Consider the following 57671-nt stretch of genomic DNA (forward strand, 5'->3'; position numbering starts at 1 on the left):
GTTTTACCTGTTTTGTTTTTGTGATCAAGGATCGGGTTAACCTCAACGAATTCGGCTGAGGTAATGATGCCTGCGTCATACAGCATTTCCATAGCCAAATGGCTCTCCCGGTAGCTGATGCCGCCGACGACAGGGGTTCCGACACCCGGTGCGTCGTTCGGATCAAGTCCGTCCAGATCAAGGCTCAGATGGACGCCATCACATGCTGATAAATAATCAAGGGTTTCTTCAATGACCTTTGTCATGCCAAGACGGTCGATTTCGTGCATTGTGTACACCTTCATGCCGCTTTCCTTAATGTACTTGCGCTCCCCTTCATCAAGTGACCGGGCGCCAATGATGACGACGTTTTCCGGTTTGATTTTAGGCGCGTAGCCTTCAAGATTAACCAGTGACTCGTGGCCAATGCCGAGGCTGACCGCGAGCGGCATGCCGTGAATATTGCCCGATGGTGAAGTTTCAAGTGTATTCAAATCGCCGTGCGCGTCATACCAGATGACGCCGAGATTATCGTAATGCTTCGCTGTGCCTGCCAGCGTGCCGATCGCAATACTGTGGTCACCGCCCAGGACAAGCGGGAATTTTTTCTCTTCAATGACTTTGTTGACCTTTTGCGCGAGTTTTTCATTTCCCGCCAAAACGGAATTCAGGTTTTTCAGTTCCTCGTCATTTTTGATTTTTTCGCGGTTGATCGGAATGTCTCCAAGATCTTCAACCGTATATCCCATGTCTGACAGCCTCTCGATCAGATGAGCGTACCGGATGGCACTCGGGCCCATATCCACTCCGCGTCGTGCTTGTCCTAAATCCATTGGCATTCCAATAACCGAAATCGTTTTATCCATCTGTGATTCCACCTCAACATTTAAGATAATGTCCTATGCGGGTTATAACAAAGATGACTTACGGACAACGTTTTAAAGCTCTAGCTGACGATTCGCCTGCTGGCGTTTTTTAATGACGACATGATAAATGATGTAGCAAATGATCATAAACGGTACGCCGCAATACAGCGCGATACGCTGCTCCGGATCAAATGCAAGACTGATGAGCACGACCGTATTTAATGTTAGGCCGATCAGCGGAAGCACCGGGTACAGCGGTGTTTTAAATTTCAAATCTTCTATCTTCCCGCCCTCACGGATATATTTGCGTCTGAACATGATTTGGGAAAGCGAAATCGCGATCCAGCCGACCTGCGCACTCATGCCCGCCAATGATAACAGCACCATATATACGGTTTCAGCCGCCGCTACTTTTGACAGAAGCGACAGGCAAGCCACAGCCATCGTTACAATTAACGCGTTTAGCGGCACACCGCGCTGATTTGTTTTGCCGAGCGCTTTGAAGGCCTGTCCTTCATTCGCCATCGCGTACAGGATACGCGTTGATGCGTATAAACCTGAATTCGCAACAGATAACAGCGCGATTAAAATAACAAAGTTCATGATATCAGCTGCATATGGGATTCCGATTTGTTCAAATACGGCTACAAACGGACTTTCCACGACACCCGCCTGTTTCCACGGAATCATGCCGGCAATGACAATGATTGAAAGCACAAAGAAGACAAGCGTTCTCCATACTGTCTGTTTGATCGACCGCGGAATCGTTTTTTCAGGGTTTTCACTTTCTCCGGCCGCAACCCCGATCAGCTCAGTTCCCTGGAACGCAAAGTTCACGGTAATCATCGTTATCAATATGGCCTTTATGCCGTTCGGAAATAACCCGTCTTCATAAAAATGTGTCAAAAACGGCGCATGCTCTCCGCCCTTCAGATCAATCAGGCCAAACATGGCAGCTCCGCCGAGAATAATAAATAAAAGGATAATCAAAATTTTAATGCCCGAGAACCAGAATTCAGATTCCGCAAAGGCTTTTGTGGTGATCGCATTTAAAATAAACATCAGTGCCGCAAAGACCAGACACCAAATCCATACGTCTATATGCGGGAACCAGCGTTGCATCAGCTGCCCCGCTGATAAAAATTCAATGGCGCATGTAACCGCCCAGCCGAGCCAGTACAGCCAGCCGAACGCAAACCCGAAGGCCGGGCTGATAAATTTCGTGGCATAGGTCTGGAAGGACCCCGACACAGGAAAGGCGACTGCCAGCTCTCCTAAGCAGAGCATGGTCAAAAACATGATAAAGCCGCCCACTAAATAGGACAGAACCGCGCCGAGCGGTCCCGCTTGGTTAATGGTAAACCCGGTTCCAAGGAAGAAACCGGTTCCGATCACTCCGCCCAATGAAATCATGAACAAATGGCGTGATTTCATTGTCCGCTGGAGCTGATTTCCGTTATCTTGGTTTGTATTCACTTTCTGCACCCCTTCAGCAACTTGTATTGGATCTAAGCTGGAACATCTGCATGGTGCTATCCCAGTTTGCTGTCCAAAGAGTCTCTATCTATTTAATATAAAATTCACTTCTTCTCATAAAGATACATTATACTAAAATACTGTAGCTGAGCAAATAGGGAGTGCTGATTTTTCTGTTGTAAATTTATACAAACGAAGTGAATATCCCGCCATGGTGCGGATTTATGCGTTTTGCAGCACGTGCTTAATTTTCTCTATTGCCCAATCCAAATCCTCTTTGGAAATGATTAATGGCGGTGCAAAACGAATGACTGTATCATGCGTTTCCTTGCATAAAAGCCCTTCTTCCTTCAAACGCTCACAATACGGACGTGCCGCTTCCGTCAATTCCACACCGATAAAAAGCCCTCTGCCGCGGACTTCTTTAATAACCGGGTTGTCAATGCTCTCAAGCTCGCTTTTAAAGTATTCGCCAAGCTCAAGAGAACGATCCGCCAGCTTTTCATCCTCCAGCACTTCTAATGAAGCGATAGACACTGCACATGCAAGCGGGTTTCCGCCAAATGTTGAGCCATGTGAACCAGGGTTAAACACGCCTAGGATCTCGCGGTCCGCCGCAATGCATGAGATCGGGAACACACCGCCGCCAAGCGCTTTGCCCAAAATATACATATCAGGGACAATGCCGTCCCAGTCACAGGCAAACGTCTTGCCTGTACGTCCGAGACCCGTTTGAATTTCATCCGCAATAAACAAGACATTCTCTTCCTTACAAATCGCCGCCGCTTCCTGTAAAAATCCTTCAGGCGGAATCACAATGCCCGCTTCGCCTTGAATCGGTTCAAACAAGAATGCCGCTGTATTCGGCGTAATGGCCTGTCGAAGCGCTTCCACATCGCCGTAAGGAATGAGTTTGATTCCCGGAAGCATCGGGCCGAATCCTCGTTTATATTCCTCTTCAGAAGAAAGAGATACCGCCAGCATCGTGCGGCCGTGGAAGTTCCCGACACATGCGATAATTTCCGCTTGATTGTCAGCTACGCCCTTCACTTCATACGCCCAGCGTCTCGCCGCTTTCACCGCGGATTCAACCGCTTCGGCTCCTGTATTCATCGGCAGAATCATCTCTTTGCCTGTCAGTTTAGCTGTTTTTTCGTAAAATGGCCCAAGCTGATCGTTATGAAACGCGCGTGACGTGAGGGTGATTTTATCAGCCTGATCCTTTAATGCCTGAATGATTTTCGGGTGTCTGTGCCCCTGGTTTACCGCAGAGTAAGCACTCAGCATATCCATATATTCATTGCCTTCCGGGTCCTTTACCCAAGCACCCAGCGCTTCAGAAATAACAATCGGGAGCGGATGATAATTGTTGGCTCCGTAATGAGACGTCTGATCAATAATTTCTTTGGATTTAGATAAAGCTGGCATATTTGAATTCCCCCTTGTTTTCTGTTTCAACATGTTATCCTGCTTTCCCTTTATATAAATGCAAGTTCTGTGCCAAATCAAGAATTCGTGTGTTTTCTACAATTTTCGAGGACAAGGTGCAAAAACATTCTGATATTTCGAGCAAAAATTCCAGCAAGTGCAAAATTCTTTTGCATATCCTCTCCATTTTTTTATAAAATAGAAGCAATATTAAGAAAACTGAGGGAGGTTCATACAGTGGTCAAAGACAGCGAATTCCTCACATTGGTTTTTCAGAGCATTTTAGATGAAATCGATGTTGGCCTGCACGTGGTAGACGAGCATGGAAACACAATCGTTTATAACAATAAAATGATGCAGATTGAAGATATGGAGAAGCATGACGTCTTGAATAAAAACCTGATGGATGTGTTTATGTTTTCAAAGCAGCAGGACAGCACACTGGTACAGGCTCTTCAGGAAGGCAAGACGATTAAAAACGTCAAACAGAGCTATTTCAATAATAAAGGCCAGGAAATTACGACGATCAATCATACATATCCCATCGTCCAAGACGGCAAAATCAGGGGCGCCGTTGAAATTGCCAAGGATGTGACAAAGCTTGAACGGCTGATCAGGGAGAATATGAACAAAAAAGGCAGCACAACCTATACGTTTGACAGTATTCTCGGCACCAGTCCGGCCATTCGAGACGTCATCGAAAACGCCAAGCGGGCAACCCGTACGTCATCATCTGTCCTTCTCGCAGGCGAAACCGGCACGGGAAAAGAACTGTTCGCGCAAAGTATCCATAATGGAAGCGATCGTTCTGGCGGCCCGTTTATTTCGCAAAACTGTGCGGCACTGCCAGACAGCCTTGTGGAAAGCATTTTGTTTGGGACGAAAAAAGGCGCGTTTACCGGCGCTGTCGACCAGCCCGGCCTGTTTGAACAAGCCCACGGCGGGACGCTGCTGTTAGATGAAATCAACTCGCTGAATCTCAGCCTTCAGGCGAAGCTGCTGCGCGCCCTTCAAGAACGCAAAATCAGGCGCATCGGTTCGACAAAGGATACACCGATTGACGTACGTATTATTGCCACGATGAATGAAGACCCAATTGATGCAATTGCAGGCGAACGAATGCGGAAGGACTTGTATTACAGGCTGAGTGTCGTCACACTGATCATCCCGCCGCTTCGGGAACGAAAAGAAGACATTTTGCTTCTCGCATCGGAGTTCATCCAGAAAAACAACCATCTATTCCAAATGAATGTTGAACACATCAGCGATGACGTGAAGCAATTTTTCCTTTCTTATGACTGGCCGGGAAATATTCGCGAGCTTGAGCATATGATCGAAGGCGCAATGAATTTCATGACGGACGAGCAAACGATTACGGCTTCCCATCTGCCCTATCAATACCGAATGAAAATCAAGCCGGCTGACATCCCAGAGCCTGAAACACCAAGACACCAGCCGGCCGCGGACTTAAAAGAAAAAATGGAAAGCTTCGAAAAATATGTGATAGAGAACGTGTTAAGAAAACACGGCCATAACATCTCGAAAGCTGCTCAGGAGCTTGGCATCAGCAGACAAAGCCTCCAATATCGGCTGAAGAAATTTTCTCACTCGTCTAACGAATAATCCGGAGCAGGAAGCCTGATCAGAAAAACAGTGCCTCTGCCGATTTCACTTTTCACGTCAATCGTCCCATTTTGATTGTCAATAATCGATTTCGTTATAGCAAGGCCTAATCCCGAACCTCCATATTTCCGGGAGCGGGATGGGTCTGCCCTGTAAAACCGGTCAAATAAATGCGGCAAATGTTCCGGCGCGATGCCTGTGCCATTGTCTGCTATCATCAGCATCACGCCGGAACTGCCTTTTTGCAGAGAAATGGTGATGGCACCGGTTCTCTCATTTGTATACTGCACCGCGTTATAAACCAAATTCAGAATGACCTGTTTCATCTTATCCCGGTCAAACACCGCTTTAGCGTCATCCTCAAGCAGCAGCTGCAGCCTTCTTTCTTTCGCAAGCAGACTGAGCTGCGGCTCCATCTCCCTTATGAGCGCATCGAGATTTCCTCTCTTCATTTCAAAGCTCGGCACCCGATCAATTTTTGCTAAAAACAACAGATCCTCTATCAGCCGAGTGGCTCTCTTCGACTCTTCATACATACTATTCAGCGCCCTATCTCTCTGCTCCGGCTGAAGCGCGGCGCCACGCAGCAGCACTTCGATAAAGCCGTGTATGGACGTTAAAGGCGTTCTCAATTCATGTGAAGCGTCTGATACAAATTGCCGGATGCGCTCCTTCGCTTCTTTTTCTGCTTTAAATGACGTTTCAATCCGCTCCAGCATGCGATTAAACGAAATAGCGAGCGTGTCGATTTCCATTTGTTTTCGATATACAGGAAGCCTTTTATTCAAATTTCCTGCATTGATTTCTCCCATCATATGTACCATTTGTGATAACGGTTTAAGCGTATGTCTGACCACAGGCAAGAACGTGAAAAGCCCGAGCAGGAGCGCAACCAGCGAGAGCGTGGAATAAATGCTGATTTGCCGGAGCAGTACGTCCTTCAGTGGTTCTGTTAAAGTACTCATTTGGATCACGCCTGCTTCTTTTCCATCAATAGTAATAGCCTGAAACACAATCAGCACTTCCTCGCCGGATTCATTTTTCGTGATTTTGTAATGCAAGGCCATCGTATCTTTTAATGCCTCATCATATACACTTTTTTTCACTTTTGGCGGTGCTCCCGCATATGGATCGGTCGACAATACCGTACTGTCTTTTGTTTTCTTATCGATAAAAACAATGGTCACGCCCGGATAGATAAAGGCGGGACGGACAGCACCATCTGACTTTTCCGAGCTGTCGGGATGGCTTTTGTATGTTTTAATATTATTCCAGATGGTTGGCTCCGTTGAGTTGATATAACTTTGAATGCTGACAGCTCGGTTTTCATATAAGAGGCGTTTTCCAAACACATATTGCATAGCGCCGACAAACACCAATAGAAGAACGAGAATGCATAATGAACGGAATAAAAGCTGAAAGCGCAGTGTTTTGAATCGTTTTTTCATTCAATATCCACCCGATAGCCCGCACCCCGAACCGTTCGGATCACTTCATGCTTTTTGTCATTCAATTTTTCCCGCAAGGATCGAATGTACACTTCAACAATATTCTCTTCTCCGTAAAAATCATACCCCCATACTTTATCCAGAATCCTTGCTTTACTGAGCACAAGGCCGTGATTCAGCACCAAAAACTTTAAAAGCTCGTATTCTGTTGCTGAAAGCTTGAGCACCTCTTCCTGATAGCGGATTTCTCTGCGCCGATCATCAATTCGAAACGGACCGAGCGCGAATTCTTCAAACAGGTTGGGAAAGTGATCCCGAATTCTCGCATAGATTCGCGCCAGCAGCTCTTCAAAGCTGAAGGGTTTGATCATATAATCATCAGCGCCCTCTGTCAGCGCTTTTACCCGAACCCCCACCTCATCCTTGGCCGTAAGCATAATAACCGCGGTATGGCCGGTTTTTTTTATCATTTTTGATACTTCCAGTCCATCCATTCCGGGCATCATCACATCCAAGATGGCCACATGCGGCTGAAATGTCTTTACGGTGTTCATCGCTGTCATTCCGTCAGCTGCTGTCTTCACTTCAAAGCCTTCATTTTCAAGACCCATTGTCAAAAAATCTAATATCGCCGGTTCATCGTCCACGAGCAAAATCTTGATGCCTTTCATCCTATTCATGCTGTGCTCTCTCCTTAGTTGGCATAAACCTCTGATTAGTTTTTTCCCTTCCCCTCCTATTATTCGTTTTTAACTGAAAACAAACTGAATCTTCCCTAAAAATCAGCTGAATTCAGCAAGTTTTCAGCCAGCCCTCATTTGATTTTCAGCTTCGGCCTATACAATTGCCTTAGTTGGTACAGCCAACAATGAAATAAAGGAGGAATCTCACATGAATATCACTAAAGTTTTATCAGGAGCTGCACTGGGAACGATTATTTCAATCAGTTCTTTCACTTCTGCTCACGCCGCTGTCATTCAAAAGGATGATACATCAACGAAGGTTGAGACGAAGCAACAGGCTTCTATCACAATAGCAAAGGCAAAACAGGTTGCTTTGAACAAATGCAAAGGTACTGTTCAAACGGCCCAAATGAAGAAAGTGAATGGCACATACGTATATGTTGTGAAAGTTCTCGGTGAGGACGGCAAACAGCATACGATGAACGTCAACTGCAACAGCGGCAAAGTTGTGAAACATGATGTTCAAAAGAAACAAAGCTATATCAGCAAAACAAAAGCCCAATCGATCGCTTTGAAAAACTGCAAAGGTGCGGTTCAATCTTCTGAGCTGAAGCAAGAAAACGGTGTTTACGCTTACGTCGTGAAAGTAATGGGTGAAGACGGAAGCCTTCACACGCTCCATATCAATGGAGAAAACGGCAAAGTCGCAAAACACGAGCAAAAGAAACAAGCACATCTTTCTAAAACAAAAGCGCATCAAATCGCACTCAACAAATGCAAAGGCGCAGTTCAATCTTCTGAACTGAAGAAAGAAAACGGCGCATACATCTACGTTGTCAAAGTGCTTGGCGAAGATGGAAAAACTCATAAAATTCATGTCAACTGTGACAGCGGTAAAATCGTAAAACAAGAAGTGCAAAAGAAAAACGCAGCCGTTACAAAAACAAAAGCACATCAAATTGCACTAAATAAATGTAAAGGCACAGTGAAATCTACTGATTTGAAGAAAGAAAACGGCACATTCGTTTACGTGTTTAAAATCACTGCCCAAAACCACACTGAACATACAGTGAAAGTGAACGCTGAAAACGGAAGCATTTGCAAATAAAATAACTGCTTGCCAGCAGTAAAATAACTGAAATTCAACGTATAACACCAGTCTTGTTTTAACACAAAGTTCTAAGTTCATGTCTACCTTTTTCTAAATACTCTTTTAAACTGAACGTGTGTGACCCGCGTTCAGTTCTTTTTCTAAGGAGGACCTACAAATGAATATGAAAATATGTTCTGCAGCTGCTTTAGGCGCGGTCATTTCAATCAGTTCTTTATCATCCGCACACGCGGCTGTTCTGCATAAAGAAGACACTGCTAAAGTTCAAACCCAACAGCAGGCTTCTATTACGCTCTCTAAAGCAAAAACTGTCGCTATAAAGAACTGCAAAGGCGCAGTTCAATCAGCACAAATGAAGAAAGCAGATGGCGTTTATGTCTATGTCATTAAAGTGCTTGGTGAGGATGGCAAAATTCACACCTTTAACATTAACTGCAGCAGCGGAAAAATCGTCAAGCATCACGTTGAAAATAAACAAGCCGCGATCACAAAAGCAAAAGCACAAAGCATTGCGTTGAACAAATGCAAAGGCACCGTCACATCTTCTGCATTGAAGAAAGAAAATGGCACCTATGTGTACATCATCACCATCACAGCCAGCAACCACACGGTACAAACCATTAAAGTCCATGCAGAGAACGGAAGTATTTACAGCTAACTGCTATTTGCTGTTTCACGTGTAACATCCATCTTGTATTTTTCTTCATATTCGATATATCCTTTTCAACTGAACGGGCGTGACCCCCGTTCAGTTTTTTTGCATATCAAAACAGCCTGGTAAACGATGCCAGACTGTTTTGATTAACTTCCTAATTGGTCTGCGGACGACAGCTTGATGTCAACAGATTTTTCTTTTCCGCCGCGGTAAAACTTCACCTTCACCCGGTCACCGACTTTTTTCTGATAAAGCCGTTTTCGCAGGTCAACAATATCATTTACTTTGTATCCGTCAAATTCCGTGATGACATCGAGTTCCTTCAGTCCCGCTTTTCCGGCAGGTGAAAAGGCGTCTACACCCATCACAACCGCTCCATTGGTGACGTTCTTAGGAAGCTTTAATGTTTCATCCCAATGATAGCTTGCGATGTCGCTTAGGGATTTCATCTCAATGCCAAGGAACGGGCGTTTGACCTTTCCGTATCTCTCTAAATCCTCTATCACAGGGATCACGAGCTTAGACGGAATGGACAGGCCAATCCCTTCAACCGCTGACTCGGCAATTTTCATTGAATTGATGCCAATGACCTTCCCATCCATATTTAACAAAGCGCCGCCGCTGTTCCCAGGGTTAATGGCCGCATCTGTTTGCAGGACTTCTGCGTTCCAGTCAGGCTGTCCATCACCGTTTGAATCTACTGGGATCGCCCTCTCCGTACCCGAGATGACGCCTTGTGTGACAGAGCCAGCAAACTCGAGGCCTAACGGGTTCCCGATCGCAATAACCGGCTCCCCAGACTTCACTTTATCTGAATTTCCGAAATCAGCGACTGCTTTAATTTTATCGCTTTTCACCCGTAAAACGGCCAGATCCATCAGCTGGTCGCTGCCGACAAGATCAGCTGATACACGCGATCCGTCTTTCAAGCTGATTTCAATTTGGGAAGCGCCTTCGATGACATGATGGTTGGTCACGACATAAGCGGAATGGTCATTTTTCTTATAGATGACGCCAGAGCCGCTCCCAGCCTCGCCGCTCTCTCCCCGTATATCTGATTTTTGGATGTTCACAACACCGACAACGGCGGGCGACACATTGCTGACAATCTTGGTGACCGTATTGTTGACACTGACATTCACCGTCCTGATTGATTCCCGGCCGTTATTGTTCTGCTGCTGATCTAAAGCGCCCGTATCTAGCCCTTCATTTGAAAGGTACGGCATGATAAACGCCATTAATACGGCACCGACAATCACACCAATCAGGCTTGAAAGAAAATATCCTTTTTTGCTTCTCTTTGGCTGTTCAGGAGTAGTATGTTCTTCCTCACGTTCGTAATCCACCATATTCCATCCTTTCCAAGAACGTTAATATGGTTATATTGTGGGTTAGAAGCTCCTAGAATAGTCATGATTTACATAGAAAAATTATACAGCGCAAAGCGGAGTGGCCTTCTTCGGATCAGTGTCGTATAAGTCAAATGTCTCACCCGTCACAAATCCTTTAGAAGCCAATGTCTGCTGCACGGACATTCTTGCCAGCTCCTTCATGTTGTTGTCCTGGCTCAAATGCGCCAGGTAAATACGAGACGTCTCATCGCCAATGACATCCGTCATCGCCAAGGCAGCATCTTCATTTGAAACGTGCCCGACGTCACTTAAAATCCGCCGCTTAATGCTCCATGGGTATCTTCCCATTTGCAGCATACCGACATCGTGATTGCTTTCAAACACAAACACATTCGCTGAACGGATAATGCCTTTCATTCGGTCGCTGACATATCCCGTATCTGTCATTAACGCGAGCTTTCGGCCGTTATAATGGAACACATAAAACATCGGTTCGGCCGCATCGTGGGAGACGCCAAACGATTCAACATCAAGTCCGCCGAACGACTTTACCGTCTCCATCGGAAATACAAACTTTTGATCGGTGTCAATTTTGCCGATTTGATTCTCCATCGCTTTCCAAGTCTTCTCGTTCGCATAGATCGGAAGCTTGTACTTTCTGGCGACGACACCAAGGCCCTTAATATGGTCACTATGCTCATGCGTCACAAAAATGCCGTCTACATCATCCAGCTTACGCCCGATCTGCGCCATCAGCCCATCCATGGCTTTCCCGCTCAAACCGGCGTCCACTAAAAATGCGTGATCCTCTGTTTCGAGGTAAAACGCATTTCCCGTACTCCCGCTCGCAAGTACGCTAAATTGCAAGCTCATGTTTGTCTCACTCCATTATTTTCATTGATCTGTATCTAAAATCGTACTCTCCAAAGCATTCACAGTAAAATACTCTTGTACTGTCTTTTTCTCACCGTTCACTTTTTTCTCATACTCGACCGTAATTCTCCATACCGGCGCCAGCACCTGCGTACTTGTCAGCGGATATTGTGCTACATAGCCGAATTTACAGCTCTTCACAGTGCTGTATTCTTTTAATTGATTTTGATAGTACAATAGCTCAACCGCATCCATTTCAGTAATTAAGCTTTCTTTCTGGATTTGCTTGAAGGTCTCAAGCGTAGTCTGGTCGTATGACACAACCTCGTTTTTACCGTTTAAGTGCAGCACCACTTGCCCGATCATATTAGAGGGATTGTCGGTCTTTTGGTAAATATAATGACCTTCGTACGTTTGGAAGAAAATAATTTCTTTCTTCGATTTATCAACCTTCCAAAGCTTATATTTTTCGCCATCTTGAATTTTCGAAGAAACAAGTGCCTGAGCATCGTCCTCGATATCCTTCTTTGATAGGGCGATTGGATTTGCAAACTTCATTTTCAGGCTCGTTACTTTATGATCATCACTAGGCATGTCCATTAAAGGCTTTTGATCCTTCAGCGCCTCAATTTCCTCCTTGGAGAAAGACTTTTGATTTGCCGTGATCCGATAACCTTCTGTCGCTTCCTTATTCAAACCTTCATACGTGATATGATCGGCCTTCATGTCATGCTCGACATCATTTTTAATGACTTCATATTCTTTGCCGGTAGCCTGCCATTTTTGAAAAAACTGATAGCCTAAGAAAATATCTAAAATGAGGAAGGCAACGATGAAGATTGATTTTGTCTTATTCCACTCCACTGTTAGCCCCCTCCTTCCTCAATAAGTCCTTTGTAATCGGCACAATTTTTCCATTTACTTTCATCGCCCAAACCGGTTCCAGTTCAACGAGAGGATCATCGTTGGTTGATGTTGATACCAATTGATAAGCAAGGAAGATCTGATCAATTTTGTCCGTATCATAAGCGGTTTGTTTCGAAAGCAGCATCTTCACTTCGCTGCCGCTCATGAGCTCTGTTTCACTTGTTTTAATCGGATTCGTTCCGAGACTGTAATTCGGCCGCTTATAGCTGAGAATATCATCATTCGCCCATTGCACCGTAATCGCCGATGTCGCTCCGAAAGGTTTGGCGGTGCTGTTAATGACCGGGATCTGATCCATAAAGATATAGAAACTCAGCTGCTGGCTGTCATTGATACTGAAAAATTGATAGTGATCCGTCCAGCTTCCGGTATCCTCAAGGTATTTTTGGCTCTTTTTAATTAATTCTCCCGTTTGATAGGATGTGCTCTGCACCAAATTGCGCTGCTGGAATTGCACCTGGCGCTGGCTAAGATTCACATCTAAACGGCTGATCCCATCTGTCAGCACATTTCTGTTGTTGTAATTCGAATCTTCTCTTACAATGCTCGGATCACTAAACAAAGCCTGCTTAAAGGTATTTGTTTTAATCAATTCTGTGACAAATTCTTTTTTGTTCATCGTAAGCGGTTTGTTCGGCAGCAAGAACTCTTTCTTTGAGCCAATGGAGAACAAACTGAACGCCGGCATATTTGATTGCCTGTTTTTCAAGTCGTTCATAATGTTCCGGTAGTTTGCTGATTCAACCGTCACTTCAAGAATGAGCTGCTTGCTGTAAGACACCAAATAGATTTTCTTGTTCGCTTTTGTTTCATTGAACGGGATCAGAATATGGTCAAACGAACTGTATTCAAACGACTGATTAGACCATTTAAACAGCGTTTGGAAAATATCAATCGGAATCGTATCGCTGAATTGCAAGTCAAGCTTGGCTTCAGAACCGCCTATTCCATAAAACCAGCTCTTGAATCCAGACTTGTCATACTGATCCGAAATATCTTTAATTCCTTTTACATCCCAATGCGGCAAGTCAGACCAGATTTCTTCATAGAGGGCATTGTCATCCACTTTGTAATGAGCGCCGTCATCATGGATAAACATGTCCCTAGGCCTTACCGTTTCAGACAGCTTTTGGGTGGTTTTTTCGATTTTGTGTTTCTCACGCACAGTAGACTCTGTTGAGGATGAGCCTTCAGAAAAGTTTGGCTGGAACGTCCATATCCCCCATGTAAAAACAAGACTGATGACGACGAGTACCGTAAGTAATATCGTTTTTATATTTTCACGCTTCATCCCAATCATCCTCTTGTTCCTCTTTATATGGAAGAGTAAATGTAATCGTCGTGCCTTTTCCTTCTATGCTGTCCGCCCAAATATCTCCGCCGTGCGCCTGTACCATTTCCTTGGCAATCGCCAATCCCAGACCGGTGCCGCCAAGCTTTCTCGTTCTCGCTTTATCCACCCTGTAGAAGCGGTCAAAGACTTTTTCGACATCTTTTTTCGGAATACCAATCCCTTCATCCTTCACGCTGATATAGAGAAGTTCTTCCCCTTCATTGACATCAATCGAGAACGTGACATGTCCGCCTTCCGGTGAATATTTTAAAGCGTTAGAAATAATATTATCGAGCACCTGCGTTATTTTATCCTGGTCGATCTCGACATACAGATCTCTGTCCGGCAGATTGCGGATAAACTCCACATGCTGCTCTTTTGTCATTTCAAAACGGTCAATAATAAGCGACATAAACCGGACAATCTGAATCCATTCCCGGTTAAATTGATAATCCTTACTGTCAAATTTCGACAGCTGAAGCAGATCATTGACAAGCCGGATCATACGCTCTGTTTCATTTTGCGTCACCATTAAGAAGCGCGGAGCAATGTCTTTATTTTCCCACGCGCCTTCAGCTAACGCTTCTAAATAGCTGCGCATTGTCGTAAGCGGCGTCCGCAGCTCATGTGATACATTCGCAACGAATTCTCTGCGTTCCTGATCCATTTTCTCTTGTTCGGTTACATCGTAAATGACAGCGATTAAACCATCAATTTTGCCGTGTTCCCTTTGAATCACAGAGAAATTCACGCGAAGCACCGTTAATTCATCATCGCGCTCAATTTCAAGCAGCATAGAATCCTGCTGCTCCACTAAATCTTCAAAAGTATAATTCTCTTGAAGCCCCAGCAAACTCGTAATCGGCATTTCTAAGGCTGTTTCACGTGAAACGTTCAACAGTTCCAGCGCCGGGCTGTTTAAGAGAATAATCGCTCCGTTTCGGTTTGTGGCGATAACGCCGTCTGTCATATAAGCAATGACAGAGGCTAGCTTTCTGCGTTCTCCTTCAGTCATCGCCTGGGCATCTTCAAGCTCTCTCGTTAAGTGGTTAAACGTTGTGGCCAGCTGCCCAATTTCATCATGCCCATACTTTTTAACCTTCCTCGAGAAATTCCCTTTCGCAAGCTCCATCGCCTGCTTTCGCATATCTGAAAGCGGGTGGGTAATGGTTCTTGCCAGAAAAATACCGAGAAGAGCCGTCAAAACAAGTGCCAAACCTGTGCCGGACGCCAGTATCGTGTTGATCGTCTTCATTTGATTAAAGACATCTTCCATACTCGCGACAACATAGATCGCGCCCACAACCTCTTGGTTTTCAGTCATGACGGGCTTCGCGGAAATAAGAACTCTGATTTTGCTTTTCGGGTCATAATATTTTCTTAAATACGACTGTTTGGTAGAAAAAATTCTTTTGAAAATCAGATCGGTCGTTTGTTTCCCTGCCACTTCCTCACCATACGGCTTTGAAGAACCGACCACTTCATAGCTTTTATCTACAAAGCTAATTTCTCGAACCTCATCACTTTTCGTGAAGTCATTCAAAATACGGCTGACGTCATCCTTTATGACGGTGCTGTCGTTATCGCTCTTATATTCTTGTTCGATATAATAAGAAAGGTTGTCGATTCGCTGATTCAGCGATTGTTCATAAGAGCTGATCAGCGACTTCTCTACCTGATTGACAAAATACACACCAATGATTTGCATGGCAATGATAATCAAAAGCACATAAATCAAGGTAATCTTAAATTGGATCGACCGAAAAAAACCAACCTTATTCATATGGGCATTAGTCCTGTTCTGGGTTTCTCAAGTAATAACCTACACCACGGCGTGTGACGATCCAATTTGGATGGCTCGGGTTGTCCTCGATTTTTTCACGAAGCCGGCGGACTGTTACGTCAACCGTTCTGACATCGCCGAAGTAATCATAGCCCCAAACGGTTTGAAGCAAATGTTCACGGGTCATCACTTGTCCGATATGTTTTGCTAAATAATGAAGCAATTCGAACTCACGATGAGTCAATTCGATTGTTTCGTCTCGTTTTGATACAACGTACGCGTCAGGGAAGATGACGAGAGAGCCGATATGAATCTCGTTAGAGGAAGGCTCTTCCTCCGCAGGCGCTGTTGTCAGCTGGCGGCGCAGGTTCGCTTTTACACGCGCCAAGAGCTCGCGTGTGCTGAATGGTTTTGTGACATAATCATCAGCACCGATTTCAAGCCCGATAACCTTGTCAATTTCTGAATCCTTAGCCGTCAGCATAATGATTGGCATATCGTATTTCTTTCTGACTTCACGGCATACTTCAACGCCGTCTTTATTCGGGAGCATAATATCTAAAAGAATTAAATCAGGCTGAAGCTCCTCTACCATTTCAACGGCTTCGTTTCCGTCGTGGGCACAGTGCACTTCATAGCCTTCTTTTCTTAAGTTAAATTCCAATATATCTGCAATCGGTTTTTCATCATCTACTACAAGGATCTTTTTATCCATCATTTTGATTTTCCTCCTGCCGAATGACTTCATTTCATCTATATAACATTCGTTTCATCACTTATGGCCCATGTAAAGAATGGGTCCTTGTCTATTATAACGGTTTAAGGTCAAAAGATAAAAAAAATAAAGGTTTAGAAAAAAAACACATGTTTCACCTTTATCGCCAGTTGTTTATCTATTGTCATGCTGGTCAACTTTTTTTAAAAAAGATAACTTTATTGAAACCTCCCCTCACCGGAGTGCGTCTTTATCAATGACGTCTTCTTCTTTGAACCGGCCGCAGGGCCGGTTCTCCCTTTTTCTTCTATTATAACACTCCTCATGTTTGCCTTTTTCCTAAAAGAAAAAACGCACCTACGATTGCAGATGCGTTTGGTAAGTGGCTCGGGACGGAATCGAACCGCCGACACACGGATTTTCAGTCCGTTGCTCTACCAACTGAGCTACCGAGCCAAATGTTTTATTTTTCTCTACTAAGTAAAGTAAAATGGCGGTCCGGACGGGACTCGAACCCGCGACCTCCTGCGTGACAGGCAGGCATTCTAACCAACTGAACTACCGGACCTTACAGTAATTGCCCGGAGAGCTGTCGTGTCAGCTCTCACAGACAAATAAGGAATTTAGCAATAACGCTAAAGTAAATCAATGACCCGTACGGGATTCGAACCCGTGTTACCGCCGTGAAAGGGCGGTGTCTTAACCGCTTGACCAACGGGCCTTCACGAAATGGTGAGCCATGAAGGACTCGAACCTTCGACCCTCTGATTAAAAGTCAGATGCTCTACCAACTGAGCTAATGGCTCTTAAAGATGTCGGAATTTCTATAGAGCAAACGACTTAAATCTAGTTCTCATCTTGTACTCTATTGAAGCAGTTTCCGTAACAACGAGATTTATAATATCACGAACAAATAGAAGTGGCAATAACTTTTTTGGTTTTTTTCATATTTTTTTCTCAGACCAACTTATATGCGGCTTTCAAACAAAAAACAAGCCCCTGATATAGGGGCTTGCAGACATATTCTATTTAGTTCGCACGGTACACACTGCGAAGGACATTTGTTTGTGAGCGGTCTGGACCGACAGAGAAAATAGAAAGCGGAATGCCTGTCAGCTGAGACACACGCTCAAGATAATGGCGCGCATTTTCCGGAAGCTCGCTCAAGCTCTTCGCACCTGTAATATCCTCAGTCCAGCCTGGCATTTCTTCATATACCGGCTCACATTCAGCAAGTGCCTTAAGACTTGCTGGGAATTCTTCAATGATTTCGCCTTTGTAGCGGTATGCCACACAGATTTTCAACGTTTCAATTCCTGTTAGGACGTCAATTGAGTTCAGAGAAAGATCTGTAATTCCGCTCACACGGCGGGCGTGGCGGACAACAACGCTGTCAAACCAGCCGACACGGCGCGGGCGGCCTGTTGTTGTTCCATATTCGCGTCCGACTTCACGGATTTGATCGCCGATTTCATCTTTCAGCTCAGTCGGGAAAGGACCGTCGCCGACACGAGTCGTATATGCTTTTGATACACCGACAACGTGCTTGATTTTGGTCGGGCCGACACCAGAACCGATCGTGACACCGCCGGCAACCGGGTTAGATGACGTAACAAACGGGTATGTTCCTTGGTCGATATCGAGCATAACCCCTTGTGCGCCTTCAAATAATACACGGCGCCCTTCATCAAGAGCATCGTTTAAGACAACAGATGTATCGCAAACATATTTTTTAATCTGCTGGCCGTACTCATAATATTCGTCTAAGATATCCTCAAGTTTAAACCCTTCTGTCTCGTACATTTTCTCGAGAAGACGGTTTTTTTCTTCAAGATTGCGCTCAAGCTTTTCCGCAAACGCGTCACGGTCTAACAGATCCGCGATGCGAATTCCGATGCGGGCTGCTTTATCCATGTAAGCAGGGCCGATTCCTTTTTTCGTTGTGCCGATCTTGTTAGCCCCTTTACGCTCTTCTTCCACTTCATCCAATTTCAAATGATACGGCAGAATGACGTGAGCTCTGTTGCTGATTCTCAGGTTATCTGTACTGACGTTGCGCTCATGAAGATACGCAAGCTCTGTGACTAATGCTTTCGGATCTACAACCATTCCGTTTCCGATTACACACGTTTTATCCTTATAGAAAATTCCAGACGGGATTAAGTGAAGCTTATATGTGATTCCGTCAAACTTGATTGTATGCCCTGCGTTATTTCCGCCTTGATAACGGGCGATCACTTCTGCATTTTCTGATAGGAAATCTGTAATTTTACCTTTTCCTTCATCGCCCCATTGCGTACCTACTACAACTACTGAAGACATGTCCGTGCACCTCCGTTAACCTTTCAAAACGATTCTATTCAAACAAATCAAGTTTATCAGTGAAGAAACAGAAAGTCAATTGTAAATCCGAACATTAAATTATTGTAAATCTATATTCGTTCGCTTCCATTCGTTTTATAAGCGTTTTCTCACGGTTTTGTCATAAAAAGCTTGCGAAACTTTCATCCTTTAGCATAAGAAAGAATCACTTGCCTGATATCCCTTTTGAATTCATAAAAACGACCCGCCAGCCGTCCGGGTCCTCTATCGTCACTCCCCCATTGCTCCAGTACGGGTTCTCTGATTCGACCTCTTGATAGCCCATGTGCTTTAGCTTTGAAGTGATCGCTGCCAGTTCATCTGCATTCGGCACATAAAAAACAAGAAGGCTGTCGGGATGGGGAACGGGGGCAGTGCTTCCACCTTCATACTGGGTGAATTCCAAATGATAATCGGCATGAGGAAGGCCGAACATGACACCGTCATACCCGTTATGCTGTGAAAATTCTCCTATTCGTTTCAAACACAGTCCCTCTTCGTAAAAACGAATAATCTCATCAAGCTGGCCCGTAGGACGCGCAATTCGGATTTGTGCTGCGTGAAAAGACGAAAAACGTTTTCCCATATTGTTACCATCTCCTTTTTGCACCATTTTATTAAAACGCTTTCAAAATTTCATCCGCTGAGCGAACGGTATTTCTTCCATCTTTCGAATGAAAAAAACCCCAAGAGCAGCTCTTGGGGCTTATGCGCCGGGCGGAACGCCTGCGTCATCAAAACGCCGTTCCAGGTTGACGAATTTGTTGTATTCTTTTACGAACGCAAGAGACACGGTTCCTACCGGGCCGTTACGCTGTTTGGCGATAATAATTTCGATAATATTTTTATTCTCGGTTTCTTTGTCATAGTAGTCATCACGATAAAGGAACGCGACAATATCCGCGTCCTGCTCGATACTTCCTGATTCCCGGATATCAGACATCATCGGACGTTTATCCTGACGCTGCTCAACACCCCTGGAAAGCTGAGAAAGCGCGATAACAGGGACTTGCAGCTCCCTGGCAATCGACTTCAGTTCACGGGAAATTTCAGATACTTCCTGCTGACGGTTGTCCTTTGAACGACCGCTTCCCTGAATCAATTGCAAGTAATCGATCAAAATCATGCCCAGCCCGCTTTCCTGCTTCAAGCGGCGGCACTTGGCACGGATTTCACTCACTCGAATCCCCGGTGTATCGTCGATGTAAATCCCGCTGTTCGACAGGCTTCCCATTGCCATCGTCAGCTTGCCCCAATCCTCTTCGGTCAGGTTACCTGTACGGAGATTCTGGGCATTGATATTTCCCTCGGCACAGAGCATACGCATAACGAGCTGCTCTGCACCCATCTCAAGACTGAAAATTGCTACGCTCTCATCGGTCTTTGTCGCCACGTTTTGTGCGATGTTCAGGGCAAAGGCTGTTTTCCCTACTGAAGGACGGGCAGCCACAATGATCAAGTCGTTGCGCTGGAAACCCGCAGTCATCCGGTCAAGCTCCGTAAACCCTGTTGGAATCCCCGTGATATCACCTTTTCGATTGTGAAGCTGTTCGATATTATCATAGGTCTGGACAAGGACGTCCTTAATATTTTGGAAGGCACTCGTGTTTTTACGCTGTGCCACTTCCATAATCGTCTTTTCCGCTTCACTTAGTAAATCCTCGACCTCATCCTCACGGGTATACCCGTCTTGAGCAATCGTTGTCGCAGTTCTGATTAATCGGCGAAGAATCGATTTTTCCTCAACGATTTTCGCGTAATATTCTATGTTAGCCGCTGTCGGCACCGAGTTTGCGATATCTGTCAAATATGAAATGCCGCCTACTTCTTCCAGCAGGTCTGTGTTCGCAAGCTCTGATGTTACTGTCACCAGATCAACCGGTTCACCTCGGTCACCGAGCACCAGCATCGCATTATAGATTTTTTGGTGGGACATTCTATAGAAATCATCTGGAATCAATACTTCTGAAGCCAGTGTTAAAGCAGACGGCTGTAAAAAAATAGCGCCTAACACGGCTTGTTCGGCTTCTATATTTTGCGGAGGAAGCCGGTCATTCAGAAGGTCTGTCATGCTAAGCACCGTCCTCTCATTAAAAAATCTCCAACCTCCATTCTACCATTTCTACAGAAAAAAAATAGAAAAATTGTCTGTTTCCTGTTTTTTTCAGTTAGCAGATTGGATCGTTTCGGACAGTAACAAGGCGGGAAAAATGCAATAAAACATGAGGGAGGAATGAAAGATGATAAAGAAATATGCGATTACACCTAATGTTGATGCGGACGGCTGGTTTATTGAGGTGGAGAATGTAGCGCCGACAGCTTTGTATACGTCTAAAGACGCCGCTATTGAAAAAGCCAAACAGGTGGCTAAGGAAAACAGTCCGTCTAAGCTTGTAATTTATGACCAGTTTAAAAATGTGGAAGAAGAACACTCATTTTAATGAATGAAAGCCTTCGCTGCAGCGAGGGTTTTTTAGCGGTTATCGGTTTATTTCATCCATTGGATGCCTATGTGCATCATCAAATCTGCCGCTTTTTGATACAGATCCCACTCCCCGATCGAAGCAAATTTCCCCATCAGCTCCTGAAGCTTTAGCCTCATTGCTATATATTCTTCGAAAGTGACAGCTTTTTCAGTGTCTATTTGGTGTTCCTTCAGCATTTGTTTTAATAAGGATAACGGTGCGTGCATAAGAACCCTCCTTACCTCTTTTATAACGGTCATTTTCCGATTGCTCTATTCCTTTGTGACATCTTCTTACATTTCACATCTGATTCTTGTACAATGGACAGAAGAGAGGAGGGATCTTTTGTGAGACCTTTGCAAATTTCTGCTGAAACTGCACAAAAGCTTGCAGAGTCCTTGAATCTGCCGCTTGAACAGATCATGCATATGCCTCAGCATATTCTGCTTGCCAAAATGGCTGAACTGCAAAAAGAGGACAAATCATAGCGTTCATTCACATACTTGCTTACCTGTTTCGGGATAATATCATGTATATGTTAGAAAAGAGGAGTAACTGCTTTGCCACATCCACATAATAAAAAAATCCAATCATTTTGGCTGATCACCGGCATTATCTTTATCGCCTTTAACTTACGGCCCGCGATCACTTCAGTCGGTCCGGTCATCAGCTCTATCCGGGCAGAGCTGCACATGTCCAATGGGGCAGCCGGTTTTTTGACCGCACTGCCGCTGCTTTCGTTTGCAGTTCTTTCTCCGCTTGCACCTAAGCTTGGACAGCGCCTCGGAAATGAGCGAACTTTATGGCTAGGTCTCGTGATACTGCTGATCGGTGTTTTGACTCGTTCTACCGGCTATACTGCCGCTTTGTTTTTCGGAACGGCACTTATCGGAGTCGGGATTGCGATTGGTAACGTACTTTTGCCAAGCTTAATCAAACATAAATACCCTGAAAAGCCAGGGATCATGATTAGCCTGTATACGACATCAATGAATATATTCGCAGCTTTAGCATCAGGTGTCAGCGTTCCTTTAGCGACCCAGATGAATGGCGGATGGAAACAAGCCTTTCTCTTATGGGGCGGGCTGGCTTTGCTTGCATTGCTGATCTGGATACCTCAGCTGCGCCATCGAGATATGGCAAACCAGACAATGAAGCTGCAATCCAGTTCCATTTGGGCTTCCAAAATGGCATGGTATGTCACCATCTTTATGGGCCTGCAATCGTTTTTATTTTACAGCAGCATCGCTTGGTTTCCTGAAATTCTCCGTTCACACGGGATTGATACGGCAACAGCCGGATGGATGGTATCACTCATGCAATTTGCGAGTCTGCCTTCCACTTTTCTGACACCAGTTTTAGCTGACCGTGTGAAACAGCAGCGTGGTATCGTTGCGGCGCTGGCCTCAGTTTATCTGATCGGCCTCTGCGGATTATTAGCGGGCGGAAGCCATACATTGCTTGCCATCTGGATGATCATTATCGGTATCGGACAAGGCTCCAGCATTAGTCTGGCGCTCACTTTGATTGGTCTCCGCAGTGAAAATGCCCAACAGGCCGCTGCGCTGTCAGGCATGTCTCAGTCATTCGGCTACCTGCTGGCAGCAGTCGGGCCAATCTTTGTCGGCTATCTCTTTGACCAGACGCATTCTTGGACGATGCCGATTGTGCTTCTCATTGCTGCCCTGATCGTAATGGGAGCAGCCGGACAGGGAGCCGGACGAGATCGATACATTTTCCAGTCAGAAAAACAAAGAAATTCAGCATAAAGCGGGGAAGATATCTCCGCTTTTTTCTTTGAATATTTATGGTTTATTCATAAGTTTTTCATATTTGTTTTTTACAATGAGACACCATAAAGAGGTGAAAAACGATGAAAACCAAACGATTCGACGCAGCCCTTATTCTTATTTTGCTGGCAGCAGCTTTTTTGAATACGTATCACATTTGGCAGGATGATACAGCAAACCAGTACTATTTGGCGGCTGTAAAAAGCATGACGCAAAGCTTCCATAACTTCTTTTATGCGTCATTTGACCCTTCTGGATTTGTGACAGTAGATAAGCCTCCTGTCGTGTTATGGATTCAAACGATTTTCGCACTGATTTTCGGTGTTCACACGTGGAGTGTCATCATTCCCCAGGCTCTTGCCGGAGTTGGATCTGTCTTCCTTCTCTACAGAATGATCAAGCCGACTTTTGGAGTTGGAGCGGCCCGCATTGCCGCACTTGTCATGGCACTGACCCCTATCGCAGTAGCTGTCAGCCGGACAAACAATATTGACAGCATGCTTGTCTTTACCTTATTGCTCGGTTCAGCTTGCCTGCTTCGGGCAGTAAAACAAGGCAAGCTGGTTTGGCTGCTGACGGCATTTGCCCTAATTGGGCTCGCCTTTAATATGAAGATGATGCAAGCGTTTATGGTATTGCCTGCATTTGTGTTATTCTACCTGGTTGCATCCCGGGTTTCTCTGAAGAAAAAAATCGGGTCCCTGCTTCTGTCTCTTGTCCTTCTGACAGGCCTTTCACTCTCATGGGCGATTGCAGTGGATTCAGCCTCTTCCTCAAGCCGGCCTTATGTAGGAAGCAGCCAGACCAACTCAGTGCTAGAACTGGCCTTTGGCTACAACGGCACAGAGCGTCTGCTTGGGCAAACTACGGGCCTGGCAAAGGGTGATATGAATGCTGCTGGCGGAGGGAAGATGCAGAATCAAGACAACATGCAAGCGCCAAATAGCAACGGTTCATCTTTTTCTCAGAACGGAAATCAATCATTCGGAAACCATTCACAGGCGCCCCAGCCGCCTAACGGACAAACCGGCGCTCTCAATGGAGGCGGAGGCACACCTCCCACAGGTGGCAACGGACCTGGAAATGGAGGGCCTGGCGGTGGAGGCGGAAAAAGCGTGAATATGTTCGGCACCGGTGATCCTGGACCGCTTCGTCTCTTCCAATCAGCACTTTCCGGCCAAATCAGCTGGATGCTTCCATTCTCATTGATCGGATTACTGGGCGCAATCGTCAGCTGGTACCGTGATCGCCGCGGACATGCTGCTGAAATGAAAGAAACGCTATTCTGGGCGGCTTGGCTTGTTCCCGTGGCTGGTTTCTTCAGCATCGCAGGATTCTTCCACCAGTATTATTTGATTATGCTGGCACCGCCGATTGCCGCCCTTTCTGGTATCGGATGGTATTCGATGCACCGCTTATACAAAAATAATCAAGACTGGTCCAGCTATCTTCTGCCGGCAGCCGTTCTGATCACAGCCGCGTTCCAGGTGTATATTCTGAGTGCTTATACAAGCCAAATCGGCAGTGTATGGATGTATGTCCTGGGGCTCTTAGGACTGGGCATCACCCTTGCACTTCTGATGCTTAAACGCAGCCATCCGTTCAGTAAGCAGCTGACCATCAATAGCTTGTGCGTTCTGCTTCTCACACCAGTTTACTGGTCAGCAACGCCGCTTCTATACGGTGGCAACAGCGTCCTTCCTGAATCCGGCCCGCAGCTCAAAGGCTCAGCAAACGGCGGGAACATGTTCTCTTCAGAGGTCGACAGCGGGCTCCTGTCCTATCTGAGAAAACACAATACCGGCGAAGAATACTTATTTGCTACTTTGACAACCGTAACAGCTGCGCCATACATCATTTACGAAAATGAATCTGTTATGGCAATGGGCGGATTTAACGGCACGGATCCCATTCTGACTGTGTCGGAACTGAAAAAACTGATCAAAGAAGGCAAAGTGAAATACTTCCTTCTGTCAGAAAACAACTCAGGCAACAGCGAACTTGTTTCCTGGATTAAGAAAAACGGAAAAGAAATAACATCTGACGAGTACAGCGGTTCCTCCAGCAGCACGAACAGCGTGCAGGGAATGCGAGGAGGACCTGGCGGAGAAAGCCAGCAAACTCTTTATCTCATGGAATAAAAAAAAGAGGCTTGGATGAATCCAAGCCTCTTTTCTATTAAGCTTCTTCTTTTACATGTACCTTTAACACAGCCTGCACTTCAGGATGCAGCTTCACAGGCACGTTCGTATATCCTAATGCACGAATGCCGTCCGGCAGTTCAAGCTTCCGCTTATCTACTTTAATGTTATGGTCTTTTTGGAGCTGTTCAGTAATTTGCTTGCTTGTCACTGAACCAAATAAACGGCCGCCCTCACCTGATTTTGCGCTAAGCTCAACAGTCAGTTTTTCTAATGTCTCTTTCAAGCTCTTAGCCTGCTCAAGCTCAGCAATGGCTTCTTTTTTCTCTTTCTGCTTTTGTCCGTTTAGCGCGCTGATGTTTGAAGCGTTCGCTTCAACCGCGAGGCCTTTTTTAATTAGAAAGTTATGCGCATAACCGTCTGCTACGTTTTTGACTTCGCCTTTTTTTCCTTTTCCTTTTACATCTTGTAAGAAAATAACCTTCATCTCTGTACGCCTCCCTCAAAATACTCATCTATGGCGTGCTTCAGCCGTTCCAGCGCTTCAGAAACTGAAATGCCGGACAACTGAGTCGCCGCATTTGTTAAATGCCCTCCGCCTTCCAGGGCCTCCATGATGATCTGAACATTTACCTCGCCAAGCGACCGCGCACTGATACAAACCGTTTGTTCATCCCGTCTCGCCACCGCAAATGAAGCCTCAACCTCACTCATCGACAGCAGCGAATCGGCAGCCTGCGCAATCAGCACTTGATCGAAGTATTCCTCTTCATTTTCAGGAAGAGAAGCAATCGCAATGTTATCTTTATAGAGGACCGTATGCTGGATCAGCTTCGCCCGTTTAATATAGGAATCAACGGTTTCTTTCAGGAACTTCTGCACCAGCACCGTGTCGGCTCCTTTTGCCCTTAAATAAGAAGCCGCATCAAAAGTCCGCGAGCCCGTGCGGAGAGAAAAGCTCTTTGTATCCACTATTATACCAGCTAATAGGGCTGTTGCTTCAATCATATTGATTTTTAAACGCTTCGGCTGATATCCAAGCAGCTCTGTCACCAATTCCGCTGTGGAAGAAGCGTATGGTTCCATATAAACAAGCAGCGGATCTCTGATAAACTCCTCACCTCTTCGGTGATGGTCGATGACCACGATATGTTCAATTTTATTGACCAGCCGTTCCTCCATGACGAGTGACGGCTTATGTGTATCAACGATCACAAGCAGTGTGTCATCATTGGAAATCTCCATTGCTTCTTCAGGCGTAATAAATCTTGACCACAGTTCTTCATATTTTTTGATTTCCCCAATCAAACGCTGCACACTTGATCCGATTTGGTTTGGGTCAATCACGATAAAGCCATCTTTGTTATTTGCCTGAGCCACCTTTAAAATCCCGATCGCTGCGCCGATAGAATCCATGTCGGGGAATTTATGCCCCATGATAATCACATTGCTGCTTTCGGTGACGATTTCCTTTAAGGCGTGAGAAATCACGCGGGCCCGCACCCTTGTTCGTTTCTCCATTGGGTTTGTTTTACCGCCGTAAAACTTCACCTTGCCGTTTGGCAGCTTAATGGCTACCTGGTCTCCGCCGCGTCCCAGTGCTAAGTCCAAGCTGGATTGCGCCAAATCGCCAAGTTCTTTCAGGGAAGAGACTGAAGCCCCGACACCGACGCTTAACGTCAGCGCTACACCGTCAAACGAGGTTTTTTCCCGCACTTCATCAAGAATCGAAAACTTCGAATTTTCGAGTTCAGTTAAGATGTGTTCATTAAGTACAGCGATAAAGCGCTCTGAAGACGTCCTTTTCAAGAAGATCCCGTACTCCTGCGCCCAAGCGTTCAGCAAAGATGTCACCTGGCTGTTCATCGTGCTTCTCGTCTGGTCATCCAATCCTTGTGTCACATCATCATAGTTATCAAGGAAAATATATGCCAGGACGGTTCTTTCGTTTTCATATAGCTTTTCAATCTGAATTTGTTCTGTTACATCAAAGAAATATAAGAGACGCTCATCCCGTTTGATGACAACCCTAAACTTGCGGTCATTCAATGTAACCGTTTCCGATTCCACCTCTTGTTTGATAAGCGGCACTACCGATTCACAAGTATCGTAAAGTGATCTCCCCACTAAAGTGCTTTCATTAAAGCAAGAGGAAAGAAACGGATTTGCCCATTCTATATAATATTGGTCATTAAAAAGCATGATTCCAATCGGCATTTCCATCAATGCCTCTTCACCGACTTTTTTCAACCTGTAGGACAACGTAGAAATATAAGCATCAATCTCTTGTCGAATAAGAGAATCAGCACGCTTAATAAAAAACAAAATAACTGCCAGCAGCAGCACTTCAACGGTTCCTAATATCCAGTTAAAATAAAAGCTGATGAGGATTGTAATAATTGACAGAGCAATCAATGCATAGATGGGATACCGAAACAGCGGTTTTTCATAAAAGCTTGGCATTTCTATCACTCCCCACCATGTGAGTAAAACTCATGTTCACTTCACCTTATTCCTTATATGAAAGCCCATATCTAAAACGCCTAAAATGCGAATGGCTGCCATGAAGACCGGATGCACAAACCCAAGTATGACAGCAATCACAGCCGCAGCCTTTGGATATTGTTTCTTATGGCAATAGAAAAAGATAAATGATAAACCTTGGATGAAAATCAGAAACCCGAGTATAAACTCCCCATTTAAAGCGATAGAGTACAGCATTTGGCCTTTTTCTAAAGGCAAAAATGAAAGCATGACAATAATCAAATACAGTACTACAACACTTTGCGGAAACTTCAACTCTCTAAAAGGCTTTAGATTAGGAATATCGGGGGAGAATCGCCTTAAGAGCGGCTTAGCGATAAGGTAACTGAGGAAAGAAAAAATAACTCCTACCATCACAATAGCTGTTGGAAAAAGATATTGAACGATACCCAATTGTTCTTCCATCAGTTTTAATTGCTTCTCAAACTGTCCAGCATTGCCCGACTGCTTCGCTACAGTTTCTACCATATCAAGAGATTGCCGGTATTGTGTCATCGCCTCATCAATGATATTGATACCCAAAAACTGAATGCTTATCACATAATAGAAGACAATACTAAGCATATAAATAAGAGCGCCCGAAATAATGGCGTGCCCGGGCTCTTTCCTTTTGAAAAAATGTCCCATGGCAATGCCGGCGCAAGCTGACATAAAAGCTACAATAAGCCCGTTAAAGGACCCGACAATAAAAACAACCGGAAGACTGACAGCGCCCATCCATATCCCTAGCTTCAATCCATGTCTGATCGTATACAAGATCATTGGCAGCGGCAGTGCAAATAACAGAATTGTTCCAATCACAGGAACATAAACGACCAGAAGCGTGATGATCGCAAACAGACTGATTAAAATAGCACCTTCCATTAAAGCTCTCGTTTGTTTCACTTAGTCACCTCGTATCATCCTGAACATACGAATAGAAAAGAGCAGCATAAACGACTGCTCTTTTTCATCGCTGCAACATACTTTGCACCGAATGTTTTTATATCATCTCTAAATTTTACTTTTATATTTTAACATAAGTCCAAATCGCAAGTAAAATGACGCTAATGTTTCATGTGAAACATGAAAAATGAAAAGACATTCTTTGAAAAGAATGCCCATCACAATTAATGTTTATCATCCATAAAGCCAGAAGATTCCTTGTTTTTCTTTTTCGTTTTTCTGACATACATAAAAATTAAGATCACCAGTAAAAGGGTTGTTGCTTGCAGAACGCCGCTGCTAAACAAGAAAAAGTTCTTTATCATGTCCCACATTGTGTTTCACCTCTTTGTGCATGTTCTCAACCCGTATCCTATATAAGGTGAATTTCCCTTTTTAAAAACTTCAAAACATCATGAACAACATTGAGCGTTGGGCATATGCTGATATGGAATCTGATCGATAAAGGAGAATTTTCACATGGATGAACGCAGAACATTGGCTTGGCATGAAACATTAGAAATGCACGAGCTGGTTGCTTTTCAATCAAACGGACTCATTAAACTGAAGAAAATGATAAGAGAAGTAAAGGACCCTCAGCTCAGACAGCTTTATAACGTGTCTATTCAGGGCGTTGAGCAAAATTTGAGAGAGCTTCTTCCGTTCTTTCCACAGGCTCCGCACAGAGAGGATGAGGAAGAAGAACGCGCAGATAACCCATTTTACAGCGGTGATCTGCTCGGTTTTGCCAAAACATCTGTCCGCAGCTATGCCATCGCAATTACAGAAACAGCAACACCTCAATTAAGAAACGTACTGGTCAAACAGCTGAATGCTGCCATCCAGCTGCACGCCCAAGTTTATCGATACATGTATCAGCATGGATATTATCCGTCTTACAACCTTTCTGAACTGTTGAAAAACGATGTCAGAAACGCCAACAGAGCCATTTCAATGAAATAAAACAAGCAGCAAAGGAGTTTTCCCTTTGCTGCTATTTCTGCTGATCCTTCAGTAAGCCGTTCGAACGATAAGATTCCAGCACGTCTCTGTTGGATTCTCCCCATTCTTTCATTTGCAAAACAATCGGTTCAAGCGTTCGTCCGAATTCCGTCAGAGAGTACTCAACCTTGGGCGGCACCTGTTGATAAACCTCACGATGCACGATGCCGTCCGCTTCCAGCTCCCTCAGCTGAAGAGTAAGCATTCTTTGAGTAATACTCGGGCAGATTCGCCGAAACTCATTAAATCGTTTCTTGCCATCTATCATGTGATAAAAAAGAATTCCTTTCCACTTTCCGCCAATGACATCTAGAGTAAATTCAACTGGACAGCCTTCTTTGTTCGGGTATATATTCTTTTTTCCACTCATTCTTGACCCTCCAATAGTACCTTTTTTGATACTACATTACATTTTGCAACTAAGCTACCCAGTATTTTACACACCTTTTCTCCTTAGCTCAAAGAAAATGCTTCTTATTCACATCAATTTTTAAGGGTTTGCATGATTACACCTGCAGCCAGACGTGTTAAACTATATAAAGATTACACTACTTAAAAAAAGGATAGGAGCTATCATGGAAAAGATACTTATTTTCGGACACCAAAACCCAGACACAGATACGATTTGTTCTGCGATCGCTTATGCTGATTTGAAAAACAAACTCGGCTACAATGCTGAGCCTGTCCGTCTCGGACAAGTCAACGGCGAAACACAATACGCGCTTGACTATTTCAAACAAGAAAGCCCGCGTCTTGTTGAAACAGCTGCAAACGAAGTAAACGGCGTTATCCTGGTTGACCATAACGAACGCCAGCAAAGCATCAAAGACATTGAAGAGGTTCAGGTTTTAGAGGTTATCGACCATCACCGCATCGCTAACTTTGAAACAGCTGAGCCGCTTTACTATCGTGCTGAGCCTGTAGGCTGTACGGCTACCATCTTAAACAAAATGTACAAAGAGAATAACGTGAAAATCGAGAAAGAAATTGCCGGCCTTATGCTGTCTGCGATCATTTCTGATTCCCTGTTATTTAAATCTCCAACTTGCACAGACCAAGACGTAGCGGCAGCAAAAGAGCTTGCGGAGATCGCTGGCGTAGATGCTGAAGAATACGGCTTGAACATGCTGAAAGCAGGCGCTGATCTAAGCAAAAAAACAGTGGAAGAGCTCATTTCTCTTGATGCGAAAGAATTTACACTCGGCAGCAAGAAAGTCGAAATCGCACAAATAAACACAGTGGACATTGAAGATGTGAAAAAACGCCAAGCTGAATTAGAAGCTGTGATCTCAAAAGTTGTGGCTGAGAAGAATCTTGATCTGTTCCTTCTCGTTATCACAGATATCTTAGAAAATGATTCACTTGCTCTTGCAATCGGTAACGAAGCAGCGAAAGTGGAAAAAGCGTTCAACGTTACTTTAGAAAACAACACAGCCCTCTTAAAAGGCGTTGTTTCCCGTAAAAAACAAGTCGTTCCTGTCTTAACAGACGCAATGGCTGAATAAGCAAAAAGCATCCCGCATCGGGATGCTTTTTCTTATTCACCCAGCTTCTCAATTTGTCCCATCACATCAGTAATTTGCTTTGCGTTTTGGACCAGGTCTGACTGCTCCAATTCTTTAAGCGATACCTTGCCTTCCTCGGCTTGTTTCAACACCTCTTCAGCGCTTTTCTGCAAGGTTTCGTTATGCTCCTGAATGGTTTGATGAATCTCCGCTGCGGCATCAGGCGGCGTTAATTCATTAAAATCAGCGGCATCCTTCTGAATCGACTCAAGCTGCGCTTCAAGTTTTTCTTTCGCCTCGGTGTCATTTACAGCTTTCTCAGCCAATTCAGGCGCTTCCTCTGCAAATGTCTTCACCTTCTCCACATACCCCGCTGCTTCACTCGTATAGTTCAATCCGTCGTTCACCTGATCAAGCATGCCGCATCCGCCTGCACTCAAAAGTCCCACTCCGGCAAGTACTGTCAAAATGATCTTCATCTTCAGCCCCCTCATCGTTTCTTTTTCATTTTTTCTTTTAAGATCGGAATCAATTTCTCTTTCGCTAACGGCAGCCCTTTCCTCACCAATTCACGCTTCAGCCACTTTTTCAGCTTAGACATTATGATGCTCCTCTCCCTTTTTGATAAAAATGAAAAAACTCCACCAATTTGGTGAAGTTCCTGAAACAAAAAGACCTTCACCAAATCAGATTTGGCAAAGGTCTCGCTAACAATGAGATTGCCAGCAAAGCCGAGGACACCTTGTCCCGTAATGACGACTTTACTGTGAAAGCTACTCCCCTTTGGAGTGTTCATTTTTATTACTTTCATTCTAAAGCACCGATCTGTTCCAGTCAAATTCCAGCCGTTTATATAAAAGCGCGCTGTGGTATTTAAAATTTGAATGGTTTTTCCATCAGGAGATCATGCTATGACAGAGGAGGTTTTCATCATGAGTCAAGAGCGCGTGAAACGGCCTGGGCATACCAGATGGTACATATCTTCGTTACTTAGCGGCATTATTATTCTTAATTATTTTGACCGAGTGGCCATCTCGGTAGCGGCCCCTGCGATACAAGATTCGTTTCACCTTACTGCAACTGAACTCGGCATCGTGTTTTCCATTTACACCTATTCCTATACACTGATGCAGCTGCCTGTCGGAAGTTTGCTGGACCGTTTTGGGGTCGCATGGGTCACGAGGGTTGGAATGACAATATGGAGCTTTTTAACGATCCTTCTTGCTTTTTTGCAAGGAAAATTGCTGTTGTATCTGTTCCGGTTTCTCATTGGGCTGACGAGCGCCTCTGCGTTCCCTGCTGCCTCTAAGGCAACCGCTCTCTGGTTTCCTCCAAGTGAGCGGGGATTGGCAAACTCATTGTTCGATTCGGCCGCCAAATTTTCAAACGTGATCGGCGCGCCATTGGTCGCGTTTCTTGTCACAACATTTGACTGGCGTGTCGCTTTTTTGACGATTGGATGCATCAATGTGCTGTTTACGATCTTTTTCTGGCAGTATTATGAACAGCCTGAACGGCACAAACGCATTTCTAAAAGTGAACTAAACTATATTCAAAAACACAATGCCATTACAACAGAGCAAATCCCTTACAAAACGGGCCCGCTTTTAAAAAAGCTTTTCACCAATCGGAAAGTATGGGGCTTAATGATCGGATTTACAGGGTACGGGTATACATTCAACCTGCTGCTCACCTGGCTTCCGACTTTCTTTAAACATACATACGGTATGGATCTCATGTCGTCCGGTTTATTTACGGCAGTGCCGTGGCTGATCTCAACCATTTCCGGAATTGCCGTCGGCGGCTGGCTCGTCGATTATTTTATTAAGAAAGGCTATCCTAACACCAAGGTGTACCGAACCGTAATCATAGTCGGAATGAGCTTTGGCTTTTTCTTTTTAGGCTCCATTCTGACGAACAATATTACCGTAGCCATTATTTGCATTTCCATCGGACTCGCCGGAATTTCAGCGACCGCTCCGGTCGGCTGGTCCATCTCCGCAGAACTCGCGCCGATCGGTTCCGTATCCATGCTGAGCTCCATGGTGAATCTCGCAAACAACCTGTTCGGAGGCATTATTGCTGCGTCACTGACAGGGTATTTGTTTGATGTGACAGGCTCCTTTACCCTCAGCTTTCTGGTAGCTGGTTTTGTGCTGTTGCTGGGATTGGTTTTTTATGTGTTTGTATTAGGGGATGTAAAACGAATTAAACTGGAATGAAGAGTGCTTGCTGAAAAGCACTCTTTTCTTTGAATCCGCCAGGTGTTATTTTCTTTCTCCCAACATTCACTGGGCTGTTCTCGGACGAAAACACCACCATTTTATCCTTGACTCCAACCAAAGGTAAGGCCTCATAGTGAAAGAAGAAAGGAGGAGTCAGATGGTGAAATTAACAGTAAAAGAACTATCCAATATTGCGAATGTCACAATCAAAACGCTTTATCATTACCACAAAATCGGCTTGCTGGCCCCAAAGGAAATAAGCGAAGCCGGATATCGGTACTATGGTGCTGAAGAACTAAAAAGACTGCAGGAAATCCTTTTTTACAAAGAATTAGATATTCCTTTGTCAGAAATTAAAACATTACTAAATGAGGATGCTAAAAGAACAAGTACATTAGAAAAACAAAAAAAGCTGTTTGAAAAGAAAATTGAAAAGTATCAGCGTCTCATTCAAACAGTCAACACATCTTTAGAATACACGAGAAAAGGTGAAAACATGGATCATAAGGTAATGTTTAAAGGATTTGAAAGCGCTGAAGAATGGAAACAATCTTTAGCAGAACAAAATGGGTATTTAAAAGAGCGTTACGATTTTGAATTGGATACACATACAATCAATGTCGATGAAATGAACAAAATGGCAATAGAGGCTAAACATTTTCTTGATAGGATGGCTGATTTTTTAAGAAATGGTGTAACGTATCATGACCCTTCCGTGCAAGAGCATGTCATGAATCATCTTAAGTTCCTAAATCAGAACGGGCATCCGACAAGTAAAGAAGACTACGTAAAACAAACACGTTTTTTTATGCAAGATGATTTCCATAGAGGAATGTTAGAAGAGCAGCAAACCGGTTTATCTTATTATTTGGTTGTCGTTGCAGAACACCTGTAGTGTTTTGTCACCCTTTATAGGGTGACAGCCATCAGGATTACGAGACAGCACCGCCAACAATCGAAACATTCTGCCGGTCAACGGCAAAACGCCGTCCGTTCCATTTCAATACGGTTTGAACATATCCCAATGAGTCGGCGTTATACCTTCCCGCTATCCGCTGGTACGCCAATAATTCGTATACGCCGTCTCTGTCAAAATCAACCGGATACAAGCCCGATAAAGGATTCACCCATCCTTCTATCGGCATTTTTAACACACCTTGGCTGTTATAAATCTCATTCAAATATTCCCTGCCCTTGTAAGTAAGGTCGAGGATATACGTTTCGTTTTGCTGATGACTGATGACGCTCGCTTTATATTGATTTTGATACCTCACACTGTACTTTAATTCATCATTCAATACATCTGAATTGAAAATTCGCCGGAACTGCCTGTTTAGATAGGCAAACACATATGCATAAATAGCACCGCCGCTTCCCCCTGTATCCATTACCACTGCCACATCCTCAATCTTGTCGCCTGTCATATCCCCCAGAAAAAGTGACGGATTGTATCCCATATTGTTTTGAAGCTGAATCTGCTGCTCCTGATGGGTTCTGCCATCACGGATCACCAATGTGATATCTCTCCATAACGGGCTGCCGGGCATTTGATTTCCAGTTAGAAAGACCTCGTCAATAACGCCGTCTCCCGTTACATCGCCGTGAGTAGATGCAATGATTGCACGTGAGGAGACAGGCTGCCGAAATACGTATGGATGTTGAACAAGTCCTCTGCTTTCATAAAACCAATAAGGAGCCATTCTGATGTCATACACATTCAATTGTGTCACCTTCCCTAATCAGCTGAATGAATCATTATATGCAGGAATGGCACATCAAAGACATATCTTACACACCAATTAAATCCGTACCATATGAGTTATCGATTACACAAAGCCACTTGCCTTGCGCATTCTTCTTAAATACATAGGTCGCCCTTCTTTCCATCGCATACTCGGAGTCCTTTTTATCCGAATCAAGCAGTGTCTGAGAAAGAACGAGTACCGTGTCACCTGCTTCCAACAGGATCATTTTCCCTTGTGTCGGGACAATATGATGATTGAAATAGTTCGCAATCGTGATAAACGCTTTTTTGATTTCTTCCTTGCCTCGCGCGATCATGCCCGGCTTCACAACTAAAACGGCATCTTCCGAATAATAATTCATCAGTGTATCAAAATCTTCATTTTGGATTGCCAAATCACACGCAGAGATGATGTCTTTCAATTGCTGTTCCAAATGAATTCCCCCAATCATCATGATTGGATATATTATACATCGCTAGATCACTGAAACCGTGAAAACAAAATGAAAAGTATCCTTTTTTCCTATATAATCAAATAGATATATTTAACAAAGTACCCAAGTGAAGGGGTGAACATTATTGTCTGCGGAAGTAACGTTACATGACAATATACATCATGATTTAAGTGCGGATTGCCAGCACTGTTTTGGCCTGTGCTGTGTCGCCTTGCCTTATGCGAAGTCGGCAGATTTTGCTTTTGATAAAGACGGGGGCACGCCTTGCCGCAACTTACAATCAAACTATCAATGTTCTATACATAAAGATCTCAGAGAAAAAGGATTTCGAGGCTGCTCTGCATATGAATGCTTTGGCGCCGGCCAAAAAGTATCCCAAATCACTTATGAGGGAAAGGATTGGCGAAACAGCCCCGAAACGGCCAACCAGATGTTTGATGTTTTTCCTATCATGCAGCAGCTGCACGAAATGCTCTGGTATTTACATGAAGCTCTTTCTATAGATATAGCCAAGCCGATTCATGCTGAACTGAGAACCACTTTCGAAAAAATAGAAAGGCTCACCAGACTCAGCAAAGAACGCTTGCTGACACTGCAGGTGGACGAGCATCGAGCTGAGGTCAATGAATGGCTGTTAAAAACAAGTGAACTGGTGCGAGCCCAAGCCCGCCATCCAAAACTCCCGAAAAAGGTCAGCCGGGGAAGTGTCCTGATCGGCGCGAAACTGAAAGGGCTTGATCTGCGAGGAGCAAATCTAAGAGGGGCGCTGCTCATAGCCGCCGATCTGAGAAATGCCGATTTGAGAATGACAGACTTTATCGGTGCAGATATGAGAGACGCTGATCTCAGCGGCGCCGACCTGACCGGGAGCATCTTTCTGACACAGGCACAGGTGAACGCCGCCAACGGCGATTCGAACACAAAGCTGCCGCTGTCTTTACGAATCCCTGCCCATTGGAAATAAAAAAGGACCCGCTAACGGTCCTTTTTTACTGATCAATTCAATCCTTTTTCGTTCCTTTTATCCGGCACTTTCGCACTTCTTGCCAAGTATCCCGACAGCCATAACGCAACCAGCAGCATGAAGGTGATCATACCGACAACGCCCAGCCAGTGAAAACCAGACCAGAATAGCCCTCCGATTGTTCCGAAAACACTTGAACCGGCGTAATAAAAGAACAAATACAGCGATGAAGCCTGTGCTTTGTTGTGAAGGGCTCTCCTGCCCACCCAGCTGCTGGCAACTGAATGCCCTCCGAAAAAACCGAATGTAAAGAGGGCAATCCCCAGAATTTTCACTGCCAGCATATTGTTTATCGTAAATAACGCACCTGCAATGACGATGAAAATATTCATCACCAATATTTTCGGATAGCCATACCGATCAACCATTCTTCCAATGAAAGACGAGCTGAAAATGCCTACAATCATCACAATAAAGATCCAGCTGGAAAATGCTTTATTAAGCGAATACGGCGGGCCCAACAGCACATACACAATGTAATTAAACAAGGCAACATTGCTTCCAAGCAGCAAAAAACCAATGAGAAACAAGCTGAATAGTTTACGGTCCCTCAAGTGGCCGATCAGAGACATTCCCAATTTCCCGAGCTTCAATTTTCTTGGCGTAAAATGCCTGGATGGCGGCAAATTTATAAAAAATATAACACTAGCAATCAAACTAATGACACCAATTGATCCCATCGCCATATGCCAATTCAAGTACTCGCTCAGGAGCCCGGAAACGATCCTTCCGAAAACGGCGCCGATTGCATTTCCGCTGATATACAGCCCCATCGCCGACCCAAGACTTCCGGGTTCAATTTCTTCCCCGAGATAAGCCATCGCAATCGACGGAAGGCCTGCGAGCGCAACGCCTTGAATGGTTCTCAATACGAGCAGCGTATGAAAGTTCGGACTAAAGGCCGATGCCAGACAGAGAACCGATGCGGCCAGCATGGAAATACCCATAATCGGCTTGCGCCCCCACACCTCGGATAATGAACCAAAGACAAGCATGCTCACAGCTAACAGCATTGTGGTAACAGATAAAGAAAGACTCGCCGCAGTAGGCGTTACATGAAATTCCCGCGTGAATTCCTCCATGAGCGGCTGTACGCAATATAGAATCGCAAATGTATTGAAACCCGCAGCAAAGAAAGCAAACGTAATTTTTCGAAAAACCGGTGTGCCTTTTTGAATGTATGTCATCGGGACTTTATCGGTCCCTCATCATGTTGTGGAGCACTGCCATTCATAAACAATCATCCTTTATTTCTTCCGAATTCAAACATCCTCGAGTCTGTTTATATTACTATCTTAGCACCGTTGATATATGTTGTATAATGCATATAAAATATCATTTTCATGCTTATATGTAATAAAGGAGGGATGATAATTGGAATGGGAACAACTTGAATATTTTCAAACACTGGCCCGAATGCAGCACGTCACGAAAGCCGCAAAAAGCCTCTCCATCACACAGCCTGCGCTTTCACGCTCTATCGCCAGGCTGGAAAATCATTTGGGTGTGCCGCTATTTGACAGGCAAGGACGATCCATTAGCTTAAATCAATACGGACACATTTTTTTGCGGCGGGTTCAGGCGATGATGAAGGAGTACACCGAAGGAAAAGAAGAAATCCAAGCCTTATTAAAGCCAGACCAAGGCGTAGTCTCTCTCGGTTTTTTACATACATTAGGCACCACGCTCGTGCCCGATCTCATCGGCTCCTTTCAGCAGGAATACTCCAACATTTCCTTCCAGCTGAAGCAAAACCACTCTTATTGGCTGCTTGAACGATTAAAATCCGGGGATCTGGACCTCTGTCTCCTCGCTTCGATTAAGCCTGAAAATCCGATCCAATGGATCAAGCTGTGGAGTGAAGAACTCTTTGTATTTGTGCCAAATGATCACCCATTAGCCAGTCGCGAAAGCATTACCCTGAATGAGATTGCCGGGGAGCGTTTTATTTTATTGAAAAAGGGCTATGCGCTTCGGATGACGGTCGATGAGCTGTTTGAGAAGGCTGATATACAGCCGAACATTATGTTTGAAGGAGAAGAAGCAGCTACTGCCGCAGGTTTTGTGGCAGCCGGACTGGGCATATCTATTCTCCCAGACCTGAAAGGCTTAGACCAAAGCAAAATCACCAAAATCCGCGTCAGCTGGCCGGAATGTCAGCGTGTCATAGGAATTGCCTGGATAAAAGGCAGGTTTTTATCACCGGTTGCTGAGACCTTTAAACAATATGTGATCAGCCATTTTTCTGAGTAGGGAGGATTCAAACATGAATGTCAAAAAAATCACGTCAGAACAGGATTTACATACAGCTTTTGAAATCAGAAAGGCAGTATTTGTAGAGGAACAAGGCTGTCCCATTTCGGATGAATTCGATGAGTTTGATACACTCCACGGTGATTGCCAGCACATCCTGGCTTATCATCAGAATGTACCTGTTGGCACTGCACGTGTCCGTATCGTTGGCCACACGGGGAAACTGGAACGAATCTGCATTCTGAAGCCTTACCGCAAATTCGGTTTGGGAAAAGTGATCGTCGGTGCATTAGAACGTATTGTGAAAGAACAAGGCATTTCTGCCTTCAAACTGCACGGCCAGACACAGGCGGCAGGCTTTTATGAAAAGCTCGGCTATCAGACTGCATCAGAAGAATTTATGCTGGACGGCATTCCGCATGTGCTGATGACAAAACAAGACGATTCTGCGCTATAGATTGTTCACAAATTTGTCACTTATGAGCATGAACAGTTCATTGGTATACTAATCACCGATTATGAAGAGAAGGAATGATTGTATGCCAGCAAATAAAAAAGAAGGCCTTATATTTGGCGTGATGATGTGCTTTGGAATGGTCTGCGTCATGTCGATTTACAATGCCATCATCAACGGAGCCATTCAGGATTTTTCACTGATGACCGTTTTTGAAATGGTCATCGGTTTTATGGTCGCCCTCCTGTTAGATTTACTGTTAGTGGGCCCCCTCGCCAAGAAGATTGCATTCCGCATGCCGTTCGACAAGACTAAAAAAATTTATGTCATCCTTGCCATGTCAACTTGTATGGTGATTGGCATGGTACTTTGTATGTCTGTGTTCGGTTTAGTGACAGCGGTTCTAGCAAATGGGCTGAACGGGGACGGCCTCTTCAGTGCTTATCTTATGATTGTGTTGAAAAATTTCATCCTGGCCTATCCATTGCAATTACTGATTATGGGCCCATTAGTCAGAGGGATTTTCATGAAATTTGTAAAACCAAAGCTCACAGCCGCAATTTAAATAGAATAGGAGTGAGCCTGACACTCACTCCTTTTGCTCATGAATCGAATGTAAAACAAGCTACGCAAAAGCCTCTGCGGCAGGCAGCTGCCATTTTTTCTTTTTGGGTGTGAGTAAATCGGATCGAGAGCTGCACCATGCTGAAGAATTTTCAGCTTATGTTTTTCACTTCCATTAATCCCTATACCTTACCACATAGTTTTTATACAATTCTTCGTTATAAAGTATTTCTTCGCCATGTGAAGAGCAAATGAGCGTTGGTTTGATTTGATCTATGATTGAGCCGCTATCGATGTTCTCATTTATATCAACACTGAATCTTCTTATAGGTGGGTGTAAATCCCCCTTACTTGTGATAAAAAGGTCGCCCGTTAATAACGTACGATCGATTTTATGATAATACACGACATGCCCAGGAGAATGGCCAGGTGTTAAATAGTATTTCAGAGGCAGGTGAGCAAGCGTTTGCTCCGTCAGCGGCTGGACAATATGGGCTACCCCTGTGTTCTCCACTTCATTTTTGTTCGGATAAGGCGCTTCTCCATTGATATATATAAGTTCTTTCTGGTGCGCAAAAATCGGAATATCAAATCTCTCTAACCATTTTGATGCACCCCCGATATGATCACTGTGGCCATGGGTAAGCAAAATGGCTTTTGGATTGCCGATCGCTAACGCTGCCCTAATTTGAGCATCAGCAAAACGCTCTATTCCCGTATCAACAATATAAACATCATCACCATCTTTGATAAACCAGGTATGAACCGGAATACGAAGAGGCACATCAAGCTCAAATTCACATTGATAGACATGTTCTGATAGTTGTCTCAAGTTCACGCAAACCACTCCCTTTGGAGATTTTTGATAGTTCAAAAGAAAACAGAAGTGAACGGCCTATTTTCAAGGCAGATTATCTTGAAAATGGTCCCACACTCCAGCAGACTGGTATTCTTGAGAGGAGACGCCGATTTTCGCCAGCATCAGCTCAACTTGTAAACGTTGTCCATTAATAATCCCTTTTGTTCCCCTTCTTCACATATTCCCAATCACGTTCTATATTCTTCCTCACTCTATGAAGGAGTGCAGAAATTGTTTCCTTTTCCTTTGAAGTAAAACCGGACAAGGCCACTTCCGTGGAATGTTCTCCTTCTCTTCTTAACAATGGATATACCTTTTTCCCTTTCTCAGTCGGGAACAGTTTTTTTATTTTTTTATTTTGCTCATCTGGCAGTTTTTGAATAAATCCCTGCATTTCCAGCTTCTTAATGGCCCGCGCGGCCGTTGTCCGGTCCACCTTTATCATTTCCGCCAATTTTTCTTGAATAATTCCCGGATTCTCGTATATACGTACGAGATAGAGATACTGCCCTCTTGTTAAGTCCAAATCTTTAAATTCGATGTTGCTTATGGAATCCAACGCTCTTGCTATCATGCCGATCTCACGCAAAATATCATTCATTCCTAAAACCCCTCACGTATTTTTGTTGCAATTACAACAAAAATGTTTTAACCTTACTATTATAAGACCACATGCATGCTGTACAGTCCAGACTAATATCAGAAAAGGATTGATTCATAATGAATATAAAAAGAATAACAACTGAAGCTGATTTACATGAAGCTTTAAATATTAGAAAAACGGTTTTCATTGAGGAGCAACATGTATCGGAATCCGAAGAGTTCGATGAATTTGATACGCTCCAGGAACAATGCCAGCATGTCTTGGTATATCATGAGAATCAGCCTGTCGGCACGGGCCGTGTGCGCATCGTTGACCATACAGCAAAGCTGGAAAGAATCTGCATCCTAAAACCTTACCGTAAGTATGGATTGGGAAAAGTCATCGTAAGCGGGTTAGAAAAAATCATAAAAGAAAAAGGACTGACTGCATGTAAGCTGCATGGTCAAACACAAGCAGCAGGCTTTTATCAAAAACTGGGCTACCAGATTTCTTCACAGGAATTTATGGAAGACGGCATCCCTCACGTCCTGATGACAAAAGAAATATCGCGGATTTAACATGAAATATATTTTTTACGGATTAGGAATACTTATATTAAGTTTGGGCATTTCCTTAACCATACAATCAGGACTGGGCACATCACCCTTCGATGCCCTTTTGGTGGGTCTGTCAAAAGAAGTCGGACTTACCGTAGGAAGCTGGGAGGTCCTTATTTCTGTGATCCTCTTAATCTGCAACGCTATATTAACGAGAAAAAAACCTATTTTGCTGGGCTTGATTACAGCATTCATTACTGGAATTGGCATTGACCTATGGTTGTTTGTTGTAAAAAACACCCTCTATCTAAACGCGTTGTTAAGCAAACTGATTTGTTTCGGAATTGGTTTGGTGCTCATCGGTCTTGGAACAGCCATCTATCTTCAGACGAAATTCGCATCAACGCCCATCGATCATTTAACACTTATTATCCGAGATCTCTCCAAAAGAACAATCTTGTTTTCAAGAACATTGGTATACGCTCTTTTCTTAGTATTAGCCATTATCTTTAAAGGCCCTATCGGCATCGGAACCCTATTAACCGTCTGTTTAGGAGGAATGCTCCTTCACGTTTTTATGCCTTTAGTTAAAAGACGCTTCTTATCCTTGAAAATGTAAATTGATTGTTAAATACCAATGTTTAAAAAAAGAAGAGGTTAAAAGACCTCTTCTTTTCTTGCTGTTTTACATATGAAATCACTCAACAACTTCACCCAAATACAAAAAAACAACTGACTTTTAAAAATAGCTAAGCTTTTTTCGTTCACCTATTTTTTAGGTTTTTCATTCTTTCTTTGATCTCTATCTTCATTATCAATGCCACCTGAAATAGCATCGATAAAATTATCAATGGCCTTACCGATTTTTCTTATTATTCCATTACTATTACTCATATTTTCACTAGTGTTTTTCTGATTTGAATGAGAGTATTTAATAAAACTTCCAAATAAAGCACCTACAAATCCAATCCAGTTTGGAATTCCTTCTAACCCTCTTGGCTCAAAGTATAACCAATTGATTCCGAATACCACAAGACTAATAAGTATAAGCGTCGTTCCAATTATATTTTTAATCATTCTTAGTATCTACCTCCCGAAATACAGATATATCAATTACGTCTTGAGTATTCAAATGTTTCATTATTTTTTGTGCCAGTTTACATATTGTTTTTTGTGGTAAGCTAACAAAATAACTTTACTTTATACATAAAGAAGGTGATCCCACGCCAAATAAAAGTAAACCCAATAGATTAATCGCTGAGAAGTCTCCATATTTACTCCAACACGCCCACAACCCTGTGGACTGGTTCCCGTGGGGAGAAGAAGCATTTGAAAAAGCAAAACGCGAAAACAAGCCGGTTCTGGTCAGCATCGGTTATTCGACTTGCCATTGGTGGCAATACATATTTTATTTTTAAAAAGTTACCACTCCCGACTAAAAAAGTAACGTGGATATCGAGTAATTCATAATTTCATTGTTAAAAAGATTAATTCCCCTTATATGGACAAATGTCGTGTTACATTTTTTCCTTCTCCACATATCTTTAAGTAAGTAGTCAACTTATTCAGGAGGAGATATTAAGTGGAAGAAATGGGCATGGAGCCATCTCAACTTTGCAGGGAATTTGCAAGGATTCTCAATTCAACACCTAGTGTCGTAAATGGTGTATGTACGGCTACAAGATTTCGAAACAACATTCATCCAGTAGTACTTGGAAGAAGAGCAGAAGCATTTCCTTTTATTCCTCAAGCCTTTTCATTTGAAAGCATGGATCGGAATGGCAGAGCTTTATGTTTAGGTGAGACTGTTTTACTTCAAGAAGAAGTGAACCCGTTTATGACTGAGTTACGCGAATTTGGTATTATTGTAACTGCCGTTCATAATCATTGGCTGTTTGATAAGCCACGTCTGATGTTTATGCATTTTGAATCAATAGACGAACCTCTCACCTTTGCAAGAAAAGTCAGGGAGGCTATGAAAGTTCTTATCAAGAGAACAGTCCGTGCGGAAGCAAAAGTTGATGGTGAAATGATTAAACAGCATGGTCTTTGTGACGAATTCAACGATATTCTAGGTGGAACCATGCATACTTTTGAAAATGGAATTTGTACAGTGATGAGATCACGAACGAATATAAAACCAGAAGTACTAGGAAGACCAGGAAGATCATTTTTACTAATTCCTCAGATGTTTTCATTTGAATCAATGACAAAAGATGGCCGTGCTCTTTGTAGTGGTGAAACCGTGATTCTCCAAAAAGAAATCAATCCATTTATTAGTGTGCTTCGAGAACATGATCTTATTGTAACGTCACTTCATAATCACTGGTTGTTTGATAAACCAAGACTGATGTATATTCATTTCGAATCAATTGATAAACCTATCAACTTCGCATTAAAAGTAAGAGATGCTTTAAAAGTTCTTACTGATAAAGAAGTTAGAGGTTAACATTATTTTGAGCAAAAAAAAAGCGATTTAAAAAAATCGCTTTTACATATGCTAAGGTAAAGTATTGATTCAAGAAAGAAGGTGATCCCATGCCCACTAACAATAAACCCAATAGATTAATCGCTGAGAAGTCTCCTTATTTACTTCAACATGCTCATAACCCTGTGGACTGGTTCCCGTGGGGAGAAGAAGCATTTGAAAAAGCAAAACGCGAAAACAAGCCGGTTCTTGTCAGCATCGGTTATTCGACTTGCCATTGGTGCCACGTTATGGCTCACGAAAGCTTTGAAGACGAAGAAATCGCGCGTCTTCTCAATGAACGGTTTGTGGCGATTAAAGTCGACCGGGAAGAGCGGCCGGATGTGGATTCTGTTTATATGAGAATCTGCCAGCTGATGACCGGGCAGGGCGGCTGGCCGCTGAATGTGTTTATCACGCCTGATCAAAAGCCGTTTTACGCGGGTACATATTTTCCAAAGACGAGCAAATTCAATCGTCCCGGTTTTGTTGATGTGCTTGAGCATCTGTCTGAGACGTTTGCGAACGACCGCGAGCATGTCGAGGATATTGCGGAGAACGCCGCTAAACATTTGCAGACCAAAACAGCCGCCAAATCAGGCGAAGGCCTTAGCGAGTCAGCGATTTCCCGGACATTCCAGCAGCTTGCCAGCGGGTTTGATACGATCTACGGCGGTTTCGGGCAGGCACCGAAATTTCCGATGCCCCATATGCTGATGTATTTGCTTCGTTATCATCACAATACGGGGCAGGATAACGCTTTATACAACGTGACGAAAACGCTGGACAGCATGGCGAATGGCGGCATTTACGATCATATCGGCTATGGGTTCGCCCGCTATTCGACCGATGACGAGTGGCTCGTTCCCCACTTTGAAAAAATGCTGTACGACAATGCGCTGCTGCTGACTGCTTATACAGAAGCCTATCAGGTCACGCAAAACAGCCGCTATAAAGAGATTTGTGAGCAGATCATTACGTTCATTCAGAGGGAAATGACTCATGAAGACGGAAGCTTTTTCTCTGCTTTAGACGCGGATACAGAAGGAGAAGAAGGAAAGTACTACGTGTGGTCAAAGGAAGAAATTCTGAAAACGCTCGGGGACGATCTCGGAACGCTGTATTGCCAAGTGTATGACATCACTGAAGAAGGAAACTTTGAAGGCAAAAATATTCCTAACCTCATTCACACAAAGTGGGAACAAATCAAAGCCGATGCCGGGTTAACCGAAAAAGAGCTCAGTCTCAAACTCGAAGACGCAAGACAGCAGCTCTTGAAGACACGCGAGGAAAGAACCTATCCGCATGTCGATGATAAAGTGCTCACCTCATGGAACGCGCTGATGATCGCGGGTCTTGCGAAAGCGGCAAAGGTATACCAGGAGCCGAAATATCTCAGCCTAGCGAAAGACGCCATCACATTTATTGAAAACAAATTAATCATCGACGGCCGTGTGATGGTCCGATATCGTGATGGTGAAGTGAAAAACAAAGGCTTTATCGACGATTACGCTTTTCTCCTATGGGCTTATCTGGATCTCTATGAAGCTTCGTTTGATCTATCTTTTTTACAAAAAGCGAAGAAACTGACAGACGATATGATCAGCTTATTTTGGGATGAGGAGCATGGCGGATTCTACTTCACCGGACACGATGCTGAGGCCTTAATCGTCCGGGAAAAAGAAGTGTACGACGGCGCTGTGCCTTCAGGAAACAGTGTGGCAGCCGTGCAGCTGCTGCGTCTCGGCCAAGTTACAGGCGACTTATCACTGATCGAAAAAGCAGAAACGATGTTTTCCGTGTTCAAGCTGGACATCGACGCGTATCCGAGCGGCCATGCTTTCTTTATGCAAAGTGTGTTAAGACATCTGATGCCTAAGAAAGAAATCGTTATTTTTGGCAACGCAGACGATCCAGCCAGAAAACAAATCATAACAGAGCTCCAAAAAGCCTTTAAGCCTAACGACTCCATTCTGGTAGCAGAGCATCCTGATCAGTGCAAAGACATTGCGCCATTTGCAGCAGACTACCGCATCATAGACGGCAAAACAACCGTGTATATTTGTGAAAACTTCGCCTGCCAGCAGCCGACAACGAATATCGAAGAAGCCATCCACACGTTAATAAGCAGCAGGGATTAAGATCCTTGCTGCTTACTTTTTGATTTCTTATGGTACCATAAAGCGATCCCCGCAAACACAAGGTTGACCGCTATCGTAAAGAAAGCCTCCCACATCGGGTTCCCCCGCGTAACCGTAAAGAGAGAAGGAATTCCTCCATACACACTGTTTTTTTCTGTAATAAACATACACAAAAACATATTATTCGCGGCATGGGCGCCAAGTGATATTTCGATGCTTCCAGTTTTAATCGTGTAATAGGTCCACACAAACCCAAATGTTAAATACTCAATTCCTGCCCAGACAGCGCCGTTGTTCATTTCTGGATTCGCAAAATGCAATACGCCAAACAATCCTCCAACAATCAGTGTCAAAAATAGAGGATTTTTCGTCAATCTCCCGAAAGCTTGAAGCAAAAATCCCCTGAAAAACAGTTCCTCAGCTGATGTCTGAATCGGAACCAAAATGAGGGCAGCCGCTAGCAGCCAGATAAATCGTGATGTATCAAAGGCTTGCATTGAATAATTGTCTGGATGAATCACAAAATCAATCAATTGTACGGCGATCATCAGCAAGAAATAAGCAATAAAGCCAAAGGAAATTCTCCGCCAATTCATCTTTGAATTTGGTGTTATCACCGTTCGGAAAGGCCGCTTCAAAATAAAGCGTACAGCCAGCCAAACTCCCGGAATGGCGAATAAATAAATCACATGGGACAAATAAAGATCTACGAGGGGATCACTCAGCACAGCTTCATCCAAATCAAACGTGATATTGGGATTCACAATAACCGTGAACAGTATAGCGAAGAGGTAAGCTATATTCCCGAATACATATAACCCTACCATCACCAAAAAAGCGAAAAAATATCTCCACAACGTATTGTTTCCTTCTATAGGACGGATAAATGAATTCATTCCTTCTATGTCTCTTCCTTTCAATGAGAATATTACTATATATTTGCATAAATTGGTCTATGAATCTACTGTTTTGGAAATCTTTTAAGCAAAATTAAAATATAAAGTGTGAATTTAGTTCTTACATCTAGTGATTTGAACTCTGTTGCCAATGAACCAAGATACTTATAATAGTCCCAAGAGGGGAATTTTCAGTCTTTTCTCACTACTCAAAAGGGGGTTTTTTATGAATACGATCTTCAAACAAAAGAATACACATCCTTTCTCAAACGCAGCGAATCGTTTAGACCGCCTTCCGATTTCACGCGTTCATTTCCAAGTGTTAACCGCTCTCGGCATTGTTTATTTCTTTGATCTCGCAGATTTATTTACCCTCAGCAACGTAGCGCCGGCACTGATCGAGCATTGGGGCATCCCGCTTTCAACTATTGCTAACGTAACGGCCGCTTCGTTTTTAGGCATGTTTTTAGGCGCTTCACTGGGCGGACGGCTGTCCGATAGAATCGGCCGCAAAAAAGCCTTAAATCTATTTGTCTTTGTTTTCTCAATCGCATCGCTATGCAATGCTGCGGCATGGGACATTCCATCTTTAATGACATTCCGTTTCCTCACCGGATTTGGCGTTGCAGCCGCCATGGTCATTACGAATAGCTATTTGGCGGAATTTTTCCCTTCAAGTGTTCGTGGAAAATATATTTCTTTTTGTGCCATGATTGGATTGATCGGGGTGCCGATCACCAACATTGTGTCTGCCTTTGTCATTCCGCTTGGTTCATGGGGATGGAGGCTTGTGTTTGTATGGGGTGCCGTCGGCCTTATTTATTTTTTCTTTATTCGACGGCTGGAAGAGTCGCCTCGGTGGCACGAAAATCGCGGGGAATATGCGAAAGCCGATGCGATCCTCAACCGAATTGAGGCACAGGTTGAAAAGGAGAAAGGTCCGCTTCCGGCAGCATCCCAGCCTAAAGTAAGCGAAACTGTTAAGCAGCATGCAGGTTACGCAGGCTTATTGAAAGGCAGAAACCTTAAAATCACCATCGTATTATCTGCTGTATGGATTTTTGAAACGTTTGGGTTTTACGGATTTGCCTCATGGGTTCCAAGCCTGCTAAAAAGCAATGGCGTCACCATGGAAAATACATTGTGGTATAACGTATTGCATTCCGTCGGCGCTCCGCTTGGCGCACTGCTCGGCTCCATGATTTCCGAAAGATTTCAAAGAAAATGGATTTTAGCTGCGAGTGCGTTTCTGACGGCCATCGCCGGGCTCTTATATGGTATGACTTTTATTCCCATCATGATCATTGTATTTGGTTTTATCGTGAATATCACAGAACGGGTCTTTACCTCGAACTTATACGCCTATACATCTGAACCTTATCCGACTGAATACCGCTCATCTGGCAGCGGTTTAGCCTATGGTCTTGGCCGTTTTTCAAACATTTTTGGCTCATTGCTTGTCGGATTTATTGCCGTTCAGCTCGGCTATATCAGCGTCTTCTTATTTATTGGGGGCTGCTGGCTCGCGTGCTCCTTGCTGTTAATCTTCTTCGGTCCTAATACGAATGCAAAACAGATTTAAAAAAGTCAGTGCGGATCTGCCGCACTGATCTCATTACAATTGCTTCAAAATCCTCGCGGGGTTTCCGCCTACAACAGTATTAGCTGGTACATCCTTAGTGACAACAGATCCAGACGCAATCACTGCGTTATCACCGATTGTCACTCCCGGGTTAATCACCGCCCGGCCTCCAATCCAAACTTGATCTCCAATTGTCACAGGCTTACCGAACTCCTTCCCGGATTTCCTTTCGATCGGATCAAGAGGATGACCTGCCGTGTAGATATGTACACCTGGCGCAATCAAACAATGACGGCCGATACGCACCTCACACACATCTAAAATGACACAGTCAAAATTAACAAATGTATGATCTCCGATATGAATGTGATAGCCATAATCACAGCGGAATGTCGGCAAAATCGTGACTTGATCCCCAACCGAACCGAGCAGCTCCTTCAAAAGCTCCGTCCGCACTGCATCATCTTCCGGTGTTTCGTTATATTGTCTAATCAGCTGTCTCGCATGCTTGCGTTCTAGTAATAGTTGTTGATCTTCCGAATTGTATAATTCTCCAGCTGCCATTTTTTCTTTTTCTGTCCTCAGCATTTAAGTCACTCCAGATGTCAGATTGTAATCTCGATCAAATTCCCTTCATCATCTTCAATCACACTTTCATAGTAGCCGTCTCCTGTTGTCCTCGGGCCGTTTACTACTGCGAAACCATCCGCCTTCAATCGATTAGTCAGTTCGTCAACTTTCTCCCGGCTCCCAACGGAGAAAGCAATATGTGCCCAGCCTGTCATTGTTTGTGAGGGCGGATCAGTCACATTCCCTTTTTTCATAATTTCCAGCCTTGCTCCGGAACCAAACGTAATAAAATAAGACTTAAAATCTTTTTTCTCATTATGATACAAATCATTCGCTTCGCCATTAAAATACGTTTCATAAAAAGATTTCATTCGCTCTAAATCATTGACCCAGACCGCTATATGTTCAATCTGCATTTCTTCCTCCTCCTTCGCCTTCAATGAAGTTATAAGGTATGAAATGCATTTCAGTTCAAGCTTTTTTCTTAAATTTATGCTGAATTTTGATATCAGCGGGTTCATCCTGCAAAAATAGAGAAAATGCTGCGATGCCGAGCTGCTCAAGATTCAAATCAAGCGACGGAAAACCAAGAACACGGCTGATAGAAGTATTCCCCTCGCCTATGATTTCAACATCCCAATTATTCTTTTTGGCAAATAGATGAATTCCAGCTGCCACTTCATCGCTATTTGCATAAATAGCAGTCGGAACCCGTCCGCTCATATAAAAATGTTCAGCTGCCAGCTCACCATCATTCATATCGTTGCACCCGGACAGCATATGGCGGTCTTCCAACCTTCCGCAGACAGCTTTATAGGCCGCAGCTTTATCAGCCGTGCTCGGGCTCCTATCAGCTTCTCTGACACACGTAAAAACAATATTCTCATGTCCGCGGCTCTTTAAATAGCGAAAACTCTCTGCATAAGCAGCTTTTCTGTCATTAAAAGCACAAGGGACATCAATGTCTCCGGTATCCTCACAAGCGATGATCGGCCCATATTCCCGATAAGCTAAAATGCTGTCCCAATGATTGGCGCGGGAAGTAATGATGAGACCGTCTATTTTCTTCGTTCTTAACAGCTCTAAATATTTGATTTCAATAGCGGGGTTATAATTGGTGGGGAGGAGGGTCGTTGCATACTCATGCTGAAAAGCCGCCTTGGTGATTCCGTTAACGATTTTATCAAAGCAGGGATGATCGCTATAAGGCAGAATCACACCGACCGTATGGGTTTTCCCGCGAATGAGATCGATTGCGGTTCGATTTGGTGTATAATCCAAATCCTTCATGACTTGTTGAACAAGCTTTCTCTTTTCTTCAGACACATACGGATGATGATTCAATACACGCGAGACAGTCGAAACAGATACATTTGCCAGTCTTGCAATCTCTTTTATATTTGCCATCTCTTTCTCCTTTTTCATATAAAAAAAGCAGTAAGTGTAAAATCCTTACTGCTATCTCATCATATATTGATGATAAGTTCAACAGGACAATGGTCGGAACCCATGACATCCGCTGATATGCTGGCATCTTCAATCTGTTCCTTAAGTCTTTCAGAAACAACAAAATAATCAATCCGCCATCCAATATTTCTGTCCCGGGCGCCGGCACGATACGACCACCAGGAATAAGCGCCTTCAAGATCAGGATAAACATGACGAAAAGAATCAACAAAGCCAGCTTCTAAGAAACGAGTGAATGCCCCTCTTTCTTGATCTGAAAATCCAGCGTTATTCCGGTTCGCCTTTGGATTTTTCAAATCAATCTCCTGATGGGCTACATTCAAATCACCGCATAAAATCACTGGTTTTTTCTGATCCAATTCAAGAATATAAGACAATAAAGCCTCTTCCCATTGCATGCGGTAATCAATCCGCTCTAACCCCCTTCTGGAATTGGGCGTGTAAACAGTCATCACAAACACGTTTTCAAATTCCAGCGTAATCACTCTGCCTTCTTGGTCATGCTCTTCTACTCCGATACCGTAGATGACCTGCAGCGGCTCTTGCTTAGAAAAAACTGCTGTGCCGGAATATCCTTTTTTCACTGCATAATTCCAATACACATGATAGCCTTCAGGCTGGAGATCAACCTGGCCGTCCTGTATCTTCGTTTCCTGAAGACATATAATATCTGCATCCTCTTCTTTCAAATAAGAGAGGAAATCCATTTTTCTCATCACAGCCCGCAGGCCGTTTACATTCCATGAAATCAACTTCATGTTTCATCCTCCCTCTATAAAAAAGAGCAAGAACCCGAAGGTCCTTGCTCTTTACGTATCAGCTTACTCACCGCTTACGTATGGAAGTAAAGCCATTTGACGTGCGCGTTTGATCGCTGCAGTCAATTTACGTTGGTATTTAGCGTTTGTTCCAGTTACACGACGTGGTAAAATTTTACCGCGCTCAGAAACAAACTTTTTAAGAAGATCTACATCTTTGTAGTCGATGTGCGTGATACCGTTAGAAGTGAAATAACACACTTTACGGCGTTTCGCACGACCGCCTCTGCGTCCTCCTGCCATTGTCATTTCCCTCCTTTCTTTTTCATTTTAGGCGATAATCACATTAGAATGGAAGATCATCATCCGAGATGTCAATCGGTTTGCCGTCGTTGGCAAATGGGTCATCATTAAAGCTGTTCCCCTGATTGCGTCTCTGGTTGTTTTGATTTCCCCCAAATGGATTATCATTTTGGCCTCCGCCAAAGTACTGGCCTCCGCCGCTGTTTCCTTCGTTGTATCCACCTGAACCAGAACCGCCGCCGTTTTTCGGCTCAAGAAATTGAACACTTTCAGCTTGGACCTCTGTCACGAAGACACGCTGTCCTTGCTGGTTTTCATAGTTTCTTGTTTGTAAACGGCCATCTACGCCTGCAAGGCTTCCTTTTTTCAAGAAGTTTGCAACGTTTTCGGCTTGTCTTCTCCAAGTGACACAATTAATGAAATCGGCCTCACGTTCTCCGGACTGGTTCGTAAATGTACGATTCACAGCAAGAGTAAACGTAGCAACAGCCGCACCGTTTGGCGTATAACGAAGCTCTGGGTCTTTTGTCAGTCTTCCGACTAATACAACTCGGTTAAGCATAAGAAAGACCACCTTTTACCATTATATATTTCAAAATTGCTTATTCTTCTTCTTTAACAACAATGTGGCGAATGATATCGTCACTGATCTTAGCTAGACGGTCAAATTCTTGAACTGCCGCAGCGTCAGCTTGAACGTTTAAGATTTGGTAGAAACCGTCGCGGAAATCATTGATTTCGTAAGCAAGACGACGTTTACCCCAATCCTTTGTTCCAGTGATCTCCGCACCGTTAGAAGTCAGAACGTTGTTGAAACGCTCGATAACTGCTTTTTTAGACTCTTCGTCAATGTTTGGGCGGATAATGTACATAACTTCGTACTTTCTCATCTGTTTGCACCTCCTTTTGGACTAAGCGGCCCATAATGGGCAAGGAGCAATAATTCTATTACTCACAATTTTATATTATACCAAAGCTCTTGTCCCTTTACAACTGCATCCTATACATTAAATCGGAAATGAATAACATCTCCGTCTTGGACCACATATTCTTTCCCTTCAAGGCGGACTTTTCCTGCCTCTTTAGCTCCTGCCATACCGCCGCCCGCAAGAAGATCCTCATAAGCAACTGTCTCAGCACGAATGAAGCCCCGCTCAAAGTCACTATGAATAATTCCTGCACACTCAGGGGCTTTCATGCCTTTTTTGAATGTCCAAGCTCTGACTTCCTGTTCTCCGGCTGTGAAATATGTTGCGAGGCCGAGAAGAGAGTAAGACGCTTTGATCAGCTGATCAAGACCTGATTCTTGAATGCCCAGCTCTTCCAAGAACATTTGCTTTTCTTCGCCTTCAAGCTCAGCGATTTCAGATTCGATTTTTGCACACACAACGATAACTTCTGCGTTTTCGCCGGCAGCGTACTCGCGAATCTTCGCTACATTTTCATTGCCAGATGGATCAGCAACTTCATCTTCACTTACGTTGGCCACGTACAAAATAGGCTTCGAAGTCAGTAAATGGAGCTGCTTCACAAGCTTTTGCTGCTCTTCAGTGAATTCTACAGATCGAGCAGGCTTTTCACTCTCAAACGCTTCTTTCAGTTTAGATAAAATCTCAAACTCAAATACAGCGTCTTTATCTTTTTGCTTCGCAAGCTTGCTGACGCGTGTAATCCGCTTTTCAACCGTTTCCATATCAGCGAGGATCAGCTCAAGGTTGATCGTTTCAATGTCATCAATCGGATCAACCTTTCCGGAAACGTGTGTAATGTTGTCATCGGAAAAAGCACGGACAACGTGGCAAATCGCGTCAACTTGGCGAATATGAGAGAGGAACTTGTTGCCGAGTCCTTCTCCTTTAGATGCGCCCTTTACAATCCCTGCAATATCAGTGAATTCAAAAGCAGTCGGCACAGTCTTCTTCGGGTTGACCAGCTCAGTCAGCTTTTGCAGACGATCATCCGGTACCTCTACAATTCCCACGTTCGGATCAATTGTACAGAACGGGTAGTTGGCTGAATCGGCACCGGCCTGTGTAATTGCGTTAAATAGTGTTGATTTTCCGACGTTCGGCAAACCAACAATTCCAGCTGTTAAAGCCATTCTTTCATCTCCTCTATATAAAACCGTCATTGTATGAACGTATTTTGAACCTAGAGCAATTATAAGGAGGTTCACTGGAAAAGACAAGCTGACAAAAAAGCATTTTCAGCCTGCCAATCCCTTTGATTATGCTTTTTTCAAGCCTACTAAACAGTCAAAAAGCGTACTTCCCATTCCATTATCAGAATTTGTATCATTTGTCAGTGCATTGACTGACCCTCCAAAAGCCGCCCACATGCCTTCATCTATATTAATCGTCTTCGCATGAGCCTGCTTCATCACTTTCACCTTGCCCTTCAAGCGTCCGCGGTCATTAAAGATAACAACTTCGTCTCCATCCTGAAGATCCTGCTCAGCCGCTATATCTGGAGAAATATCGACCTGAACGTGCTGAAGCTTTTCAATAAACGGCACATGCTGTGAATGATTGGAACGCTGCGGATGAATGGATAAGAGCGTATAAGGGTACTTTCCAGCTAACTCCTCATTATGGAAAACAGATTCTTCGGGCACATTTAATTGAAGCGAGCCGCTAAATCCTTTTTGCTCAGCTAGCGACGAAGTAAATTCAAATTTTCCACTCGGCGTCAAAAACTGATAATCATCCCACGGCACCTGTTTTACTGGAAGAGGGAGGTGGCCTTTTTCTTTTAAACGCTCGAGTGTCACACCCTCTGCTTCCAATGAAGAAAGCCCCATCTCTAAAAATTCTTGAGTGCTGTATTCAAACAGCTCGCCAAATCCAAGGCGTTTTGCAAGCTCTGACCAGATCCAGCTGTCCGACTTCGCTTCACCCTGCGGCTCCACAAGCTTCTTCCCGTACTGAACATAATGATGATACATACTGGAATAGTAGATATCTTCTTCTTCAAAAACAGTGGCAGTCGGCAAAACATAATCACACAGCTTTGCGGTATCTGTCATAATGGAATCAATCGCAACCGTCATTGGAACCTTTTCAAAAGCTTGTCTCACCTTATTTGTATTCGGCACCTGAGTCAGCGGATTTCCGCACGTCACAATAATCATCTCAATCGCAGGATCAGCAGCGGTCAACACTTCTTCAGCCTGCGTCATCATTGAAAAAGAACGTGATGTTGTTTTTAATTCCGGCAACGTCAGCTTTGTTTTTGCAAAGCTCTCGCCAATCTGGACATTTCCGAAATTCGCGCCGCCGCCCTTAATTCCGACATTTCCGCTTGCCGCAACGAGTGCATCAATCCAACGAATCGTTCCGCCGCCGTTTTTATATCGCTGCATGCCAAGCCCCATAAAAGTAGACACCGGACCATCAGCATACAAACCGGCCAGATACTCCAGCTCCTCCATAGAAGTTTCTGTTTTCACAATAAACTCTTCCAGAGAAACAGTTTTCAAAAGCTCTTTCACATCATCAAAACCGACAGAATGCTCAGAAATAAACGTTTCATCCGTTCTTCCCGTCTCAATCAGAACCTTCAAAACTGCTGCCGCAAGCCAGCCGTCCATTCCAGGCTTTACAGAGATATAGCGGTCAGCAAGCTTAGCAGTCGGGTTGAAGATCGGATCAATCACCGTAATCGTGGCGCCCTTCTTTTTCACCTGCTGCAAGTGATGGTATAAGTGCATATTTGTTCTGGATACATTTCTTCCCCACACAACAACATGCTTGCTGTTGTAAATATCAAGCGGGCCGTGACCGTACGAACGGCCAAAATCCCAGCTTTGCGCCTCGATGCCGGAGCCCCAGCATATGCTTCCGACGATTTCAGTCACGCCTCCATATCCATTAAAAAAACGCTGATCAAGCGCTTTTAACAGACCGTTATTCGCATAATCATGGCTGTGCAAAACAGCAGTCGTCTCCGACGTTTCCTTGATTTCCCGAAGTTTATCGGCAATTTCATCAAGTGCCTGCTCCCAAGAAATCCGCACAAACTCGCCATTTTGTTTTTTCATTGGATAGCGAAGCCGATCAGGAGAATTTGTTTTTGTCTCAAGCATTCTGCCGCGGCCGCAGATTTTACCTTCCGTAATCGGATGGTTTGGATCTCCGTCCACTTTTGTTACCTTTCCATCATCAACAGTCACCAAAAAGCCGCAGCTGTCCCAACAATTCAGCGGACATGCCGACTGATGCACTTTGCTCATCGCCGTCTTCTCCTTACCTTCTATATGAAAAAGCATGAGTGTCGGCCTATTTATGAAGTAGGCTCCTCATGCTTGACTAGTACTTTTTTTAGTTTTCTTTCAAATTCTCTTCTCGGAATCATAACACTGTGAGAGCATCCCTCACACTTAATTCGAATATCCATTCCCATGCGTATAATTTTCCAGCTGTTCGCTCCGCATGGATGCGGTTTTTTCATTTCTACGATATCATTCAGGCCAAAGTCTTTATCCGCCAAGACCCTTCACCTCTTTTCCTAAACTGCTGTATCTATTGTACAAAAAAACTGATCATAAGAGCAATCAAGATACCCGAAAAGAAATCCATCCTCTTATTTCCATTTACTCAAAATAGGATATAAGAGCAGACAAACTAACAAATACAAATTGAGCATCCCATATATCGGATACAAGAACGCGATCAAATCAGAAAATCCGAAAGAAGTAAAAGGTACCATTAACACTAACAAAATCAACACAATCATCCATCTAGGCATATGAATAAACGCCATCAGCCGGCTGGACAGCCCCAGCAAACCAGCTACCGTCGTTGTGTAAATCGCCAGGCACAGCACCGCCGTCATACATAAAAAAAGGAAATAAGGCGCACCCTCCAGAACGGCAAACAGCGGTATTTCAAACTGAGAAAGGGAGCCCGCCAGCTCCACCAACGTTTCATTATAAACAAATGAGATCACGCCAAAAATAAGACCGCTTGCCACACTTGCGATTTTTGCTTCTCCGAGCCCTTTCATCTCTTTCCCAACAGAGGATAAAATCGCAACAACTGAAAGGATGTTTAAAGAGGTAAACGTAATGCTCGCAGGCCAGTTATACTGCTGGGACAAATCAATCGTCCACGTATGGTGATGTGTGCTCTGAAAGGAGATCAGCGCATATAAAAGCCCCGCTACTAACACAGGAATCAAAATACTATTTATAGATAATATTCCTTTCACATCCCACAAAAACAAACACACTGTCACGATGCAAATCAGCGTGATTCCCCACCAGAAAGGAAGCTTGTACATTTGCAGGGTCACACCGCCTCCGGCAATCATCACCATAGTCGTCGAAAACAAATAAAAAATGATGAGGACATCATAAATTTTCGCCAGCCATGGCCCCATTAAATGCTCCAGAACCGGCAGAAAATGAGTGGATTGAACCTTAAAACTGATTTTCATCACAATATAAGACGAGAAAATGAACATGATTGTAAACAGCACAATAGCAAGTCCGCTTTCCGCCCCAAAAAACTGCCATATCTCCTGACCGCTCGCATATCCGGCCCCGATCAGGCTCCCTAATATGAGCAGCATCCACTTCATTCCGGCTCTCCACAACACTATCACCTCATAGACAAAGTTCAGCTTGTTCCCGTTATTGTTACTATATAAATAAAGGAAAGCAAAAATGCCATATTTTCATAGACATTTGAACAAAAGCTGAAATTATCATACGAAATACACATAAAAAAAGACTGCTAATGGAGGCAGTCTAAAAATATATCATTTTGCAGTGGAATGAAGGAAT

General features: G+C 44.0%; 61 protein-coding genes, 4 tRNA genes and 1 pseudogene (1 of these 66 only partly in view). 21 read left to right on the forward strand and 45 right to left on the reverse strand.

Annotated features, from left to right (window positions below):
* The 3 genes from rocF to rocD all read right to left on the reverse strand — a co-directional run.
* A protein-coding gene (gene rocF, locus AC07VD_RS04865; RefSeq protein WP_003226959.1) for an arginase crosses the window boundary here: on the reverse strand, positions 1-845 show its 5' portion. 46 nt of this gene lie to the left of the window's left edge; only the first 845 of its 891 coding nucleotides appear in the window; the start codon lies at positions 843-845; the stop codon falls past the left edge of the window.
* Between the two features lie 72 nt (positions 846-917).
* Positions 918-2321 carry an amino acid permease gene (locus tag AC07VD_RS04870; RefSeq protein ID WP_494721519.1) on the reverse strand — a complete coding sequence of 468 codons (1404 nt, stop codon included), beginning with the start codon at positions 2319-2321 and terminating at the stop codon, positions 918-920.
* A gap of 222 nt (positions 2322-2543) precedes the next feature.
* Positions 2544-3749, reverse strand: coding sequence for an ornithine aminotransferase (gene rocD, locus AC07VD_RS04875; protein ID WP_033882758.1), 1206 nt, complete (start codon positions 3747-3749; stop codon positions 2544-2546).
* A 237-nt stretch (positions 3750-3986) separates the two neighbouring features.
* Here rocD and rocR point away from each other — a divergent pair, with 237 nt between their 5' ends.
* On the forward strand, positions 3987-5372 hold the full coding sequence (gene rocR / locus AC07VD_RS04880; RefSeq protein ID WP_076457344.1) for an arginine utilization regulatory protein RocR: 1386 nt from the start codon (positions 3987-3989) through the stop codon (positions 5370-5372).
* On the opposite strand, the gene AC07VD_RS04885 is transcribed toward rocR, so the two are convergent.
* Both AC07VD_RS04885 and AC07VD_RS04890 read right to left on the reverse strand, forming a co-directional pair.
* Positions 5354-6820 carry a sensor histidine kinase gene (locus AC07VD_RS04885; RefSeq protein ID WP_494721518.1) on the reverse strand — a complete coding sequence of 489 codons (1467 nt, stop codon included), beginning with the start codon at positions 6818-6820 and terminating at the stop codon, positions 5354-5356. The genes rocR and AC07VD_RS04885 overlap by 19 nt on opposite strands.
* Positions 6817-7500, reverse strand: coding sequence for a response regulator transcription factor (locus AC07VD_RS04890; protein ID WP_038428106.1), 684 nt, complete (start codon positions 7498-7500; stop codon positions 6817-6819). The genes AC07VD_RS04885 and AC07VD_RS04890 overlap by 4 nt, the downstream gene beginning before the upstream one ends.
* A 211-nt stretch (positions 7501-7711) precedes the next feature.
* On the opposite strand from AC07VD_RS04890, the gene AC07VD_RS04895 reads away from it, so the two are divergent.
* Both AC07VD_RS04895 and AC07VD_RS04900 read left to right on the forward strand, forming a co-directional pair.
* Positions 7712-8611 carry a PepSY domain-containing protein gene (locus tag AC07VD_RS04895; RefSeq protein ID WP_046381473.1) on the forward strand — a complete coding sequence of 300 codons (900 nt, stop codon included), beginning with the start codon at positions 7712-7714 and terminating at the stop codon, positions 8609-8611.
* Between the two features lie 160 nt (positions 8612-8771).
* The gene (locus AC07VD_RS04900; protein WP_046381474.1) at positions 8772-9272 is read left to right on the forward strand and encodes a PepSY domain-containing protein; all 501 of its coding nucleotides are present in this window, start codon (positions 8772-8774) and stop codon (positions 9270-9272) included.
* On the opposite strand, the pseudogene AC07VD_RS04905 reads toward AC07VD_RS04900, so the two are convergent.
* The 14 genes and pseudogenes from AC07VD_RS04905 to dnaB form a co-directional block, all read right to left on the reverse strand.
* Positions 9269-9377 (reverse strand): annotated as a pseudogene (locus tag AC07VD_RS04905) (hypothetical protein). The gene AC07VD_RS04900 and the pseudogene AC07VD_RS04905 sit on opposite strands and share 4 nt — an antisense overlap.
* A 38-nt stretch (positions 9378-9415) precedes the next feature.
* Positions 9416-10618, reverse strand: coding sequence for a serine protease HtrC (gene htrC, locus AC07VD_RS04910; RefSeq protein ID WP_015250812.1), 1203 nt, complete (start codon positions 10616-10618; stop codon positions 9416-9418).
* Positions 10619-10699: 81 nt separating this feature from the next.
* Complete coding sequence (locus tag AC07VD_RS04915; RefSeq protein ID WP_003226939.1) at positions 10700-11494, reverse strand: MBL fold metallo-hydrolase; 795 nt, start codon at positions 11492-11494, stop codon at positions 10700-10702.
* Between the two features lie 21 nt (positions 11495-11515).
* The gene (walI, locus tag AC07VD_RS04920; protein ID WP_003244037.1) at positions 11516-12358 is read right to left on the reverse strand and encodes a WalRK two-component regulatory system regulator WalI; all 843 of its coding nucleotides are present in this window, start codon (positions 12356-12358) and stop codon (positions 11516-11518) included.
* Positions 12345-13712: a WalRK two-component regulatory system regulator WalH gene (gene walH / locus AC07VD_RS04925; protein WP_494721517.1), complete on the reverse strand. Its 1368-nt coding sequence runs from the start codon at positions 13710-13712 to the stop codon at positions 12345-12347. Before walH ends, walI begins: the two co-directional genes overlap by 14 nt.
* Entirely contained in the window at positions 13702-15537 is a 1836-nt protein-coding gene (gene walK / locus AC07VD_RS04930; protein ID WP_024572714.1) for a cell wall metabolism sensor histidine kinase WalK, read from the reverse strand. The genes walH and walK overlap by 11 nt, the downstream gene beginning before the upstream one ends.
* A gap of 7 nt (positions 15538-15544) precedes the next feature.
* A complete protein-coding gene (gene walR / locus AC07VD_RS04935; protein ID WP_003244363.1) occupies positions 15545-16252 on the reverse strand; it encodes a cell wall metabolism DNA-binding response regulator WalR in 708 nt (235 codons plus the stop codon).
* A gap of 383 nt (positions 16253-16635) precedes the next feature.
* Positions 16636-16708: transfer RNA gene (locus AC07VD_RS04940), tRNA-Phe, on the reverse strand.
* A gap of 35 nt (positions 16709-16743) precedes the next feature.
* Positions 16744-16820 (reverse strand) — tRNA-Asp (locus AC07VD_RS04945).
* 81 nt (positions 16821-16901) lie between these two features.
* Positions 16902-16973: transfer RNA gene (locus AC07VD_RS04950), tRNA-Glu, on the reverse strand.
* A 9-nt stretch (positions 16974-16982) separates the two neighbouring features.
* Positions 16983-17058 (reverse strand) — tRNA-Lys (locus tag AC07VD_RS04955).
* Positions 17059-17281: 223 nt separating this feature from the next.
* The gene (purA, locus tag AC07VD_RS04960) at positions 17282-18574 is read right to left on the reverse strand and encodes an adenylosuccinate synthase (protein ID WP_003226929.1); all 1293 of its coding nucleotides are present in this window, start codon (positions 18572-18574) and stop codon (positions 17282-17284) included.
* Between the two features lie 205 nt (positions 18575-18779).
* Positions 18780-19199, reverse strand: coding sequence for a VOC family protein (locus AC07VD_RS04965; protein WP_024572954.1), 420 nt, complete (start codon positions 19197-19199; stop codon positions 18780-18782).
* Positions 19200-19319: 120 nt separating this feature from the next.
* The gene (gene dnaB / locus AC07VD_RS04970; protein WP_003226923.1) at positions 19320-20684 is read right to left on the reverse strand and encodes a replicative DNA helicase; all 1365 of its coding nucleotides are present in this window, start codon (positions 20682-20684) and stop codon (positions 19320-19322) included.
* Between the two features lie 169 nt (positions 20685-20853).
* Here dnaB and AC07VD_RS04975 point away from each other — a divergent pair, with 169 nt between their 5' ends.
* Entirely contained in the window at positions 20854-21054 is a 201-nt protein-coding gene (locus tag AC07VD_RS04975; RefSeq protein ID WP_003226922.1) for a DUF2188 domain-containing protein, read from the forward strand.
* A gap of 47 nt (positions 21055-21101) precedes the next feature.
* On the opposite strand, the gene AC07VD_RS04980 is transcribed toward AC07VD_RS04975, so the two are convergent.
* Positions 21102-21305: a hypothetical protein gene (locus AC07VD_RS04980; RefSeq protein ID WP_003244312.1), complete on the reverse strand. Its 204-nt coding sequence runs from the start codon at positions 21303-21305 to the stop codon at positions 21102-21104.
* A 120-nt stretch (positions 21306-21425) separates the two neighbouring features.
* Here AC07VD_RS04980 and AC07VD_RS04985 point away from each other — a divergent pair, with 120 nt between their 5' ends.
* From AC07VD_RS04985 to AC07VD_RS04995, 3 genes are all read left to right on the forward strand, one after another.
* Entirely contained in the window at positions 21426-21566 is a 141-nt protein-coding gene (locus tag AC07VD_RS04985; protein ID WP_003242786.1) for a YycC family protein, read from the forward strand.
* A gap of 72 nt (positions 21567-21638) precedes the next feature.
* Positions 21639-22847 (forward strand): CynX/NimT family MFS transporter, encoded by a 1209-nt coding sequence (locus tag AC07VD_RS04990; RefSeq protein ID WP_326248701.1) that lies wholly within the window; start codon positions 21639-21641, stop codon positions 22845-22847.
* 104 nt (positions 22848-22951) lie between these two features.
* The gene (locus AC07VD_RS04995; protein WP_217017358.1) at positions 22952-25009 is read left to right on the forward strand and encodes a glycosyltransferase family 39 protein; all 2058 of its coding nucleotides are present in this window, start codon (positions 22952-22954) and stop codon (positions 25007-25009) included.
* A gap of 37 nt (positions 25010-25046) precedes the next feature.
* On the opposite strand, the gene rplI is transcribed toward AC07VD_RS04995, so the two are convergent.
* From rplI to AC07VD_RS05015, 4 genes are all read right to left on the reverse strand, one after another.
* On the reverse strand, positions 25047-25496 hold the full coding sequence (gene rplI, locus AC07VD_RS05000; RefSeq protein WP_003226915.1) for a 50S ribosomal protein L9: 450 nt from the start codon (positions 25494-25496) through the stop codon (positions 25047-25049).
* Positions 25493-27472: a cyclic-di-AMP phosphodiesterase GdpP gene (gdpP, locus tag AC07VD_RS05005; protein WP_494721516.1), complete on the reverse strand. Its 1980-nt coding sequence runs from the start codon at positions 27470-27472 to the stop codon at positions 25493-25495. The genes rplI and gdpP overlap by 4 nt, the downstream gene beginning before the upstream one ends.
* 36 nt (positions 27473-27508) lie before the next feature.
* On the reverse strand, positions 27509-28438 hold the full coding sequence (locus AC07VD_RS05010; protein ID WP_124059546.1) for a YybS family protein: 930 nt from the start codon (positions 28436-28438) through the stop codon (positions 27509-27511).
* Between the two features lie 224 nt (positions 28439-28662).
* A complete protein-coding gene (locus AC07VD_RS05015; RefSeq protein ID WP_003226909.1) occupies positions 28663-28812 on the reverse strand; it encodes a hypothetical protein in 150 nt (49 codons plus the stop codon).
* 145 nt (positions 28813-28957) lie between these two features.
* Here AC07VD_RS05015 and cotF point away from each other — a divergent pair, with 145 nt between their 5' ends.
* On the forward strand, positions 28958-29440 hold the full coding sequence (gene cotF, locus AC07VD_RS05020; protein ID WP_003243364.1) for a spore coat protein CotF: 483 nt from the start codon (positions 28958-28960) through the stop codon (positions 29438-29440).
* A 31-nt stretch (positions 29441-29471) separates the two neighbouring features.
* Here cotF and hypR read toward each other — a convergent pair whose 3' ends face one another.
* On the reverse strand, positions 29472-29849 hold the full coding sequence (gene hypR / locus AC07VD_RS05025; protein ID WP_014478546.1) for a transcriptional regulator HypR: 378 nt from the start codon (positions 29847-29849) through the stop codon (positions 29472-29474).
* 205 nt (positions 29850-30054) lie between these two features.
* Between hypR and AC07VD_RS05030 the strand changes: the two genes are divergently transcribed.
* Complete coding sequence (locus AC07VD_RS05030; protein ID WP_348709186.1) at positions 30055-30984, forward strand: manganese-dependent inorganic pyrophosphatase; 930 nt, start codon at positions 30055-30057, stop codon at positions 30982-30984.
* Between the two features lie 32 nt (positions 30985-31016).
* Here the strand turns inward: AC07VD_RS05030 and AC07VD_RS05035 are convergent, their stop codons facing one another.
* Complete coding sequence (locus AC07VD_RS05035; protein ID WP_029878352.1) at positions 31017-31463, reverse strand: DUF6376 family protein; 447 nt, start codon at positions 31461-31463, stop codon at positions 31017-31019.
* An 11-nt stretch (positions 31464-31474) separates the two neighbouring features.
* On the reverse strand, positions 31475-31795 hold the full coding sequence (locus AC07VD_RS05040) for a hypothetical protein (RefSeq protein ID WP_142997456.1): 321 nt from the start codon (positions 31793-31795) through the stop codon (positions 31475-31477).
* A 100-nt stretch (positions 31796-31895) separates the two neighbouring features.
* Between AC07VD_RS05040 and AC07VD_RS05045 the strand changes: the two genes are divergently transcribed.
* Together AC07VD_RS05045 and AC07VD_RS05050 are read left to right on the forward strand one after the other, a co-directional pair.
* A complete protein-coding gene (locus AC07VD_RS05045; protein ID WP_014478548.1) occupies positions 31896-33206 on the forward strand; it encodes an MFS transporter in 1311 nt (436 codons plus the stop codon).
* Between the two features lie 160 nt (positions 33207-33366).
* Positions 33367-34104, forward strand: coding sequence for a MerR family transcriptional regulator (locus AC07VD_RS05050; RefSeq protein ID WP_153255558.1), 738 nt, complete (start codon positions 33367-33369; stop codon positions 34102-34104).
* 37 nt (positions 34105-34141) lie between these two features.
* Here the strand turns inward: AC07VD_RS05050 and AC07VD_RS05055 are convergent, their stop codons facing one another.
* Entirely contained in the window at positions 34142-34930 is a 789-nt protein-coding gene (locus tag AC07VD_RS05055; RefSeq protein WP_124059548.1) for a YybI family spore inner coat protein, read from the reverse strand.
* 67 nt (positions 34931-34997) lie between these two features.
* Positions 34998-35387, reverse strand: coding sequence for a YybH family protein (locus tag AC07VD_RS05060; protein WP_212128744.1), 390 nt, complete (start codon positions 35385-35387; stop codon positions 34998-35000).
* A 145-nt stretch (positions 35388-35532) separates the two neighbouring features.
* Here AC07VD_RS05060 and AC07VD_RS05065 point away from each other — a divergent pair, with 145 nt between their 5' ends.
* A complete protein-coding gene (locus AC07VD_RS05065) occupies positions 35533-36372 on the forward strand; it encodes a pentapeptide repeat-containing protein (RefSeq protein ID WP_015715065.1) in 840 nt (279 codons plus the stop codon).
* Positions 36373-36404: 32 nt separating this feature from the next.
* On the opposite strand, the gene AC07VD_RS05070 is transcribed toward AC07VD_RS05065, so the two are convergent.
* The gene (locus tag AC07VD_RS05070; protein WP_124059552.1) at positions 36405-37619 is read right to left on the reverse strand and encodes an MFS transporter; all 1215 of its coding nucleotides are present in this window, start codon (positions 37617-37619) and stop codon (positions 36405-36407) included.
* A gap of 187 nt (positions 37620-37806) precedes the next feature.
* Here AC07VD_RS05070 and AC07VD_RS05075 point away from each other — a divergent pair, with 187 nt between their 5' ends.
* The 3 genes from AC07VD_RS05075 to AC07VD_RS05085 all read left to right on the forward strand — a co-directional run bounded on the left by AC07VD_RS05075 (position 37807) and on the right by AC07VD_RS05085 (position 39704).
* Positions 37807-38685, forward strand: a complete 879-nt coding sequence (locus AC07VD_RS05075; RefSeq protein ID WP_038429957.1) for a LysR family transcriptional regulator — start codon at positions 37807-37809, stop codon at positions 38683-38685.
* 13 nt (positions 38686-38698) lie between these two features.
* Positions 38699-39142, forward strand: a complete 444-nt coding sequence (locus AC07VD_RS05080; RefSeq protein ID WP_017695802.1) for a GNAT family N-acetyltransferase — start codon at positions 38699-38701, stop codon at positions 39140-39142.
* 82 nt (positions 39143-39224) lie between these two features.
* Positions 39225-39704 carry a DUF2798 domain-containing protein gene (locus tag AC07VD_RS05085; protein WP_212128738.1) on the forward strand — a complete coding sequence of 160 codons (480 nt, stop codon included), beginning with the start codon at positions 39225-39227 and terminating at the stop codon, positions 39702-39704.
* A gap of 174 nt (positions 39705-39878) precedes the next feature.
* Here AC07VD_RS05085 and AC07VD_RS05090 read toward each other — a convergent pair whose 3' ends face one another.
* Positions 39879-40541, reverse strand: a complete 663-nt coding sequence (locus AC07VD_RS05090; RefSeq protein WP_101169727.1) for an MBL fold metallo-hydrolase — start codon at positions 40539-40541, stop codon at positions 39879-39881.
* A gap of 169 nt (positions 40542-40710) precedes the next feature.
* Complete coding sequence (locus AC07VD_RS05095; protein WP_217002687.1) at positions 40711-41163, reverse strand: MarR family transcriptional regulator; 453 nt, start codon at positions 41161-41163, stop codon at positions 40711-40713.
* Between the two features lie 119 nt (positions 41164-41282).
* On the opposite strand from AC07VD_RS05095, the gene AC07VD_RS05100 reads away from it, so the two are divergent.
* Complete coding sequence (locus AC07VD_RS05100) at positions 41283-41723, forward strand: GNAT family N-acetyltransferase (RefSeq protein ID WP_494721515.1); 441 nt, start codon at positions 41283-41285, stop codon at positions 41721-41723.
* Between the two features lies 1 nt (position 41724).
* Positions 41725-42321 (forward strand): YczE/YyaS/YitT family protein, encoded by a 597-nt coding sequence (locus tag AC07VD_RS05105; RefSeq protein ID WP_160832027.1) that lies wholly within the window; start codon positions 41725-41727, stop codon positions 42319-42321.
* Between the two features lie 149 nt (positions 42322-42470).
* Here AC07VD_RS05105 and AC07VD_RS05110 read toward each other — a convergent pair whose 3' ends face one another.
* Positions 42471-42779, reverse strand: coding sequence for a hypothetical protein (locus tag AC07VD_RS05110; RefSeq protein WP_024573072.1), 309 nt, complete (start codon positions 42777-42779; stop codon positions 42471-42473).
* 125 nt (positions 42780-42904) lie between these two features.
* Between AC07VD_RS05110 and AC07VD_RS05115 the strand changes: the two genes are divergently transcribed.
* The 3 genes from AC07VD_RS05115 (at position 42905) to AC07VD_RS05125 (ending at position 46310) form a co-directional block, all read left to right on the forward strand.
* Entirely contained in the window at positions 42905-43120 is a 216-nt protein-coding gene (locus AC07VD_RS05115) for a DUF255 domain-containing protein (protein WP_101169730.1), read from the forward strand.
* Between the two features lie 164 nt (positions 43121-43284).
* Positions 43285-44151: a DUF1259 domain-containing protein gene (locus AC07VD_RS05120; protein ID WP_024571956.1), complete on the forward strand. Its 867-nt coding sequence runs from the start codon at positions 43285-43287 to the stop codon at positions 44149-44151.
* A gap of 89 nt (positions 44152-44240) precedes the next feature.
* A complete protein-coding gene (locus tag AC07VD_RS05125; protein WP_185184151.1) occupies positions 44241-46310 on the forward strand; it encodes a thioredoxin domain-containing protein in 2070 nt (689 codons plus the stop codon).
* Here AC07VD_RS05125 and AC07VD_RS05130 read toward each other — a convergent pair.
* Positions 46307-47206, reverse strand: coding sequence for a CPBP family intramembrane glutamic endopeptidase (locus AC07VD_RS05130; protein ID WP_024572853.1), 900 nt, complete (start codon positions 47204-47206; stop codon positions 46307-46309). The two genes, AC07VD_RS05125 and AC07VD_RS05130, sit on opposite strands and share 4 nt — an antisense overlap.
* Positions 47207-47432: 226 nt before the next feature.
* On the opposite strand from AC07VD_RS05130, the gene AC07VD_RS05135 reads away from it, so the two are divergent.
* Positions 47433-48788 (forward strand): MFS transporter, encoded by a 1356-nt coding sequence (locus tag AC07VD_RS05135; RefSeq protein ID WP_014481501.1) that lies wholly within the window; start codon positions 47433-47435, stop codon positions 48786-48788.
* Positions 48789-48821: 33 nt separating this feature from the next.
* Here the strand turns inward: AC07VD_RS05135 and AC07VD_RS05140 are convergent, their stop codons facing one another.
* The 11 genes from AC07VD_RS05140 to AC07VD_RS05190 form a co-directional block, all read right to left on the reverse strand.
* On the reverse strand, positions 48822-49376 hold the full coding sequence (locus tag AC07VD_RS05140) for a sugar O-acetyltransferase (RefSeq protein WP_032722825.1): 555 nt from the start codon (positions 49374-49376) through the stop codon (positions 48822-48824).
* Between the two features lie 17 nt (positions 49377-49393).
* The gene (locus AC07VD_RS05145) at positions 49394-49774 is read right to left on the reverse strand and encodes a VOC family protein (RefSeq protein ID WP_076457323.1); all 381 of its coding nucleotides are present in this window, start codon (positions 49772-49774) and stop codon (positions 49394-49396) included.
* 55 nt (positions 49775-49829) lie between these two features.
* Positions 49830-50765: a transcriptional regulator CcpB gene (ccpB, locus tag AC07VD_RS05150; RefSeq protein WP_212128726.1), complete on the reverse strand. Its 936-nt coding sequence runs from the start codon at positions 50763-50765 to the stop codon at positions 49830-49832.
* Positions 50766-50824: 59 nt separating this feature from the next.
* A complete protein-coding gene (xth, locus tag AC07VD_RS05155) occupies positions 50825-51583 on the reverse strand; it encodes an exodeoxyribonuclease III (RefSeq protein ID WP_003226843.1) in 759 nt (252 codons plus the stop codon).
* Positions 51584-51646: 63 nt separating this feature from the next.
* Positions 51647-51886: a 30S ribosomal protein S18 gene (rpsR, locus tag AC07VD_RS05160; RefSeq protein WP_003219224.1), complete on the reverse strand. Its 240-nt coding sequence runs from the start codon at positions 51884-51886 to the stop codon at positions 51647-51649.
* A 43-nt stretch (positions 51887-51929) separates the two neighbouring features.
* Positions 51930-52448 carry a single-stranded DNA-binding protein SsbA gene (ssbA, locus tag AC07VD_RS05165; protein ID WP_003219228.1) on the reverse strand — a complete coding sequence of 173 codons (519 nt, stop codon included), beginning with the start codon at positions 52446-52448 and terminating at the stop codon, positions 51930-51932.
* Between the two features lie 40 nt (positions 52449-52488).
* Positions 52489-52776, reverse strand: coding sequence for a 30S ribosomal protein S6 (rpsF, locus tag AC07VD_RS05170; protein WP_024571351.1), 288 nt, complete (start codon positions 52774-52776; stop codon positions 52489-52491).
* A 110-nt stretch (positions 52777-52886) separates the two neighbouring features.
* A complete protein-coding gene (gene ychF / locus AC07VD_RS05175; protein WP_494721514.1) occupies positions 52887-53987 on the reverse strand; it encodes a redox-regulated ATPase YchF in 1101 nt (366 codons plus the stop codon).
* A gap of 126 nt (positions 53988-54113) precedes the next feature.
* Entirely contained in the window at positions 54114-56117 is a 2004-nt protein-coding gene (locus AC07VD_RS05180) for a molybdopterin-dependent oxidoreductase (RefSeq protein WP_212128724.1), read from the reverse strand.
* A gap of 50 nt (positions 56118-56167) precedes the next feature.
* Positions 56168-56374 carry a DUF951 domain-containing protein gene (locus AC07VD_RS05185; RefSeq protein WP_003226838.1) on the reverse strand — a complete coding sequence of 69 codons (207 nt, stop codon included), beginning with the start codon at positions 56372-56374 and terminating at the stop codon, positions 56168-56170.
* Positions 56375-56467: 93 nt separating this feature from the next.
* On the reverse strand, positions 56468-57484 hold the full coding sequence (locus AC07VD_RS05190) for a YkvI family membrane protein (protein ID WP_010886647.1): 1017 nt from the start codon (positions 57482-57484) through the stop codon (positions 56468-56470).
* Between the last annotated feature and the right edge of the window lie 187 nt (positions 57485-57671).

The organism is Bacillus sp. GW821-FHT01G09 (genome assembly GCF_059422205.1).

What these genes read in the sequence shown, in the direction of transcription:
- rocD (WP_033882758.1), bottom strand. Translation starts at nt 3,749, where the DNA reads ATGCCAGCTTTATCTAAATCCAAAGAAATTATTGATCAGACGTCTCAT.
- AC07VD_RS04885 (WP_494721518.1), bottom strand. Translation starts at nt 6,820, where the DNA reads ATGAAAAAACGATTCAAAACACTGCGCTTTCAGCTTTTATTCCGTTCA.
- AC07VD_RS04890 (WP_038428106.1), bottom strand. Translation starts at nt 7,500, where the DNA reads ATGAATAGGATGAAAGGCATCAAGATTTTGCTCGTGGACGATGAACCG.
- AC07VD_RS04895 (WP_046381473.1), top strand. Translation starts at nt 7,712, where the DNA reads ATGAATATCACTAAAGTTTTATCAGGAGCTGCACTGGGAACGATTATT.
- AC07VD_RS04900 (WP_046381474.1), top strand. Translation starts at nt 8,772, where the DNA reads ATGAATATGAAAATATGTTCTGCAGCTGCTTTAGGCGCGGTCATTTCA.
- htrC (WP_015250812.1), bottom strand. Translation starts at nt 10,618, where the DNA reads ATGGTGGATTACGAACGTGAGGAAGAACATACTACTCCTGAACAGCCA.
- AC07VD_RS04915 (WP_003226939.1), bottom strand. Translation starts at nt 11,494, where the DNA reads ATGAGCTTGCAATTTAGCGTACTTGCGAGCGGGAGTACGGGAAATGCG.
- walH (WP_494721517.1), bottom strand. Translation starts at nt 13,712, where the DNA reads ATGAAGCGTGAAAATATAAAAACGATATTACTTACGGTACTCGTCGTC.
- walK (WP_024572714.1), bottom strand. Translation starts at nt 15,537, where the DNA reads ATGAATAAGGTTGGTTTTTTTCGGTCGATCCAATTTAAGATTACCTTG.
- walR (WP_003244363.1), bottom strand. Translation starts at nt 16,252, where the DNA reads ATGGATAAAAAGATCCTTGTAGTAGATGATGAAAAACCGATTGCAGAT.
- purA (WP_003226929.1), bottom strand. Translation starts at nt 18,574, where the DNA reads ATGTCTTCAGTAGTTGTAGTAGGTACGCAATGGGGCGATGAAGGAAAA.
- AC07VD_RS04965 (WP_024572954.1), bottom strand. Translation starts at nt 19,199, where the DNA reads ATGGGAAAACGTTTTTCGTCTTTTCACGCAGCACAAATCCGAATTGCG.
- dnaB (WP_003226923.1), bottom strand. Translation starts at nt 20,684, where the DNA reads ATGACAGACCTTCTGAATGACCGGCTTCCTCCGCAAAATATAGAAGCC.
- AC07VD_RS04975 (WP_003226922.1), top strand. Translation starts at nt 20,854, where the DNA reads ATGATAAAGAAATATGCGATTACACCTAATGTTGATGCGGACGGCTGG.
- AC07VD_RS04980 (WP_003244312.1), bottom strand. Translation starts at nt 21,305, where the DNA reads ATGCACGCACCGTTATCCTTATTAAAACAAATGCTGAAGGAACACCAA.
- AC07VD_RS04995 (WP_217017358.1), top strand. Translation starts at nt 22,952, where the DNA reads ATGAAAACCAAACGATTCGACGCAGCCCTTATTCTTATTTTGCTGGCA.
- rplI (WP_003226915.1), bottom strand. Translation starts at nt 25,496, where the DNA reads ATGAAGGTTATTTTCTTACAAGATGTAAAAGGAAAAGGAAAAAAAGGC.
- gdpP (WP_494721516.1), bottom strand. Translation starts at nt 27,472, where the DNA reads ATGCCAAGCTTTTATGAAAAACCGCTGTTTCGGTATCCCATCTATGCA.
- AC07VD_RS05015 (WP_003226909.1), bottom strand. Translation starts at nt 28,812, where the DNA reads ATGTGGGACATGATAAAGAACTTTTTCTTGTTTAGCAGCGGCGTTCTG.
- cotF (WP_003243364.1), top strand. Translation starts at nt 28,958, where the DNA reads ATGGATGAACGCAGAACATTGGCTTGGCATGAAACATTAGAAATGCAC.
- hypR (WP_014478546.1), bottom strand. Translation starts at nt 29,849, where the DNA reads ATGAGTGGAAAAAAGAATATATACCCGAACAAAGAAGGCTGTCCAGTT.
- AC07VD_RS05030 (WP_348709186.1), top strand. Translation starts at nt 30,055, where the DNA reads ATGGAAAAGATACTTATTTTCGGACACCAAAACCCAGACACAGATACG.
- AC07VD_RS05035 (WP_029878352.1), bottom strand. Translation starts at nt 31,463, where the DNA reads ATGAAGATCATTTTGACAGTACTTGCCGGAGTGGGACTTTTGAGTGCA.
- AC07VD_RS05040 (WP_142997456.1), bottom strand. Translation starts at nt 31,795, where the DNA reads ATGAAAGTAATAAAAATGAACACTCCAAAGGGGAGTAGCTTTCACAGT.
- AC07VD_RS05045 (WP_014478548.1), top strand. Translation starts at nt 31,896, where the DNA reads ATGACAGAGGAGGTTTTCATCATGAGTCAAGAGCGCGTGAAACGGCCT.
- AC07VD_RS05050 (WP_153255558.1), top strand. Translation starts at nt 33,367, where the DNA reads ATGGTGAAATTAACAGTAAAAGAACTATCCAATATTGCGAATGTCACA.
- AC07VD_RS05070 (WP_124059552.1), bottom strand. Translation starts at nt 37,619, where the DNA reads ATGACATACATTCAAAAAGGCACACCGGTTTTTCGAAAAATTACGTTT.
- AC07VD_RS05080 (WP_017695802.1), top strand. Translation starts at nt 38,699, where the DNA reads ATGAATGTCAAAAAAATCACGTCAGAACAGGATTTACATACAGCTTTT.
- AC07VD_RS05085 (WP_212128738.1), top strand. Translation starts at nt 39,225, where the DNA reads ATGCCAGCAAATAAAAAAGAAGGCCTTATATTTGGCGTGATGATGTGC.
- AC07VD_RS05095 (WP_217002687.1), bottom strand. Translation starts at nt 41,163, where the DNA reads ATGAATGATATTTTGCGTGAGATCGGCATGATAGCAAGAGCGTTGGAT.
- AC07VD_RS05100 (WP_494721515.1), top strand. Translation starts at nt 41,283, where the DNA reads ATGAATATAAAAAGAATAACAACTGAAGCTGATTTACATGAAGCTTTA.
- AC07VD_RS05105 (WP_160832027.1), top strand. Translation starts at nt 41,725, where the DNA reads ATGAAATATATTTTTTACGGATTAGGAATACTTATATTAAGTTTGGGC.
- AC07VD_RS05110 (WP_024573072.1), bottom strand. Translation starts at nt 42,779, where the DNA reads ATGATTAAAAATATAATTGGAACGACGCTTATACTTATTAGTCTTGTG.
- AC07VD_RS05125 (WP_185184151.1), top strand. Translation starts at nt 44,241, where the DNA reads ATGCCCACTAACAATAAACCCAATAGATTAATCGCTGAGAAGTCTCCT.
- AC07VD_RS05130 (WP_024572853.1), bottom strand. Translation starts at nt 47,206, where the DNA reads ATGAATTCATTTATCCGTCCTATAGAAGGAAACAATACGTTGTGGAGA.
- AC07VD_RS05135 (WP_014481501.1), top strand. Translation starts at nt 47,433, where the DNA reads ATGAATACGATCTTCAAACAAAAGAATACACATCCTTTCTCAAACGCA.
- AC07VD_RS05140 (WP_032722825.1), bottom strand. Translation starts at nt 49,376, where the DNA reads ATGCTGAGGACAGAAAAAGAAAAAATGGCAGCTGGAGAATTATACAAT.
- AC07VD_RS05145 (WP_076457323.1), bottom strand. Translation starts at nt 49,774, where the DNA reads ATGCAGATTGAACATATAGCGGTCTGGGTCAATGATTTAGAGCGAATG.
- ccpB (WP_212128726.1), bottom strand. Translation starts at nt 50,765, where the DNA reads ATGGCAAATATAAAAGAGATTGCAAGACTGGCAAATGTATCTGTTTCG.
- xth (WP_003226843.1), bottom strand. Translation starts at nt 51,583, where the DNA reads ATGAAGTTGATTTCATGGAATGTAAACGGCCTGCGGGCTGTGATGAGA.
- rpsR (WP_003219224.1), bottom strand. Translation starts at nt 51,886, where the DNA reads ATGGCAGGAGGACGCAGAGGCGGTCGTGCGAAACGCCGTAAAGTGTGT.
- ssbA (WP_003219228.1), bottom strand. Translation starts at nt 52,448, where the DNA reads ATGCTTAACCGAGTTGTATTAGTCGGAAGACTGACAAAAGACCCAGAG.
- rpsF (WP_024571351.1), bottom strand. Translation starts at nt 52,776, where the DNA reads ATGAGAAAGTACGAAGTTATGTACATTATCCGCCCAAACATTGACGAA.
- ychF (WP_494721514.1), bottom strand. Translation starts at nt 53,987, where the DNA reads ATGGCTTTAACAGCTGGAATTGTTGGTTTGCCGAACGTCGGAAAATCA.
- AC07VD_RS05180 (WP_212128724.1), bottom strand. Translation starts at nt 56,117, where the DNA reads ATGAGCAAAGTGCATCAGTCGGCATGTCCGCTGAATTGTTGGGACAGC.